Consider the following 54,731-nt stretch of genomic DNA (forward strand, 5'->3'; position numbering starts at 1 on the left):
CATCGAGCGCACGCGCGTTGCCGTCGGCGCGGATGCCCAGCGCGGTGCCGATGTCGCCGGGGTACACCTTCACGGCATAGAACGGCGCCTGATTCACCGGCGCGAGGCAGGCATTGGGTTGATGCTCCGGATCGCCGAGGTAGCGGTTGTAGGCATCGCTGCCCTTGCCGAACACCGGGTCCTGGCCCTGCGCGGCAAGCGGGTTGAACCTGGCGACGGTTCGCGCCAGCCCGGCCGGGTCCACGCCCGCCTGCAGCGCGAGCGCTTCGAGCGTGTCTGCGCGATAGAGATAGCCGGCGCGCACCAGATGCTCGCGCGGACGGCCGCCGGGCAACGCAAGGCCAAGGCCCCACTTCTCCATGAACGCGCTGTCACACACCAGCAGCGCCGGAATGCTCGCGGCCTTGGCGTTCGCACGGTACATGCCGCGCACGAACTCGTGGTACGAGGTCGATTCATTGACGAAGCGCTCGCCGCGCGCATCGACTGCGATCAGCCCCGGCTTGGCGCGGTCCCACACCAGGTGCGGGTACCGCAGCACGCTGCCGTCAGGGCGCGTGAGCAACGAGACGGGAGCCCACAGCGCCGGCCCCGCGTGGGCCGTGCCGAGCACGCCGCCGGCCTGCTGCGCCATCGCAATGCCTTCGCCCGCATTGTCTTGCGGCGACATCGAGTACGGCCCGGTGGGTGCCGGATAGTGCTGGCCGCGCATGGCTGCGTTCCACGGAAAGCCGCCGGTGGCGATGACCACGCCGCGCCGCGCGTGCACCGTCAGTTCCTTGCCGTCGCGGCGCAGTCGCACGCCGGTGACCGCGCCTGTCGCGTCTTTCTCCAGCCCCAGCGCCGGCGTGTTCAGCCAGAACGGAATGCCCTTCTTCAGCACGCTGTGAAAAAGCCGGGCAGCCAGCGCATTGCCCAGCAGCAGCCGCGTGCCGCGGTGGTGGCCGCTCAGGCGGTCGCCGAAGTAGCGCAGCACCATCTTCACCCCATGCTTCCACGACGCGAACGAACGCCAGACCGCAAGCAGGTGCTTCACGTCGGTCATGTTGACCATCATGCCGCCGAGCACGCAGAACTCGGGCAGCGGGTCGCGCAGCGTCTTGAAGTGCGGACCGAGCAGCCGGCCGTCGAACTCGATGGGATCGAGCGAGCGGCCGCCCATCGCGGCGCCTTCGCGGTCGGGGTAGTAGTCGGGCGAGTAGGTGCGCGCGGCGAGCTGCACGTCGGTGCGCTCGCGCAGGTAGCGCAGCGCGAGCGGGCCGGCGTCGAGGAATGCGTGGCGCAGCTCTTCGTCGCCGGCCGCGCCCACGGTGTTCTGCAGGTAGGTCCAGGCCTTGCCGCGCGTGTCGGGATGGCCGGCCGCCTCGGCCTGGTCGTTCAGCGGCACCCACACGGCGCCGCCCGAGATGGCCGTCGATCCGCCGATGCGGTCGGTCTTCTCGACCACCAGCACGTCGAGGCCTTCGAGGCTGGCGGTGAGCGCGGCGGAAAGGCCGCCCGCGCCACTGCCGACGACGACCACGTCGTACACGGTCTTTTCCTGTTGTTGCTGCCGTGCCATCAGGACCCCGACCCGCCGAGCGACTTGCCGCCGTCCACGAACAGGACCTGCCCGGTGACGAAGCAGGTCGCCGGCGACGCGAAGAAGGTCACCGCGTGCGCGATGTCCTCGGGCCGTCCCGCCGCGCCGGTGGGCTGCAGCGCAAGCTGCGCGGCCAGGCGTTCGGGCGACAGCGCGCGCAGCAGCGGCGTGTCGATCAGCCCCGGCGCGATGGCGTTGACCATGATGCCGCGCGGCGCAAGCTCCATCGCGCTGGCGCGCGTGTAGCCGACCAGTGCAGCCTTGGACGCCACGTAGTGCGCGTGGTTCTTCGCGCCCAGGTAGGCACGCGATGCGATGTTGACGATGCGCGCGCCGTCCACCATCTTGCGCGCGGCCTCCTGCGTGAGCGTGGCCACGGCCAGCAGGTTCACTTCGTACATGCGGCGGAAGTCCGCCGAGGTCACGTCGAGGAAGGCTCGCTCGTCGAAGATGCCGGCGTTGTTGACCAACGCGGTGAGCGGCGGCAGCTGCTGCACCATCGCGCGCACGGCGGCCTCGTCGGTCAGGTCGATGGCGCGGCATTCCACGTCGAGGCCCGCGTTGCGCAGCACCTGCGTCTCGCGCTCGGCAAGCTCGCCGTTGTAGTCGGCCATGACCACGCGCCAGCCGCCCTGCGCCATGCGCTCGACGATGGCGCGGCCCATGCCGCTGGCGCCGCCCGTCACCAGGACGAGCGGCTTCTCTGTACTGCTGTTGTTCATGATTGTTCCGATGTGCGGCGGTGCTCAGACCGCCAGGTAGCCGCCATCGACCGGCAGCACCACGCCATTGACGTAGCTGGCCATCGATGACGCGAGAAAGACGACCGGCCCGGCGATCTCGTCGGCCTCGCCGTGGCGCTTGATGGGCACGCGGCTCATGTACCAGTCGGTCCCGTGTTCGGTCTCGCGCTGGCCGGCCGTCATGTCCGTGACCATGAGGCCCGGGGCCACCGCGTTCACGCGCACGCCGTAAGGCGCCAGGTCACGCGCCAGCACCTGCGTGAGCGAACGCACGCCGCCCTTGGCCACCACATAGCCGGCCGACGAGATGCCCGCACCGAAGGCCACGATGGACGACAGGTTCACGATGCTGCCCTGCGTGCGCTTGAGCGCCGGCACGAATGCCTGCGTGACGTTGAACACGCCCTGCAGGTTGACCGACATGACGCGGTCCCAGGCTTCGCGCGCACCGGGCTCGTCGAACTTCGAGCGCGCGGAGATGCCAGCGTTATTGACCAGCACGTCGATGTCGCCGTGCGACGCCGCGACGCGCACCGCGAGCGCATCGACCGCCGCCGCATCGCTCACGTCGACGCTCTCGGCATCGGCGCGGCCGCCGGCTTCGCGGATCGACGCGGCCACCTTTTGCGCGACTTCGAGGTCGCGGTCCACCACCAGCACGTGCGCGCCTTCGGCCGCCATGCGGCGCGCGATGGCTTCGCCCAGGCCGCGCGCGGCGCCGGTGACCAGCGAGAGTTTGTCTTTGAGGAGCATGAACTTTCTTTCTGGGAAGCGGCGTCAGACGCCGAGGTAGGCGCGGCGCACCGCTTCGTCGTTTGCCAGTTGTGCGGCGGGACCGTGCAAGGAGATCTCGCCGTTCTCCAGGATGTAGCCGTAGCTCGACACCGCCAGCGCGAGCTGCACGTTCTGCTCGACCAGCAGGATCGTGATCTTCTGTTCGCGGTGCAGGCGCTCGATGATCCCGAACATCTGCTCCACCAGCAGCGGCGACAGGCCCATCGACGGTTCGTCGAACAGCATCACGCGCGGGCGCGCCATCACCGCGCGGCCGATGGCCAGCATCTGCTGCTCGCCGCCCGACAAGGTGGCGGCCATCTGGTGCTGGCGCTCCTTCAGGCGCGGGAACATCGTGTAGACCGACTCCAGGTCGTTGCGGATGCCCGCGCGGTCGCGCCGCAGGTAGGCACCGAGGTCGAGGTTCTCGCGCACGCTCATGTCGCGGAACACCTGGCGGCCTTCGGGCACCTGCACGATGCCGCGCCTGACCAGCGCGTCGGAGCCCAGCCGGTCGATGCGTTCGCCGTCGAGCCGCACCTCGCCCTCGGTGCAGTCGACCAGGTTCGAGATGCAGTTCAGCGTTGTGGTCTTGCCTGCGCCGTTGCTGCCGAGCAGCGCGACGATCTCGCCCTCGGGCACGTCGACCGACACGTCGCACAGCGCCTGGATGCGGCCGTAGGCGGCCGAGATGGCGCGCAGTGACAACAGTGCTTCAGCCATGCGCCGCTCCTTTTCCACTTCCTTTGCCAAGATAGGCCTCGATCACGCGCGCATTGCTGCCGATTTCCGCGGGCGTGCCTTCCGCGATCTTCTCGCCGAAGGCCATGACGGTGATGCGGTCCGAAATCGACATCACCAGCTGCATCACATGCTCGACCAGCAACACGGTGATGCCGTCGCGCGCCACCAGCTCCTTGAGCAGCCGGTCGAGGCTTTCGATCTCGCGGTTGCGCAGGCCGGCCGCGGGCTCGTCGAGCAGCAGCAGCTTCGGCTTGATGGCGAGCGCGCGCGCCAGCTCCAGCAGCTTCTGGCGGCCGAAGTCGAGGTCGCGCGCCGGCTGGTGGCGCTCGTCGGCCAGGCCGACGCGCTCCAGCAGGTGCATCGCGAAGTCTTCGGTCTCGCGGTCGGGACGGCGCAGCAGCCTGCCCAGCGTGGCGGCGCCGCGCGAGTGCGTGCCGAGCAGCACGTTCTCGAGCACCGACAGTTCGGCGAACAGCTCCAGGTTCTGGAAGGTGCGCGCGATGCCAAGAGAGGCCATGCGGTGCGGCGACACGCTGGTGAGCTCGCGCCCTTCGAAGGTCACGCTGCCGCTGCTGGGCGTGTAGAAACGCGAGATGCAGTTGAAGGTGGTCGACTTGCCCGCGCCGTTCGGCCCGATGAGCGCATGGATGCGGCCCTGCTCCACCTGGAACGAGAGACCGTTCACCGCCTTCAGGCCGCCGAACACTACGCTGATGTCGCGCACGTCGAGGAATGTGGTCGTGTTCATTGAATAACCTCCGCGCTGCGCGCTACGGTGCGAGCTTGCTCGGGGCGGCCCAGCGCGGCGCTCATGCGTGCTTCTCCGTCACGGCCACGGAACCCGCGCGCTGCGACTTGCGGCGCGCCGCGAAGAGCGAGGCCATGCCCTTGGGCAGGAACATCATGAAGAGCATGAGGATGCCGCCGTAGATGATTTCCTGGTACGACGGCGCCTGCCGCAGCAGCTCCGACGCCAGGCCGAACACGATGGCGCCGGCCACCGCGCCGCGCACCGAACCCAGGCCGCCCACCACCACCATCGTGAGGATCAGGATGGTGGTCTGGAAGCCAAGGCTCTCGGGATGGATGAAGGAGGTGAACAGCGTGTACATGCCGCCCGCCACGCCCGCGAAGGCGGCCGACAGCACGAAGGCCGTGACCTTCACCGCGCGTGTGTTCACACCCATGGCGATGGCCGCCACGTCGCTCTCGCGCACCGCGCGGAACGACGAGCCCAGCCGCGAGCGCGACAGCGCCACCGTGAGCCACAGCATCAGCGCCGCGATGGCCACCACGAAGGGGTATGCCTGCAGGTCGTTGAGCAGCTGGTGGCCGCCGAGCGAGGCCGGCTTCATCTGCAGGCCGTTGGAGCCGTTGGTCACCGATTCCCAGTTCAGGAACACCCACTGCATCGCCTCGCCGAAGGCGAAGGTGGCCAGCGCCAGGTAGATGTCGCGCATGCGCAGCGCCAGCAGTCCGATCACCCAGCCCAGTGCGGCCGACAGCACGGCGCCCGCGAGGATCGACACGAAGAACGGCGGCTGCCACTGGTTGTTGATGAGCCCGGCCGTGTAGATGCCGATGCCGAAGAAGGCCGCGTGCGACAGCGCGAACTGGCCCGTCTCGCCGATGACCAGGTGCATGCCCAGCGCCAGCACCGAGAACACCATCAGCAGGTTGACCACGTACAGCACATAGCCGCTGGTGGTGAAGGGCAGCACCGCGAGCACCACGGCCATGCCGAGCAGCACCCCGCGGTCCCACCAAGGGGACGAAACTGTCGAAGCGCTCATACCTTCTTCACCTGAGGCTTGCCGCCGAGCAGCCCTTGCGGACGCACCAGCAGCACCACCATGATCGCCACGAAGGGCGCGACCACGATGGCGTTGGACGAAATGAAAAGCCCCACCAGGTTCTCGACGATGCCGATGATGAAGCCGCCGACCACCGCGCCCGGCAGGCTGGTGAAGCCGCCGACGATGGCCGCCGCGTAGGCCAGGATCGCGATGTGGCCGATGTCGGGCGTGATGAGGATCTTGGGCGTGATCAGCAGCGCCGAGATGGCCGAGATGACACCCGTGAGCGCCCAGATCTTCATGCGGATGGTGCCGAGCTTCACGCCCACGATCTGCGCGCCGCGCGGGTTCATGCCCACCGCGCGCATGGCCTGGCCGGTGCGGGTGCGCGTGAACATCAGGTACAGCAGCACCATCACCACCACGGCCGAGCCGAAGATGGCCAGGTCGAGCAGCGTGAGCGAGGCCTGCCCGATCATGATGGGGTCCTGCGGCACCAGCGAGGGCAGCGAGCGCGGCGTGTCGCCCAGGCCGGTCTTGCGCACCAGCCCCTTGAGCAGGTACGCGAAGCCGAGCGTGGCAATGACGAGCTGCACGCCCACGCCGCGCGAGGCGGTCACGCGCTGCATCACCACGCGCTGGAAGGCCGCGGCGAGCAAGGCGGTGACCACGATGCTCGCGAGCACCGCGGCCCAGTAGGGCCAGCCCCACACCACCAGCGGAAAGAGCGCGGCGTAGCCGCCGGCCATGAAGATTTCGCCTTGCGAGAAGTTCGGCACGTCGGTGGTCTTGAAGACCATGACGATCGCCACCGCGAGCAGCGCGTAGACGCTGCCGGTGACGATGCCGGACAGCACGCCCTGCTGGACGAACAGCCAGATGTCGGAAAGACTCATGTCGCGCCGGCCGTCAGGGCTTGTACTGCCACACGCTCTTGTAGCTGCCCGGCACCAGCGCCATGTTGCTGCCGTCGAACTTGATGTAGATGGCCGCTTCCTGCGCCGCGTGGTCCTGCGGGCCGAACTCGATCGGGCCGGCCATCACGCCGGAGTCGAACTTCATCGTCGACAGCGCCGCGAGCACTTTCTCGCGCGTCGGGTTGGGGCCGGCCGCTTTCAGTGCGTTGACCACGGCCATCGCGGGCGGAATGCCGTAGGGCATGTAGGCCTGCGGATAGCCCGGCTTGGAGGCCAGGTCGGGGTAGGAGGCCTTGTACATGTCGTACACCCACTTGAGCTTGGGACCGCCGGGAACGTCGGCCAGCACTTCCTGGATGTAGACGTTCTTGAAGGCGTCCTTGTTGCCCACGTTCTCCACCAGCTGCTTGAGGTCGGCGGTGGAGTTGACGGCCAGCACGATGGGCTTGTTGAAGCCCAGCTCGAAGGCGCGCTTGACGATCAGGCTCACCGGCCGTGCGTAGGTGGTGAGCAGCAGCACATCGGGGTTGGCGGCCTTGATCTTCAGCATGGGCGCGGTCACGTCGGTGATGTTCGGGTTGACCGACTGCACCTGCAGGTCGACGCCGCCCAGGGCCTTGGCCTGCGCCTGGGCCGACTCGAGGTTCCAGCCGCCGTAGGCGTCGTCGTGGTTGATGTAGCCGATCTTCTTCGCCTTGAGCTGCTCGCTCGCGAACTGCACCATCGAGCCGCCCACCGCATGCTGCGAGATGGAGAACGCGCCGTAGATGTACTTCGACGGCGGATACAGCGCGCCGTCGCCCGAGGCGTTGAGCATGACCAGCGGGATCTTCGCGCGCTCGACGTATTCGCGCGCGCCCACCACGGCGGCCGAGCAGGAGCCGCCGTTGAGCAGGAACACCTGGTCCTGCTCGGTGAGCTTCTTCACCGCGGCCAGCAGGTCGTTGGCGTTGCAGCGGTCGTCTTCCACCACGAGCTCGATCTTGCGGCCGTTCACGCCGCCTTCCTTGTTGATCTTGTCGTAGTACATCTTCGCGGCGTTGATGACGTCGAAGCCGTAGTTCATCGACGGGCCCGACATCGGCGAGAACATGCCGATCTTGATGGTCTTGTCGGTCAGGCCGGGCTCGGCCTGCGCGAGCGCGGCGGGCGCCGTCGCGCAGAGCGCCACGCCCAGGGCCAGTGCCGAAATCAGGAAGTTCTTTTTCATGAGCTGTCTCCGTTGGAATGAAAGGGTGAAAGACCTGCGCGGCCGTCACTGCATGCGGTAGCCGCCGTTGACGTCGATCACGTTGCCGGTGATGTACGCCGCCTGCTCCGACACCAGGTAGTCGACCGCGCCGGCCACGTCGTCCACCGTGCCGATGCGCCCGAGCGGGATGCTGGCGGCGGCCGCGTCGAGCGCGCCGCTGCTGCGCACGGTGCCGCGCAGCATGTCGGTGTCGATCAGCCCGGGGGCCACCGAATTCACCGTGACGCCCAGGTGCGCCGATTCGCGCGCCATCGCCTTCGTGAGGCCGAGCACCGCCGACTTGGCGCCGATGTAGGTGGCGCTGGAGCGGTAGCCGCCCAGCTGCGCCGCCACCGAGCCGAAGGTGACGATGCGGCCGTGCGCCACGGGCGCCGCTTCGCGCCGGCGCAGGTAGGCGCGCCCGCACAGGAACACGCTGCGCGCGTTGACGGCGAAGGTGCGCTCCCAGTCTTCGAGCGTGGTGTCCTTGATCGGCGAACGCTCGCCGCCTGGCATCAGCAGGATGCCGGCCACGCAGACCATTGCGGCCACCGGGCCGAGCGTGCTCTCGATGTCGTCGAACGCGGCTTCGACGGCGGCTTCCTGGCTCACGTCGAACTCGCGGAAGTGGTGGCCCTCGCCGAGCGACCGGGCCACGGCGCGGGCGTTGTCGCCGTCGATGTCGGCCACCACGACGCGAAAGCCGCTGGCCGCGAGGCGGCGGCACACGGCCTCGCCGATGCCGCGGCCGCCGCCGGTCACGAGGGCCAGCCGGCCGTGAGGTTGTGCATGATGTTCCGACATGGGCTGCAAGGTCTCCGGGCCGCTTCGAGGCGGCATGAAAGTTGATCGAGGGCCGCATTGTGTATACATGAACACTTTTCGAAGCCCTCGTTTTCCCTGATATCACGCCTTATTTCTGACTTTCACTGGCATCATGTATACCTGACATGGACACACTCTCCCAACAAGTCACCGAGACGCTGCGCACCTGGATCCTTCACGGCAGGCTGCAGCCGGGCATGCGCGTGGAAGAAGTGCCGATCGCCGAAACCCTCAAGGTGTCGCGCACGCCGGTGCGCGCCGCGCTGGCCGCGCTGGCGATGGAAGGGCTGATCGACCACCAGCCGAAGAAGGGTTACCTGGTGCGCTCGTTCGCGCTCGAGGACATCCTCGCGGCCTACGAGGTGCGCTCGGTGCTGGAGGGGCTGGCCTGCAGGCGCTTCGCCGCGCTGGGCGTGGACGAGCCGACCGCCGCGCTATTGCAGGAGTGCCTGCGCGAAGGCGACGAAATACTTGCGAAGGGAAAGCTGCTGGCCGAAGACCTCGCGCCCTACCAGCAGATGAATGTGCGGCTGCACAACGCGCTGATGCATGGTGCGGGCAACCAGTGGATCGTGCGCTTCGGCGCGCAGGCGCAGGCGGTGCCGTTCGCGTCGGACCGCATCATGCTGTGGCACGACCACGGCGTGATCCTGCGCTCGCACGACGACCACCACCGCATCGTGCAGGCCGTGATTTCAGGTGACGCCGCTCGCGCGGAGCAGCTGATGCGCGAGCATGTGTACTACGCCGGCATCCTGCTGCGCGACAACTACCAGCGACTGCTGGGCGAGCGCAGCCGCGACGGGCTGCAGCAGGCCGCGCTCACGGGCGAGTCGTCGCCGTCCACGGCTTCCTGATGCGCAGCATGCCTTCCTGCGCGGCCGAGGCCACGAGGCGGCCGTCGCGCGCATAGAGGCTGCCGCGGCACAGGCCGCGCGCGCCGCCGGCGCTGGGCGAGTCGAGCACGTACAGCAGCCAGTCGTCCATGCGGAAATCGCGGTGGAACCACATCGCGTGGTCCAGGCTGGCGGGGCGCACCTGGCCGCTCATGAAGCTCAGGCCGTGCGGCAGCATCGCGGCGCGCAGCAGGCCGTGGTCGGAGGCGTAGGCCAGCAGCGCGCGATGCACCATCGGGTCGTAGGGCAGCGGCGCGATGGCGCGCATCCAGATCGCGCTTTGCGCCGAGGCCGGACGCGGCAGCGGCGCCATCAGGTCCTCGGGGTCGACGCGGCGGTACTCGATGCCGTGCGGCTGGATCGCCTTGCTGCGCCAGGGCTCCGGCAGGCGGTCGCCGAGGGCGATGCGCTGGTCGAGCTCGCTGGCGAGGCCTTCGGGGCCGGCCACGGCGGGCATGTCGAACTGGTGCTCGACGCCCTCGTCCACGGTCTGGAACGAGGCCGACATCTCGAAAATGATGCGCTCCTGCTGGCGCGCCACCACGTGGCGGGTGGTGAAGCTGCGGCCGTCGCGCACGCGGTCCACGCTGTATTCGATGGGCGCATGCTCGCCCGGCAGCAGGAAGTAGGCGTGCATGGAATGCACCGGGCGCTCGGCGCCGACCGTGAGGCTGGCGGCCATGAGCGACTGGCCGAGCACCTGGCCGCCGAAGACGGCGGGGGTGCCGATGTCCTCGCTCCGGGCCCGGAAGCGGTCGCCGCCCAGGGGTTCGAGCTGCATGAGCGCGACGAGTTCGTCGACGAGGCGGGAGGCGGTGGCGGAGTCGGTGGTCATCGGGAGGGAGAAAGCGGGTCGAGGCTGTCGAAGCGGGCTGGAAGCAACCCTCCACCATAGCAAAGCCCGGGCCGGCCAGCTGTCGCGGGCCGGTCAGCAGCCCCACCGTCAGCTGCCGCTACTTGTAGAAGCACATGCCCATGAGCCGGGCGCGGCAGCCGTAGTCCGTGCCGCCCTGCACCACGCGCACCGGCACGCCGGCCAGCAGCAGCGAGCCGTCGTCGGCATACACCAGCGGCGAAGGCGCGGCCTTGCTGAAGGGGGCGCTGAGCGTTTCCTGCTCGACGTAGCCCAGGTACTGGCGCCGGGAGAAGTCGACCGTGTCGGCCGACTTGATCGGCACCGCCGCGTAACGCTTGCCGTAGACGGTGCCGAAGTAGCGCAGCGTGGGGCCGGGGCGGTCGCCGTATTTCGCGTCGGTCCTGGCGAAGCCGGTCTGGATCAGGAAGGCGCGGTCCTCGGGCGTCAGGTCGGCGTCGAAAGCCATCAGCACGTACTGGCCCTCGAAGCTCTGGTTGCGCGCCACCTTCAGCTCGCCGAGCAGCGCGGGCGTGACCTTGGCGCGGCCTTCCCAGCGCAGCAGCGCCGCCACCGACGGATCGCCGTCGAACACGTAGTGGTAGTTCTCGCCGGCAATGGCGACCTTGCGGCCGTCCTTGGCGGCGAAGAAGCTCAGCAGCCGGTCCTTGCCGTGCACGGGCTCGCCTTCGGGGGTACTGGCGCAGCCGGCCAGCATGAGGCCGATGGCGGTGCAGGACAGCGTCAGGAGGGTGCGACGCGCGGGTGTCGACAACGAAGGAAAGTGCACGGTTCGTCCGGGGTTCAAGTTCATCAAGCCCCGGACTCTAGCGCGCCGCCGCGATCAGCGGTCGAGGTCGACGCCGTCGGCGAGCAGCTTTTGCTGCAGCGCGGGAACGTCCACCTTCGCGAAGCTGCCGCCGCCCAGCGAGGCCGCAGCGGTGCCCGCCGCCTGCCCCATGACGAAGCAGCCCCCGCTCGCGCGCGCGGCCGACTGGCCTTCGTGCGTCATCGATGCGCAGCGGCCGGCCACCAGCAGGTTGTCGACCGCCTGCGGCACCAGCATGCGCCACGGCAGGTGGTTGTAGGCGTTGTCTTCGTCGCGCGGGAAGGCCCACTCGATGCGGCCGTCGGCGTGCATTTCCATCGGCCAGGCATTCAGGCCGATGTTGTCGTCGAACTTGGCCGAAGAAAGGATGTCCTCGCGCCCGAGCGCGTACAGGCCCTGGATGCGCCGCGTCTCGCGGATGCCGACCTGCGGCGCGATCTCCACGATGGCCGACTGCGCGAAGCCCGGCACCTCGGCCTTCAGGAACTTGAAGTACTCGCTGATCTGGCGGCGGCCTTCGAGCTCGCCTTCGGTCAGCTCGCGCGCGTCGACGCCGTTCATCGCACGGCCCTGGGCGTTGCGGATCTGCGTGACGTTGGCGCGCCATTCGCGCGGGTCCTTGTTGGGCCGCAGGATGGCGCCTTCGCGCGGGAACTTGTAGACGCCCGGCTTCTGCTGCTCGGCGCGCGCCATGAAGTCGTTGATGGCCTTGAACTCGCCCACCGCCTCCAGCGCGGCCGGCGCGTCGACCTGGCCGATGCGGAACATGGTGGTCGGGAACAGCCCGCTGCCGTGGCCGTCGCCAACCTCGAAGGGCACGCCCGCGAAGGCGGCCACGTCGGCGTCGCCGCTGGCGTCGATGAAGGCGTTGGCGCGAATCGCCTGGCGGCCCGACTTGGTCTCGACCACCAGCGCCGCGATGCGGCTGCCGTCGCGGATCGCCGCGGCCGCATACGCATGGAACAGCAGCTTCACGCCGGCCGCATCGAGCAGCTGGTCGGCGGCCAGCTTGTAGGCCGAGGTGTCGTAAGAGCGCACGCAGATGCGCCCGCCCATGCCGTTCTGCGGCTGGTTCATGCCGTTGAGCCCGGCGATGCGCTCGATCAGCTCGTCGACCACGCCGCGCACCAGCTGGGTCATCTCGCCCTTGCGCTTGCCGTACAGGCCCGCGAAGTTGGTGACGCCGCCGGCCGTGCCCATGCCGCCGAGGAAGCCGTAGCGCTCCACCAGCAGCGTGCTGGCGCCGTGGCGCGCCGCGCTCACGGCGGCGGCGATGCCGGCGGGGCCGCCGCCGACCACCACCACGTCGTATTCGCCGAAGACCGGCAGCTCGCGCGCCGGTTCGTGCAAGGTCTGGACTGTCGTCATCACTGGAGCTTGATGCCGCGTGCGGAAATGATCTTCGTCATGATGGCCGCCTCTTCGTTCACGCGCGTGCGCATGCCGTCCGGCGAGGTGCCCACGGCCTGCCAGCCTTGCTCGAAGAGCTTGCGGCGCACGTCCGGGTCCTTCATGACCACTTCGAGTTCGCGGCTGATGCGCGCCTGCGCCGCCTTCGACAGGTTGGCCGGGCCCAGCAGCGCCACCCACACTTCGAGGTTGAAGTCCTTCACGCCGGCCTCCGACAGCGGCGGGATCTCGGGCACCAGCGCGCTGCGTCCGCCCGTGAGGCCGATGGCCTTGAGCTTGCCGGCCTTGATCTGCGGCATGGCCACGCCCGGCGGGATCAGGCCCATCTGCACCTGGTCGCCCAGCATGGCGGTGATGACCTGCGGGTTGCCCTGGTAGGGCACGTGCTCGGGCTTGAAGCCGGGCACGCGGGTCTTGAGCAGTTCCATGCCCAGGTGGCCGACCGAGCCGATGCCCACGGAGCCGTAGTTCCACTTGTCGCCGGCCTTGCGGCCCGCGTCGAAGAAGGCGGCGCCCGAGGGCAGGTTGTTCTGAGCCACCAGCACCAGCGGCGCGGTCGCGATCAGCGACAGATAGGTGAAGTCCTTGACCGGGTCGTACGGCAGCTTGGCGTACAGCATCTTCGACGACGTGAGGTTGCCGTTGATGACGATGCCCAGCGTGTGGTCGTCGGTGGCCTTGGCCACCTGGTCGGCCGCGATGTTGCCCGATGCGCCCGCCTTGTTGTCCACCACGATCGGCTGGCCCAGCGCCTTGGACAGCGGCTCGGCGATGGTGCGCGCGGCGATGTCGGGCGTGGAGCCGCCGGGGAAGCCCACGAGCAGGCGGATCGGCTTGTTCGGCCAGGCGGCGTTCTGCGCGCCGGCGGTCATCGGCAGCGCGGCGGCGGCGGCCAGGCCGCAGGCAATCAGGAGGGCTCTCTTGGTGACGGACATGGAGAAAAGTGTGAAAAAGTTAGCAAAAAGTAAAGAGGGCCAGCTTAACTGCCGAGCGAAGCGCTGGGCAAGGCGCGGGCCGCGCTAATCGAGGCTGATGTTGCCCCTGCGCACCAGCTCGCCATACACCTTCGACTTGGCCTCGGCGTTGCGCTCGATTTCCTCGGGCGACCAGGCCAGCGGCTCGAAGGCGAAGGTGTCGAAGCGGGCACGGATCTCGGGGTCGGCGATGACCTTGGCCACGTCGGCGTTGATCTTCGCCTTCACGGCCGCCGGCACGCCCTTTGGCGCGAGCAGCGACACGAAGGAATTGACCTCCAGCGAGGCCGGGCCGCCGGCCTCGGCCATGGTCGGCACGTCGGGCATCTGCGGAATGCGCCGTGGCGCCGCGACGGCCAGGTAGCGCAGCTTGCCGGCCTTGTAGATGCCCTGGCTCGACGGAATGCTCGCGAAGGCCCACGGCACTTCGCCGGTGCCCACGTTGGAATACAGCTGCGACACCTCGCGGTACGGCGCGTGGCGCATGCGGATGCCGGTGAGCGCCTCGAGCTGCTGCGCGCCCAGGTGGCCCGGGCTGCCGACGCCCCACGAGCCATAGACGATGGCGTCCGGCTCGGCCTTGGCGGCGGCGATCAGGTCGCCCATGTTCTTCCACTTCGAGTCGGTGCCCACCGCCACGAAGAAAGGCGTGCGAAACAGCGAGGCCACCGGGTCGAAGTGCTGCAGCGTCACGAAGTTCTTGGACTTGTACAGGTGCGGCAGCGCGGCGATGTGCTCGCTGTCGAGCTGCAGCAGCGTGTAGCCGTCGGGCGCGGCGCGGCGGGCCTGGTCGATGGCGATGAAGCCGCCGCCGCCGGGCTTGTTGTCGATCAGCACGCGCTGGTTCCACAGGCGCGAGAGCTTGTCGGACACCAGGCGCAGCACCGCGTCGGGGCCGCTGCCGGCCGCGAAGGGCGTGACCAGCGTCACGGGTTTGTTCGGAAAATCGCCGGCCTGCGCCAGTGCGGCGGTGGTGGCGGTGGCGCCGGTCACGGCAAGGATGCCGGTCAGCAGTGCGCGCGGGAAGTTCATGCTTTGTCTCCTGGGCCTCTGGCCTCGAATAGTGATGATGAAGGGAACAGGTTTCAGCGCGGCGAAAGCGCCCGGGGCGCATCGTCCAGGCAGTGCTCGGGCCGCCATGCATAGAGCCACTCGACCGCATCGTAGAAGCGTTCGGGCGTGCGGCCGGTCCAGAGGCTGTTGCGCACCAGCCGCTCCACGCCCTTGGCGTGATAGATGCGGCCCATCTCGCGCACCGACAGCACCACGCGCGCGGTGCGGGCGACGCGCGCGGCCTCGTACAGCTTGAACGCGGCGGCCATGTCGAAATCGCAGGCTTTCACGGCCTCGCCCAGCGTCACCGCGTCTTCGAGCGCCATGCAGGCGCCCTGCGCGAGGTACTGCATCATGGGGTGCGCCGCGTCGCCCAGCAGCGTGGCCGGGCCGTCGCTCCAGCGCTCGACCGGGTCGCGGTCGGCGGTGCTCCAGCGGCGCCACGAGGTCGGGCGGTCGAGCAGCTGGCGCGGGCGCGCGTGCACGCCCTCGAAGTACGACAGCACTTCCTCCTTGCTGCCGTCGGTCACGCCCCACTGTTCCTGCTCGCGGCTGTGGAAGGTGACGACCAGGTTGTATTGCTCGCCGTGGCGCAGCGGGTAGTGCACCAGGTGGCAGTCGGGGCCGGCCCACACCACCGGCGCGTTCCAGCACAGGTCGGCCGGCATGTCGGCGGCGGGCACCACCGCGCGGTAGACCACGTGGCCCGACACGCGCGGCGCGTCGCCGATGAGCCTGGCGCGCACCACCGACTTCACGCCGTCGCAGCCGACGATGGCGTCGGCCTTGAAGCGGCGGCCGTCGGTGGTGACGGCGGCCACGCCCTGGGCGCCGATGTCGAGCGCCTCGACCTGCGCCGAGGTGTGAAAGCGGATCAGCGGATGCTGCTTCACCGCCTCGTGGATGGCGCCGTGCAGGTCGGCGCGGTGGCTCACCGCATACGGGTTCCGGAAGCGCGCGCGGAAGGCTTCGCCCACCGGCACCGAGGCCACTTCGCCGCAATCGACGGCGTCCATCATCACCAGCCGGTCTGTGAACACCGAGCCCCGGCGCACCGCCTCGCCCACGCCGAGCGCGTCGAGCGCGGCGAAGGCGTTGGGGCCGAGCTGCAGGCCGGCGCCGATCTCGCCGATGGCGGCGCTCTGCTCCAGCAGGTCGATGGACACGCCAAGGCGCGCCAGTGCCAGCGCCGCGGCCATGCCGCCGATGCCGCCGCCGACCAGCAGCACGGAGGGGGGATTCTTCGAAAGGGTCATGGCGCGTGCCTGTGCGATCGGGAGAAAGACTCAGTCGATACGGACCGTGAGCGACGGCAGGCGCTCGATGCTCACCTTGATGGTCTGGCCGGCCTTCACCGCGCCCACGCCTTCGGGCGTGCCGGTGAAGATCAGGTCGCCGGGCTGCAGCGTGAAGAGCGTCGACAGGTTGGCGATGACCTCGTTGACCGACCAGATCAGGTGCGTGATGTCGCTGTTCTGGCGCACCTGGCCGTCGACTTCGAGGGTGATGGCGCCGGCGTTGATCTCGCCTACGTCGGCCAGCGTGCGCAGCGGCGCGATGGGCGCGGAGAAGTCGAACGCCTTGCCGATTTCCCAGGGGCGGCCCTGCTCGCGCATCTTCATCTGCAGGTCGCGGCGGGTCATGTCCAGGCCCACGGCATAGCTGTGGATGTGGCTGGCGGCGTCTTCGACCTTGATGTCCTTGCCGCCCTTGCCGATGGCCACGACCAGTTCGGCTTCGTAGTGGTAGTTGCTGGTGAGCGGCGGGTACGGAATGCTGCCGGTCGCGCCCGCGGCCACGGGCACCACCGAGGCGTCGTCATTCGGCTTGCAGAAGAAGAACGGCGGTTCGCGGTCGGGGTCGAAGCCCATCTCGCGCGCATGGGCCGCGTAGTTGCGGCCGACGCAGTACACGCGGCGCACGGGGAACAGCTTGTCGGAATCCACGATGGGCAGGCCGACGACGGAAGGAGGCGTGAAAACGAAGGACATGGGGGGTTCCTGCCGCACGGGGCGGCACACGGTCAACAAAACAAAAGAAGAAATTCGGCCGGCGCCGGGCCGCCCCAAGGCGGCCGAGCCTCCCCCTCGGGGGGTGGCGAATTACACGAAGCGAAGCGCAGTGAAAAGCCGGGGGGTCAACATCCTTCAAGGAAGGCTTCGCGCAGGATGCCCATGGCCTGCTGCACGGGGCGGTCCGAGAAGCTGAAGAGCACGGCGTCTTCGCTCGGCGACGACAGCTTCAGCGGCGCCCACGACGGCACCACGAAGGTGTCGCGCGGGCCGAACGTGAAGCGCTGGCCGGCGATCTCGGCCGTGCCGTGGCCTTCGACCACGCTGTAGACGGCGCCGTCGGTCGCGCGGTGGGTCTTGCCCGCGAAGCCCTTGGGCAGCAGCTGCAGGTTGGTCGAGATGGTCGGCATCGGCGAGCCGCCTGTCAGCGGGTTGACGTAGCGCAGCTTGTGGCCCAGCCACGCGTCAGGCGCTTCCTGCTTCTGCAACAGGGCCAGTGCCTCGCGGCTGCGCGCATAGGGGTAGTTGAAGATCGGCGAGGTGGCCGACACATGGTCGTGGCGCACCGGCACCATGTTGTGGCCGAAGCGCGCAAGGCTGTTGCCTTCCGCGCGCGAGACGTGCTGCACCTTGGAATCGTCGTTCTCGGCGAAGCCCGCGTCGAAGAAGCGCAGCATCGGAATGTCGAGCCCGTCGAGCCACACCACCGGCTCCACGCTGCCGCCGATGCCCTCGTTGCCGTGGTCGTGCCAGGCCCACGACGGCGTGATGATGAAGTCGCCGGGGTACATGGTGGTGCGCTCGCCGCCCACCGTGGTGTAGGCGCCCTTGCCGTCGACGATGAAGCGCAGCGCCGACTGCACATGGCGGTGCGAAGGCGCCACCTCGCCCGGCATGATGAGCTGCAGGCCGGCATACAGCGACTGCGTGATCGACGAGTTGCCGGGCAGCGCCGGGTTCTCGAGCACCAGCACGCGGCGCACGGCCTCTTCGGCGGTGATGAGGTCGGCCGACTCCATCAGCAGCGGGCGGATCTCGTCGTAGCGCCACAGCGCGGGCACGCAGGGCGTCTGCGGTTCGCGCGGCACGAGCGCGTGCAGCGACTCCCACAGCGGCGTGAGATGCAGCGGCCCGATGCGGGCGTAGTAGTCGCGGCGCTCTGCCGCGTTGGAGGGAACGGGTTTCATGGGCGTGGTTGTCTCCGTGGCCGGGCATTGTTGAGCCGCACCACTATTTCCTCAAGCCCGGCAGCCAATACACGGAATCCGGAATTTCGATAATGGTGCCTTTCGCTCCAGGGAAACACCCATGTCCAGGCTCGATCTCGAATGGCTCGCCGTGTTCGACGAGGTCTACAAGACCGGCAACGTCTCCAAGGCGGCCGAGCGGCTGGGCATGGCGCAGTCGGCGGCCAGCACCGCGCTGAACAAGCTGCGCGCGCACTTCGACGACCGCCTCTTCACCCGCACCGCGCAGGGCATGCAGCCCACGCCGCATGCGGAGCGCATCTACCCGAACCTGCGCGAGGCGCTGGGCCAGCTGGCGCAGGCCCAGGGCAACCGCAGCAGCTTCGACCCCGCGCAGGCGCAGCGGCGCTTTCGCATCTGCATGACGGACATCAGCGAGGTGGTGCTGCTGCCAGGCCTGCTCGACCACCTGCGGCATGCGGCGCCGGGGGGTGCACATCGAGACCGAGATCATCTCCACCATCAGCGGGCGCCGCCTGCAGGACGGCGAGGTCGACCTGGCCGTGGGCTTCATGCCCCAGCTGGACGCGGGCTTCTACCAGCAGACGCTGTTCATGCAGAACTTCGTGTGCCTGGCCGCGCAGAACCATCCGCGCATCGGCGCGCGGCTCACGCGCAAGCGCTTCGAGGCGGAGGCGCATGCGGTGGTGTCGACGTCGGGCACGGGGCACGCCATCGTCGACACCACGCTCGCGCGGCTGGGGCTCAGGCGCAACGTGGTGGTGCGGCTGTCGAGCTTCCTGAGCGTGGCGCGCATCGTGGCGCATACCGAGCTGCTGGTGGTGGTGCCGCGCATCCTGGGCAAAGTGCTGGCCACGCAGGAGCCGGTGAAGCTGCTGGAGCCGCCCTTCTCGCTGCCCGACTACGCGGTGAAGCAGCACTGGCACGAGCGCTTCCACGCCGACCCGGGCAACGCGTGGCTGCGGCGCACGCTGGCCCAGTTGTTCAGCGGCGCCTGAAGGGGGCGCGTGAAGGGGCGCATGAAGGGGCGCGCACTCGCATAATCGCGGCTCCCCACCACAGCCATTCCAGAAAAGGCGAACCATGTCCTCGATCACCCTGCGCTTTCTTGCCGAGCCGAACACCGTCAACTTCGGCGGCAAGGTCCACGGCGGCACGGTCATGAAGTGGATCGACGAGGCCGGCTACGCCTGCGCGACCAGCTGGGCCAAGCGCTACTGCGTCACCGCCTTCATCGGCAGCATCCGCTTCCACAGGCCGATCATGATTGGCGACCTTGTCGAGGTGGAGGCCCGCCTGGCCTACACCGGCAAGACCAGCATGAACATCTCGGTCGAGGTGCGCAGCGGCGACATGAAGGGCGGCGCGATGGAGAAGACCACCGAGTGCCTGATCGTCTTCGTGTCGGTCGACTCGCACGGGCGTCCATTGCAGGTCGAGAGCTTCGCACCCGGCACCCCGGGCGAAATGGCGCTGGCCGAGCGCGCCAAGGCCCACCTGGACGCCAGCCGCGCCGCGGGCGCCACGCCCTGAGCCAGGCGCTAGGCGCTAGGCGCAAAGCCCTAATCGCGAGCGCCGGGGGCCGCTAGAGTCCTGCGATCGATTCGAATCTTTCAAGGAACACCTCGCATGGCCTCCCAGGACGACAACAGCAAAGCCGCCGACCGCATCAAGGACTCCGCCCAGCAGATCTGGCTGGCCGGGCTCGGCGCCTTCGCCAAGATGCAGCAGGAAGGCAGCAAGGCCTTCGAGGCGCTGGTCAAGGACGGCGCCGGCATGCAGAAGAAGACCCAGCAGGCCGCCGAGGAAACGCTGGCCCAGGCCCAGCAGCGCATGGCCGGCTTCGCGAGCGAGTTCGGCACCAAGGCGGCCGGCCAGTGGGGCAAGCTGGAGAACATCTTCGAGGAACGCGTGGCGCGCGCGCTCGAAAAGCTCGGCACCCCATCGGCCGCCGACGTGGCCGCGCTGCAGGCGCGCGTCGAAGCGCTCGAGGCCCAGTTGAAGAAGCAGGCGGCGGCAACAGCAGCCCCGCGCAAGGCTGCTGCCCGCAAGACGGCGGCTCCGGCCGCCAAGAAGACCACCTTGCGCCGCAGCAAGGCCGGCTGACCCTCCGCGCCGGCCCGCATCGGCCGGCCGCTATTGCGGCACTGCACAAGAAAACAGCCCCGCAAAACATGCACCGCGCCGTTCATGGTGCGGTGCACATGCGCTAGAGTGCCTTCAAGAGACAACCGGGGGCACCGAGACATGGCAAAGAAGGCGCCACGCCGCACAGCGCAACGCATCCTCGAAGCCGCATTGGACCTGTTCAACCGCTTCGGGGAGCCGAACGTCTCGACCACGCTGGTGGCGGGCGAACTCAACATCAGTCCGGGCAACCTCTACTACCACTACCCGGCCAAGGAAGAGCTGATCAACAAGCTCTACGAAGGCTACGAAGCCGAGCTCAACGAGCTGCTGCACGCGAGCGAAGGCGTGCACGACGTGGAGGACGCGTGGTTCTTCATGCACAGCCTGTTCGAGCTGATCTGGCGCTACCGCTTCCTGTACCGCGACCTCAACGACCTGCTGAGCAAGAACCGCCACCTGGAAACCCAGTTGCAGCTGGTGCTGGAGAACAAGGCCCGCGCCATCCGCCAGCTGATCGCCGGGCTGAGCCGCGCCGGCCACCTGGAGATCGATGCGCACGAGGTCGGCACCCTTGCACACAGCATGGTGGTGGTGCTGACCTACTGGCTGAGCTACGAGTACGTGCGCAACCCGCGCGAGGCGCTGGAGCCGGCGCATGCGCAGGGTGCGCTGATGCGCGGCGGCCAGCACACGCTGCACCTGCTGGCGCCGTACCTCGGCACCGAGCAAAGGCGGCATCTGCTGACATTGAGCAATGCCTACGGCGCGGAAGATGCATCCAACGCGACGTCCCCGGTCGCGTCCCCGGTCGATATGGCGGCCTAGACAAGACCATGCCCCACCCCGATTTCAAACCGCTCTCGCTGATGTCCGGCGGCGCCGCGGCCGCCGCCACCGCCGCGCAACCGTGGACGCCCCTGCCCTACGCCGACACGCCCCGCCACGACGCGCGCAGCGTGCTGGCGCACTGGCCGCGGCTGCACGCGGGCCACGACCACATGCCGCCGCCCGCCGCGGACTCGCCGCTGGCCGAGGGCTGGGCGCTGTACCACAGCGGCGAATTCGAGCGTGCGGCCACGGTCGGCCTGCTGCACGGCGCCGACGGCATGGTGCTGGCCAACCAGGCCACCGCCATCTACGCCAACTACCTGGAGCCGCGCGAATCCGTGCGGCTCGCCATGTTCCGCCAGGTGATCGAGCGCGCCGGCGCGCAGGTGCTGGCCGATCCCGGCAACTGCCAGGCCCTTTACTGGCAGGCCTATGCGCTGGGTCGCTACAGCCAGGGCATCAGCGTGGCGCGCGCGCTGGCGCAAGGGCTGGGCAGCAAGCTCAAGGGCGCGCTCGAACGCGTCATCGAACTCCAGCCGGGGCATGCCGATGCGCACGTCGCGCTGGCGGCGTTCCACGCCGAGGTGATCGACAAGGTCGGCGCGCTGGTCGGACGCATGACCTACGGCGTGCGGGCCGAGGCCTCGATCGAACTGTTCGAACGCGGCCTGGCGCTCAACCCCGATTCCGCCGCCGGAATGATGGAATACGCCCGCGCGCTGGTGATGCTGCACGGCGAGTCGCGCATGCGCGAGGCCACGCAGTGGTTCGAGAAGGCCGCCGCGCTGAATCCGGCCGACGCCCGCGAGCGGCTGGACGTGGAACTGGCGCGCGCGGGGCTGCGCGACTGACCCCGGTACTTTCAAGTACCACGCGATTTAAGATGCGCGTTTTCAGCTTTTCAATTCGACCAAGCCCATGTCCGACCTCAACGCCCAATTCGAAGCCGCCCAGGCCAACTCCAAGCTGCTCGCCGAGCGCCCCGACAACCCGACACTGCTGAAGATCTACGGCCTGTTCAAGCAGGCCACCGAAGGCGACAACACCGCCAAGAAGCCGAGCTTCAGCGACATCGTCGCGCGCGCCAAGTGGGACGCCTGGACCGCGCAGAAGGGCGCGAGCGCCGACGAAGCCAAGCAGAAATACATCGACCTGATCGAGTCGCTGCGCGGCTGATTTGATGGCCTGGAGGTCCGGCCGGCAAAACATTTGCGCGTCGATTCCGTCTCTGGAATGACGACGCGCATTTCAAAAGCCACGCCGGACCGTATGAGCAACGACTGCATTTTCTGCAAGATCATCGAAGGCCAGAGCCCTTCCCACACGATATGGGAGGACGAATCGCATGTCGCCTTCCTGTCGATTTTTCCGAATACCGAAGGCTGCTCGGTCGTGATACCGAGAAAGCACTCCCCGAGCTACGCATTCCATCTGGAAGACGACGCGCTGGCAGGCCTGGTCCTCGCCGCGAGAAAAGTCGGCCTGCTGCTCGATCGCGCCTTCGATGACGTCGGTCGCACCGGGATGGTCCTGGAAGGCTTCGGCGTCGACCACGTGCATGCCAAGCTGTTTCCCATGCACGGCACGCCAAAGCAAGGCAAGTGGCAGCCGATCAAGTCGAACGTCGACAGATATTTCACGCGCTACGAGGGCTACCTGTCGTCGCACGACCATGCGCGCGCAAGCGATGAAGCGTTGGCGATGCTCGCCGCACGCATCAGAGCGGCGGCCTGAAACGGACTACCCCACGATCCCGCGCGCACGCAGCGCGGCGATCTGCTCCTCGCTCAGCCCGATTTCCTTCAGCACCGCATCGGTGTCCGCCCCCACTGCCGGTGCGTTGTGGCGGTGGCTGGCCGGCGTGAGCGACAGCTTGGGAACGAAGCCCGGCACGGCCAGCTGGCTGCCGTCGCTCATTCGCACCTGCTGCAGCATGCCGCGCGCCGCGTAGTGCGGGTCGACCGCGATGTCGGCGATGGTGTAGATGCGCCCTGCCGGCACATGCGCCGCGTCGAGCGCGGCCAGCACCTCTTCCACCGTGTGCCGCGCGGTCCAGTCGCCGATGGCGGCGTCCAGCATCCCGACCTGCGCCACGCGCCCGGCGTTGCCGGCCAATGCCGGGTCGGCGGCCAGGTCGGGCCGGCCGATGCATTCCATGAGCCTGCGGAAGATGCTGTCGCCGTTGCCCGCGACGATGGCGTAGCCGCCGTCCGCGCAGCGGTAGGCGTTGGTCGGCGCGATGCCCGGCAAGGCGCTGCCGGCCGCCTCGCGAACCGCGCCGAAGGCGTCGTACTCGGGCAGCAGGCTTTCCATGCAGTTGAACACCGCCTCGTAGAGCGCCACGTCGATCACCTGCCCGCGGCCCCTGGGGTATTCGGCGCTCACCGTCGCATGCCGGTGCTGCATGGCCAGCAGCACGCCGATCACGCCATGCAGCGAAGCCAGCGTGTCGCCGATCGACACGCCCACGCGCACCGGCACGCGGCCCGGTTCGCCGGTGAGGTGGCGCAGCCCGCCCATGGCCTCGGCCACCACGCCGAAGCCCGGCCGGTCGCGGTACGGCCCGGTCTGGCCGTAGCCGCTGATGCGCAGCATGACGAGGGCAGGGTTGGCGGCCAGCAGCTCGTCGGGGCCGAGGCCCCAGCTTTCCATGGCGCCGGGGCGGAAGTTCTCGATCAGCACGTCGGCCTCGGCCGCGAGCTTGCGCACCACGGCCTGCGCCTCGGGCTCGCGCAGGTCGAGCGCCAGCGAGCGCTTGTTGCGCGACTGCACCTGCCACCAGACCGAGGTGCCGTCCTTCAGCAGCCGCCAGCTGCGCAGCGGATCGCCCGTGCCGGGAGCCTCGATCTTGACGACCTCGGCGCCGAAGTCCGCCAGCGTGCGCGCCGCGAACGGCCCCGCGATCAGCTGGCCGAGTTCGATGACCTTGAGGCCGGCCAGCGGACCGCCGGCATGAGTAGAAGAGGCGTTCGTCGTCGCGGTCATGCCCCGGACCGCTCAGGCCAGCCGGGTACCGCCGCCGCCGGGCGCGCCGAGCAGCGCGTCGAGGTTGCGCGTGATCTTCTGCTCGATGACCTCGCTGAAGCTGCTGAACAGGAAGCCCAGCGTCGCGTCGAGCGTGAAGGTGTTGGCCGTGACCTCGACCGTGCCGTCGATGCCGGCGCGGGTGAACTGCGCCACGTCGCGGTCCTTGCCTTCGGTGTAGGCGCATTCGAGGCCGAATTCCTCCTGGGCCTGCTTCACCCACTGGCGCGCGACTTCGCGTGCGCCGGCAATGCCAAGCGCGTGGTTGCGTTCGATATGGATGTCAGGCACCGGGATCTTCCTTCTTGTCTTGGGGGCTGGTATGGGTCTGCAGCACGCCGCTGGCCGCCTGCAGCGCGGCGCGGCGCGCCTGCTCGGTCGGCAGCGCGGCGATGCGCTTGACCTCAGTGTAGAAGCGCGGCCAGTCGCGGCCTTCGCGCTCGAAGAGTTGCTCGAAGCTCGGCACCAGGTCGTCGTAGGCGCCCTGCGCGCCGAAGGCCGCGTTGTTGGCGCGCGCCACCCAGGCGTCGTAGGCGTTCTGGCGCGGGCCGCTCCATCCGGCCTTCAGGCTGGCGTAGCGTTCGCGGAAGTCGGCCATGGCGGCCTGCTTCATGGTCTCTACCTTGGCCCAGTCCTTGGCCTTGGCTTCGGGCGACTCGTAGACCTTCGTGAGCGCGCGGCGGGTGTCGAGCGCAAGCGCGCGGAAGTCCTGGCGCTGCCTGTCGAACTGCGCGTATTCGCGGCGGGCCGGCTCGCCGGCCTCGCGCTGCAGCCACAGCGCGCCGCCGATGCGCTCGACCGCGGTGGCGTAAGACTCGTTGAACACCGTGTCGCCCGGCACGTAGAGCACCTGGTGCGCCAGTTCGTGGAACACGATGCGCGCCAGCTCGCCCTCCGGATAGCCGATGAAGGTGGACAGCAGCGGATCGCCGCCGGCCCAGTTCATCCAGCCGAGCGTGGAGTACGCGGGCACGGGGTAGACGGCCACCTCCATGCCTTCTTTCTTCTGCACCTCGGCTTCGGCCTTGGCCGAGGCTTCGTCGTAGTAGCCGCGATAGCCCACGCAGCCCGCCACCGGGAAGCACCAGCTCTTGAGCGTGAGCGAATACGGCGGCGCGGCCACCACGTTCCACACGGCGGCGGCGCGGTGCAGGTCGGCGTACGACTTGTAGCTGGGGTTGTCGGGCAGGCCGAGTTCGGAAGAAGCGAAGCGCCGGATGCGCTGCGTGAGCTCGAGCTTGGCTTTCAGCGCCGCGGACACCGCCGGATCGGCCAGCCACTCGGGCACGGGCTTGGCGGCCCGCATGATGCCGATGTGGCCGCTGGCCGACTGCCAGTAGTAGCCGAGGTCGGCACAGCCGGTGAGGAACACCGAGCCTGCCAGCGCGAGCGCCGCGAGCAGCTTCACGCCTTCTCGACCTCGACGAGGCAGTCGTAGAAGGTCGGGCCGCGGCCGATGTCGGTCAGGCGCTGGCTGGTGAGCTCGTTGACGTTGGTGCCGTCCATGCCGAGCTTGCGCCACCAGATGCCCATGCCGTGCACCACGCCCTGCCGCGCGCGGCGCGAGACTTCGGCGCGGCAGCGGTGCTCTCCGCGCTTGTTGAACACGCGCACCAGCGCGCCGTCCTCGATGCCGCGCGCGGCGGCGTCGGCCTCGTGGATCTCCAGCAGCGGCTCGACCTCGATGGCGCGCAGGCTCGTCACGTTCACGAAAGTCGAATTGAGGAAGTTGCGCGCCGGCGGCGAGATCATGGCCAGCGGGAACTCGGTCGAGCTGCCGGCCGGCTCCCAGTTGGGCACGTGGTCGGGCAGGCCGTTCATGCCCAAGGCCTCCAGCCGCGCGCTGAAGAATTCGCAGCGGCCCGACGGCGTGGGGAACTTGCCCTCGGCAAACGGCGCTTCCGGCAGCTTCAGGCTGGTGAAGCCTTGCGCCAGCAGCTGCGGGAAGTCGATCGCGTTCTCCGCGAAGGCGGTGCGGCACAGCGTCTCGTCGGAATCTGAAAAGCAGGGTTCGGTGAAGCCCATGCGCTTCGCCAGTTCGCGGAACACCCAGGCGTTGCTGCGGGCCTCGCCGCGCGGCGCCACGGCCGGGCGGTTCAGCAGCACGTCGGTGTGGCCGTAGCTGCAGTGGATGTCCCAGTGCTCCAGCTGCGTGGTGGCGGGCAGCAGGTAGTCGGCGTAGTCGGCGGTGTCGGTGCGGAACTGCTCCAGCACCACGGTGAAGAGGTCTTCGCGCGCGAAGCCCGCCGCCACCTTGGCCGATTCGGGCGCCACAGCCACCGGGTTGCTGTTGTAGACCACGATGGCCTTCACCGGGTTGGCGGTGTCCAGCAGCGCATCGCCGATGGTGCTCATGTTGATGGTGCGCGGCTTGCGGCCGGCCAGCAGGTCGGGGCGCTGCAGCGCGGCGCGGTCGACCGGGTAATGGCCCGAGCTGCTCAGCAGCAGGCCGCCCGCGCGGTCGCGCCAGGCCCCCACCAGCGCCGGCAGGCAGGCGATGGCGCGGGCCGCGTTGCCGCCGCCGCGCACGCGCTGCATGCCGTAGTTCAGGCGGATCGCGGCCGGCTTGGTGGTGCCGTAGGCCCTGGCCAGCGAGACGATCTGTTCTTCGGGAATGCCGCAGACTTCGGCCGCGCGCGAGGGCGGCCACTGCAGCGCGCGTTCGCGCAGCTGCTCCCAGCCCAGCGTGTGGCTGGCGATGTAGTCATGGTCGAGCCAGTCGTGCACGATCAGCTCGTGCATGAGGGCCAGCGCCAGCGCGGCATCGGTGCCTGGCAGCAGCGCGATGTGCTCATCGCACTTGTCGGCGGTTTCGGTCTTGCGCGGGTCGATGCACACCAGCCGGGCGCCGGCGCGCTTGGCGGCCTGGGCGTGGCGCCAGAAATGCAGGTTGCTGGCGATGGAGTTGCTGCCCCATATCAATATGAGCCTGGCCTCGGCGAAGAACTCGATGCGCATGCCGACCTTGGCGCCCAGCGTGTAGACCATGGCCTCGCCGCCGGCCATGGAGCAGATGGTGCGGTCCAGCAGGGTGGCGCCCAGCTTGTGGAAGAAGCGCCGGTCCATCGACTCGCCCTGCACCAGGCCCATGGTGCCCGCATAGCTGTAGGGGACAATACCCTCGGGTTTTCCCTGTAATACTCGAAGATGCGCGGCGATGTCGTCCAGCGCGGCCTCCCAGCTCACCGGCTCGAACTGCCCGCTGCCCTTGGTTCCGACGCGCTTGAGCGGCTGGACCAGCCGCTCGGCGTGGTCGTTGCGCTCGATGTAGCGCGACACCTTGGTGCACAGCACGCCGCCGGTATGCGAATGCGCGGCATTGCCCTGCAGCTTCACGGCCACGCCGTCCTTCACGGTGGTGACGAGCGCGCAGGTGTCCGGGCAGTCATGGGGGCAGGCCCCCAGCACGGTGGACGTGGCGGGCGGGGGTGCTTCTTCGAGCAGGGAATCCGGTGCGTGGGGCATCGGGCAAGTCTAATTTGTGCGCAAGTCAGAGCGCGGGAACGGGTTTTCAACATGACGATGAATCGACGACATTTTTCGCTGGCCGCCGGCGCGGCCGCCACGCTGGGCGGCTTCGGCATCGCCCGGGCACAGGGCGACACGCCGCTGGTGCTGGGCCAGTCGGCGCCGTTCAGCGGGCCGTCCGCCCAGCTGGGCATCCAGTTCAACCAGGGCGCCAAGCTGTTCCTGGACCAGTACAACGCCCAGCCGGGCCGCCGCAACCTGGTCATCAAGAACCTCGACGACGGCTACGAGCCCGACCGCTGCGCCGCCAACACGCAGAAGTTCATCGAGGAAGACGTGTTCGCCCTGTTCGGCTACGTCGGCACGCCCACCAGCCTGGCGGCGCTGCCGCTGGCGGTGAAGGACAAGGTGCCCTTCGTGGCCCCCTTCACCGGCGCGATGTCGCTGCGCGAGCCGTTCCAGAAGAACGTGTTCCACCTGCGCGCCTCCTACAACGACGAGACGGCGCTCATGGTGAAGCAGCTCACCCACCTGGGCCTGAAGAAGATCGCGGTCTTCTACCAGAACGACGCCTACGGCAAGGCCGGGCTCGACGGCGTGACGCTGGCGCTCGGCGAGCAGCAGCTCAAGCCGGTCGCACTGGCCACCGTGGAGCGCAACTCGGCCGACGTGGCCCAGGCCGTGAAGAAGATCGTGGCGGCGCGGCCCGACGCCGTGGTGCAGGTGGGCGCGTACAAGGCCTGCGCGACCTTCATCCGCGAAGCGCGCAAGGCGGGCTACGGCGGCACCTTCTTCAACATGTCCTTCGTGGGCACGCAGGCGCTGGCGGACGAACTGGGCAAGGACGCGGCCGGCGTGATGATCACCCAGGTGGTGCCCTCGCCCTACAACCAGGCCAATGCGCTGGCACGCGAGTTCGCCGAAGCGGTGCGCAAGGCCGGCAACGGCGCGAGCGCCAACTTCTCGAGCATGGAAGGCTACCTGGCCGCGAAGGTGCTGGTCGAGGGCCTGCGCAAGGCGCCGGGCAAGCCTGCGCGCGAGAGCCTCATTGCAGGGCTGGAGAGCATCGACCGCCAGCAGTTCGGCGGGTTCGAGGTGTCGTTCTCCTCGAAGAACCACGTGGCCTCGAAGTTCGTCGAACTGTCGATGCTGACCGGAGACGGCCGGGTCAGGACCTGAGGCCGTCCACCGCCTGGAACATCGCCTGGCGGGCCTGGCTGACGATCTGTCCGCGCCAGGCATCGGTGTCGGTATAGAAAGCTTCCACCATGCGCGCGCGGATGCTGTCCGCCAGGTCGGCCGGCGCCTCCGGGTGCTTGTGCAGCCAGTGGTCGGCGCGCAGCGCGCCGGTCACTTCCAGGATCGGCAGCGTGCCGTATTCGAGCGCGATGCCGGTGTACTCGGCCTGCGGGCACTCTTCATACATGGCGTCCCACATCAGCCCGCGCAGCAATGCGGAGGTCGACGACCCGTCGTAGATCGATGTGACCGGCGCGGCCGGCGTGCCCCACCACGCATTGGCGCGGGCGTAGGCGACCTTGTCGTCGCGGCAGGCGAAGATGCGCTCGCCCAAGCCGTTCGGGCCCAGGCCCGTGTGCAGGTCGATCCAGGCCACGCGCCGGGCCTTGCCCGCATGCCGCTTGAGCACGCCGCGGATGGTCTTGTTGCTCCAGGTCGGCGCCTTGCCGCCGAAGAACAGGCCGTCGTCGAACTGGTACTGGCCGCTGGTGACGGCCGCCTGGTAGGCGGTGGCGCCGTGCTTCTCGATCCACCTGGCCACGGCCGCCTGGTTCTCGGGCGTGGGCGGCCAGGTGGCGGGCAGCAGCAGTTCGTGCAGCTTGGCGTAGGGCTCGTTGACCGGCACCGGCTTCGAGAAATCGATGAAGTTGCGGTTCAGGTCGACGTTCTCGTGCGTGACGCGCCGGCCGTACGAAAAGCCGTGCGGGTTGAGCGCATGCACGTACAGCACCGCCACGCCCTGCGCCTTGGCCTTCTCGCGCCATTCGGCGTCGTGCAGCGCGAACACCTGCACGCCGCTGCCGCAGTGGCCTTCCACGCCATGGCAGGCGCTGGTGACGATCAGCAGATGCTCGGCATCGGCATTGCCGTCGAGCGCCACGTCCATCGACAGCTCCTCGCCGTCGCGCCCCTTGAGCGGATGCGCATGCGGCTCGACCGTGAGGCCGGCGCTCACGCAGGCCTGCAGGAACTTCTGGCGCGCCTGCGCATAGCGCGGCGAAAAGGCTTCGGGAATGGCGATCATCGGGCGGTCACTCCGCGGCGGCGCCGGGCTTGAGGAACTGCTCGGCGATCTGCACCCAGCAGGTGGCGCCCAGCGGAATCAGATCGTCGTTGAAGTCGTAGCTCGCGTTGTGCAGCGTGCACGGGCCTTCGCCGTGGTGCACGTCGCGGTGCGCGCCGTCGCCGTTGCCGATGAAGGCGTAGGCGCCGGGCTTGGCCTGCAGCATGAAGGCGAAGTCTTCCGAGGTCATGGCCGGTTCCTGCTTCAGCACGTTCTCGGGCCCGACGATGCCGCCCATCACGCGGCGCGCGAAGTCGGCCTCGGCCTCGGTGTTGACGGTGGGCGGGTAGTAGCGTTCGAAGCGGAACTCGCAGGTGGCGTCGTGCGCGGCGCAGATGTTGTCGGCGATCTGCTTCATCTTCGCCTCGATCAGGTCCAGCACCTCCAGCGAGAAGGTGCGCACCGTGCCCGACAGCTCGCAGTTGTCGGGGATCACGTTGTTGGCTTCGCCCGCATGGATGGTGGTGACCGAGATCACGGCCGAATCGGTCGGCTTCATCTTGCGCGTGAGGATGGTCTGGAAGGCCTGCACGATCTCGCAGGCAATCGGCACCGGGTCGATGCCGGTCTGCGGCAGCGCCGCATGGCCGCCCTTGCCGACCACGTTGACGAAGAACTTGTTGCCCGACGCCATCACCGGCCCGGGGCTCACCGCGAACTGGCCGGCCTTCATGCCGGGCCAGTTGTGCATGCCGAAGACAGCATCCATGGGGAACTGCTCGAACAGCCCTTCCTTGATCATTTCGCGGGCACCGCCGCCGCCCTCTTCCGCCGGCTGGAAGATCAGGTACACGGTGCCGTCGAAGTTGCGGTTCTTTGCCAGGTGCTGCGCGGCCGCCAGCAGCATGGCGGTGTGGCCGTCGTGGCCGCAGGCGTGCATCTTTCCGTGGTGCTTGCTGGCGTGGGCGAAGGTGTTGAGCTCGGTGACGGGCAACGCGTCCATGTCGGCGCGCAGGCCGACGGCGCGGCTGCTGGTGCCGTTCCTGACGATGCCCACCACCCCGGTGGTGCCGAGCCCCCGGTGGATGGGAATGCCCCATTCGGTGAGCTTGCCTGCCACCACGTCGGCGGTGCGGACTTCTTCGAAGCAGAGTTCGGGATGGGCGTGGAGGTCACGTCGCACGGCGGCGATGCCGGCCGCCTGCGTGACGAGCGAATCGATGAGTTTCATGGCGTGGAGGTCTCAAAATGCCAGTCTATACAGTCTGCCCGCCCGGGGCACCGCGTAGATACACGCAGCCCGCGCACCCGCTCAGTGCGCGGCATGCCAGAAGCCCCGGTGCGGTGCGGCCGCCTCGTCCTCGAGCAGCGGGCCGACCACCTCGACCTTGTGCTGCCCGCGCACGAACACCTCGCGGCAGGGCAGCGAGAAGGTCGGGTTCTCGGGGTGATCGCCGGTCAGGCCCAGCAGCGTGTGTTCCGACAGCGCATAGACCACGCGGCCGATGTTCGTCCAGTAGATGGCGCCCGCGCACATGCAGCAGGGCTCGGCGCTGGTGAACAGCGTGCAGCGCGCCAGCTGCTCGGGCGTGAGCAGCCGCGCGGCCTGCGCGGCGGCCACCAGTTCGGCGTGCTGGGTGGGGTCGCCCTCGGGCGGCATCGAGTTGTTGCCGGCGCTGGCGACGACCTCGCCGTGTTCGTCGGCCACCAGGGCGGCGAAGGGATGGCGACCGCGCGCCTTCGATTCGTCCGACAGGCGGATGGCCATGCGCAGCAGTTCGAGGTCGCGCGCGGAGAGCTCGGCCGGCGTGGCGGGATTTGCGTGAGCGTTCATGGAAATGTTCGGGATAAAAAAAGAGGCGGGACGCCCCGGATCGATGCACCACAAGCGTGGCAGATCATCGCCGAGCACCCGGCGGCATGGCCACGTGCACGCATCGTGCCGACTTCCGGGAGAATGCGGCGCATGCTCCACACGCTTTCCCCCCAAAGCCTCCTGCTGGCCCAGACCCTGGTGCGCATGAACACCGTCAGTGCCAACAGCAACCTCGACCTGATCGACTTCGCGCAGAGCCACCTGAAGGCCCTGGGCGTGCAAAGCCGCATCACCTACAACGCCGAGCGCACCAAGGCCAACCTGTTCGCCACGCTGGGCGAAGGCAAGCCGGCCGGCGTCATCGTCTCGGGCCATACCGACACGGTGCCCTGGGACGGGCAGGACTGGAGCGTCGACCCGCTCTCGGCCGTCGTGCAGAACGAGCGCCTCTACGGGCGCGGCTCGGCCGACATGAAGAGCTTCATCGCCATCGCGCTGGCGAATGCCCATCGCTTCCTCGAAAGCGATTCGCCCTTCGCGGTGCACTTCGCGTTCAGCTATGAGGAAGAGATCGGCTGCTTCGGCGTGAAGGAACTGATCGCCGACATGCGCGACGCCGGCATCAAGCCGCTGGCCTGCATCGTGGGCGAGCCCACCAGCATGGTGCCGGCCATCGCGCACAAGGGCGTGTACCGCTACAAGTGCTGCGTGCGCGGCAAGGAGGCGCACTCGTCGCTTACGCCGAAGTCGGTCAACGCCATCGAGATGGCGGCGCGCGTGATCGGCAAGGTGCGCGACATGGCGGAGGACTTCGAGCGCAACGAACCGCGCTACGAGGGCTTCGACGTGCCCTTCAGCACCGCCAGCGTGGGCCAGTTCCATGGCGGCATCGCCGACAACGTGGTGCCGCGCGACGCGGAGTTCCGCTACGAGTTCCGAGACCTGCCCACGGCCGACGCCGGGCAGATGCAGGCCAAGGTGGTGGCCTATGCAGGCAGCCTGGAGCCCGCCATGAAGAAGGTGGCGCCCGACGCGGGCTTCAGCTTCGAGACGATCTGCGAGATTCCGAGTTTCCTGGGCGCGGCGGACAACCCGGTCACGAAGCTGGCGCAGCGCCTGTCGGGCGAAGAAGGCACCACGCTGGTGGCTTTCGGCACCGAGGCGGGCCTGTTCAAGAACGCCGGCATTCCCACGGTGGTGTGCGGGCCGGGCAGCATCGAGCAGGCGCACCAGCCGGACGAGTTCGTGAGCCTGGAGCAGCTCGCGCGCTGCGAGCTGTTCATGGAGCGGCTGGCTTCTTCTCCTGCCATCGGCTGACGTGTGTCGGGTGGGGACCGTCGTTTTTCGGGGCGCGCTCACGCCGACGGGGGACATTCGCGGAGGGGAGCACCCAGCGCCCTGTGCGCACACCCCGAACCAAACTAACACGGCCCTCAATTGAAAGAACAAAGCAACGGCCTGCAGCAAATGAAGCGCATGGCACTTGGCCTGCTGTGCGGCGCCGCCGTGCTCTATGCGGTAGCCAGCGTGCTGCATGCGCAGCACCCCGCCTGGGGCTACGTCGCCGCGTTCGCCGAGGCCGCGATGGTCGGCGCCATTGCAGACTGGTTCGCGGTGGTGGCGCTGTTTCGCCATCCGCTGGGCCTGCCGATTCCGCACACGGCCATCATCCCCAGCAACAAGGACCGCATCGGCGCCAAGCTCGCCGGTTTCATCTGCGACAACTTCCTGAGCACCGCGCAGGTGCTGGGCAAGCTGAGGGAATTCGACACGGCCGGCCGCATCGCCGGCTGGCTGGCCCGGCCCGAGAGCGGCCGGAAACTCGGCGAATGGGGCGTGGCGGCCACGCGCTACGGGCTCACCGCATTCGACGACGAACGGGTGCGCGACTTCATGGGCCGCGCCGCTGCCGCCGGCCTCGAGAAAATCGACCTCTCTCGCCTCACCGGCCAGGCGCTCGACGCGCTCACCGCGGGCGGGCGCCACCAGGCGCTGCTCGACGACGTGTTGCAGCAGGTGGCCGGCCTGCTCGAAGGCGAGGAGGTGCAGGCGCACATCACCGAAGCCATTGCGCGCGAAATCAAGACGCTGCGCTACGTGGGCCTCGACCAGGTGGCCGCCAAGCTGGCCACGCGCAAGATCGTGGCGGCCGTGGCGCACACCATCGGCGAACTGGCGGCCGAGCCCGACCACCCGATGCGCCGGCGCTTCGACCACTTCGTCGACGACTTCGTGGTGCGCCTGAAGCTCGACCCCGAGTTCCAGCAGCGCGGCGAGCAGATCCGCGCCGAACTCATCGCGCACCCGGCCCTCGGCGACTACCTGCACGGGCTTTGGGGCGAACTGCTCGCATGGCTGCACGACGACCTGGGTCGCGGCGACTCGACCATCGGCCAGCGCATCGCCTCGATGGCAGGTGCGCTGGGCACCCGGCTGCAGGGCGACGAAGCCATCCGCCGCTGGATCAACGAGCAGATCGAGGCCGCCGCGCCGCTGGCCATCGAGCGCTACCGCGAGGACATCCGCCGCTACATCGAGCAGCGCGTGGGCGAGTGGAACGCGCAGGAGATGACGGTGGAACTGGAGCGGCACATCGGGCGCGACCTGCAGTTCATCCGCATCAACGGCACGCTGGTGGGCGGGCTGGTGGGGCTGCTGATCCACACCGTCACGCAGCTGCTGCGCGGCTAGGCCGCGGCTGAATGGCGGCTGAAGGCCGCGGGTAATCCACAGCAAACGAAAGTCCGCATGCTGTCCCTGGCGCGACGCCGTGGACACGTTCGGCTCCTAGACTGTTTCGCGAATACAGAAACAGAAGAGGAGAAGAACCCATGCACCGCAGATACCTTCGCGCCGCCGTGATGGCCGCACCCCTTGCACTGCTGGCCGCCTGCGGCACGGTGATGCCGCCGGCCTCCGCGCCGCCCGCGTCGGCGCCGCTGGCCGCATCGCCCGCGCTGCCTCCGGCTGCGACACCGCCCACGCGCCCCGCCGCCTGGGCCGCGCCCGAGGTGCTGGTCGCGCCGTCGTCGTTCGCGGGCGTGCACGGCCTGGCGATCGACGCCAAGGGCCGGCTGCTCGCGGGCTCCGTGCTGGGCAACACGCTGTGGGAGGTTGACCGCGCCACCGGCGCCGCCAAGGTGCTCATCGACGCGCCCGAAGGCCAGGCCGACGACATCGCCGTCGGCCCGAACGGCGAACTGGCGTGGACCAACTACCTCATGGGCAAGCTGCGCTACCGCGAGCACGACGGCGCACCGCTGCGCGTGCTGGCCAAGGACCTGCCCGGCCTCAACTCGCTGGACTTCGACCGCCGCAACGGCAGGCTCTACGCCTCGCAGGTGTTCCTGGGCGACGCGCTGTGGGAAATCGACCGCGCGGGCCAGAAGCCGCCGCGGCTCATCAAGAAGGACATGGGCGGCTTCAACGGCTTCGAGGTCGGCCCCGACGGCATGCTCTACGGGCCGCTGTGGTTCAAGGGCCAGGTCGTGAAGATCGACCCGGCCGACGGCCGCATGGCGGTGATCGCGGACGGCTTCCAGGTGCCGGCCGCCGCCAACCTCGACGGGAAGGGCAACCTCTGGGTGGTGGATGCGCGCAGCGGCGAGCTGGTGCGGGTGGAACTGGCCAGCGGGCGCAAGACCGTGGCCAAACAGTTGCGGCCTTCGCTCGACAACCTGGCCATCGCATCGGACGGCACGATCTACGTGTCGAACATGGCCAACAACGAGATCCAGGCCTTCGACCTCGCCACCGGCGCGCTGCGCACGCTCACCAGCGGCAAGGTGGCGGTGCCGGCGGGCATGAAGATCGACGGCAACGACCTCTGGGTGGCCGACGTCTTCGGCTTCCGCCGGGTCGACGTGCGCACGGGCGAGGTGCAAGACGTGTTCCGCATGCAGCGCGACCCGGAGCTCGACTACCCGTTCGCGGTCGGCCTGTCGCCGAAGCTGTTCGCGCTGAGTTCGTGGTTCACCGGCTCGGTGCAGCTGGTGGACCGCCGCACGCTCAAGACCGTGGAAGTGATCCACGGCCTGAAGGCGCCGTTCGACGCCATTCCCATGCCGGACGGCAGCGTGATCTACGCCGAGATCGCCACCGGCGCCATCACCCACGCCAGCGGGCCGAAGTTTGCCGAGAAGTCAGTGCTTGCCAGCGGCCTGAGCGGCCCGGTGCAGATGGTGCTGGGCCAGGACGGCGCGCTCTACGTGACCGAGGCGGCCGGCAAGCTGCTGCGCATTCCGCTGGACGCCAGCGCGCCCCTGCGCACAGTGGCCGACGGGCTGGCGCTGCCCGAGGGCCTGGCGCAGACCCCCTGGGGCAGCTTCATCGTGGCCGAGAGCGCGGCGCGCCGGCTGGTCGAGATCGACCCGGCCGACGGCAGCCGGCGCACCGTCGCGGACAACCTGCCGATCGGCCTGGCACCCGGCCCGGGCCTGCCGCCCCCGTATGTGGTGACGGGCGTTGCCGTGGGCGCCGACGGCACCGTCTACATGGCGGCAGACCGCAACAACGCGATCTATCGAATCCGCGCTGCAAGGTAGGTAACAGAAGGTGTAATTTTCCTGTTTACTTTTTAAAACAATCATTACAAACTGATCGGGACGTCCCAACGGCGTCCCGATCGCATCCGGTTGTCGGGAGTCTGCGAGGCGTCTTCTTCTTGAAAGGGAACTGCATGACTCCGCTTGTCGTAGGCCAATTGCTCTCGCCCGAATACACACCGGGCATGGTCGCCCTCTCCTTCCTCATCTCCTTCGCCGGCTCGCTGGTGGCGCTGATCTGCGCGCGGCGCATGATCGGGCCCGACGGCAAGCCCAATCTCGCGGTCGTGGCCTGCGCCGCCGTGGCGCTGGGCGGCATCGGCATCTGGTCGATGCACTTCATCGGCATGCTGGCGTACCGGCTGCCGGTGCCCGTCTCCTACAACATGCCGCTCACGGTGGTGTCGCTGGTGGCGGCCATCCTGATCTCGGGCATCGCGCTCTACATGGCCGGCGGACGGCGCCACTTCAGCCGCTCGGGCTGGCTGGCGGGCAGCCTGCTGGCCGGGCTCGGCGTGTGCGTGATGCACTACATGGGCATGTACGCCATGAACATGCGCGCATCGATTTCCTTCGACATCGCGACGGTGGCGCTGTCGGCGGTCATTGCCATCACCGCCGCCGCAGCCGCGCTGTGGCTGGCGTTCAACCTGCGCAGGTTCACGCACCAGGTCGCGGCCGCGGCGGTGATGGGCGTGGCGGTGTGCACCATGCACTACGTGGGCATGAGCGCGGCCAGCATGATCTGCACCGCGAGCGCACCCGCCGACGCACTGGCCATCGGCGGCAGTTCCATGGGCCTCATCGTGTTCGGCACGGCCGGCTCGGTACTGATCTTCATCTACTGGGTGGTCACCGGCAGCAGCCTCGACACGCCGGTCGCCACAGGGCGGCGCGCACGCCTGAACTGACGCGCGCCGGCCAACCAGCTAGTTGGCGCAAGCGGGCGCGAGGGCCCGCTTCTACAGTCCGTGCAGAACGAAAACACACGATCCGCACAGACTCCCATGCCCGTCATCGAATCCCGGCTGCACGCTGCCAGCGACACCTTCCAGGCCAACCGCACCGGCATGCTCGCGCTGCTCGACCAGGTGCGCGCGCACGAGGCCCGCGCCGCGGCGGCGTCGGGCGCGTCGGCCGAGCGCTTCGCCAGGCGCGGGCAGCTGCTGCCGCGCGAACGCCTTGCGCTGCTGCTGGACACCGGCGCGCCCTTCCTGCCGCTGGCCACGCTCGCGGGGCTGGGCCACGACAACCCCGACCTGTCGAAGAGCGTGCCCGGCGGCGGGCTGCTGTCGGGCATCGGCCAGGTGTCGGGCGTGCGCTGCATGGTCAACGCCTCCGACTCCGGCATCGACGCCGGCGCGCTGCAGCCCATGGGCCTGGACAAGCAGCTGCGCGTGCAGGAGATCGCGCTGGAGAACAAGCTGCCCTATGTGCAGCTGGTGGAAAGCGCCGGCGCCAACCTGATGCAGTACCGCGTGCAGGACTTCGTGCGCGGCGGCAACATCTTCCGCAACCTCGCGCGGCTCTCGGCCGCCGGGCTGCCGGTGGTGACGGTGACGCACGGCTCCTCGACCGCCGGCGGCGCCTACCAGACCGGCCTGTCCGACTACATCGTGATGGTGCGCGACCGCACCCGCGCCTTCCTGGCGGGCCCGCCGCTGCTGAAGGCCGCCACCGGCGAGATCGCCACCGAGGAAGAGCTGGGCGGCGCCGTGATGCACACCCACATCTCGGGCCTGGGCGACTACCTGGCCGAAGACGACCGCGACGCCATCCGCATCGCGCGCTCGATCCTCGGCGGCATCGACTGGGCGCGCCACGAAGCGCCGCGCCGGTTCGCGCCGCCGCGCTACGACGCCGAAGACCTGCTGGGCATCATGCCCAGCGACGGACGGCGGCCGGTGGACATGCGCGAGGTCATCGCGCGCATCGCCGACGGCTCGGAGTTCCTGGAGTTCAGCGAGCACTACGGCAGCGCCACCGTCTGCGGCCACATCCGGCTGGAAGGGCATGCGGTCGGCATCATCACCAACAACGGCCCGATCGACTCCGACGGCGCGACCAAGGCCACGCACTTCATCCAGGCCTGCTGCCAGTCGCGCACACCCATCGTCTACCTGCAGAACATCACCGGCTACATGGTGGGCCGCGCGCACGAGGAGGCCGGCATCATCAAGCACGGCGCCAAGATGATCCAGGCCGTGACCAACGCCAGCGTGCCTCAGATCACGCTGCACTGCGGCGCCTCCTACGGCGCGGGCAACTACGGCATGTGCGGACGGGGCTTCGCGCCGCGCTTCTGCTTCAGCTGGCCCAACGCGCGCACCGCGGTGATGGGCGGCGAGCAGGCCGCGAAGACCATGGCCATCGTCATGGAAGCAGGCATGGCGCGCAAGGGCGCCGTGGACCAGGCGAAGATCGACGCGATGCAGCAGCAGGTCGTCGAGCGCTTCGACCGGCAGATGAGCGTCTTCACCACCAGCGCGCTGCTGCTGGACGACGGCGTGATCGACCCGCGCGACACCCGCGCGGTGCTGGCCGAGGTTCTCTCGGTATGCCGCGACGCCGACGCGCGCGTGCCGCAACCCATGCAGTTTTCGGTGGCCCGGCCATGAGCACGAACTTCCAGAAGATCCTTATCGCGAACCGCGGCGAGATCGCGGTTCGCGTGATGCGCAGCGCGCGTGCCATGGGCCGGCGCACCGTCGCCGTTTACTCCACCGCGGATGCCGACGCCGAGCACGTGCGGCAGGCCGACGAGGCGGTGTGGATCGGTGAATCGCTGCCCGCGCAGAGCTACCTGAACATCGCCGCCATCATCGATGCGGCACGCACGAGCGGCGCCGATGCGGTGCACCCGGGCTACGGCTTCCTGGCGGAGAACGCCGCGTTCGCGCAGGCCTGCCGCGACGCCGGGCTGGTGTTCATCGGGCCTTCTCCGCAAGCCATTCGCGCGATGGGTGACAAGGCCGGTGCCAAGCGGCTGATGCAGGCGGCGGGCGTGCCGTGCATTCCGGGCTACCAGGGCGAAGACCAGGGCGCCGCCAGGCTCGCGGCGGAAGCCGCGCGCATCGGCTGGCCCGTGATGATCAAGGCGACGGCGGGCGGCGGCGGACGCGGCATGCGGCTGGTCGCTTCTGCCGAAGGCTTCGCCGATGCGCTGCAGAGTGCGCAGTCCGAGGCGCTCAACGCCTTCGGCGACGCGACGGTGATCCTGGAGCGCGCCATCGTCGCGCCGCGCCACATCGAGATCCAGGTGTTCGCCGACCGGCACGGCAACGCGATCCACCTCGGCGAGCGCGACTGCTCGGTGCAGCGGCGGCACCAGAAGGTGATCGAGGAAGCGCCCTCGCCTGCCGTGTCCGAGACGCTGCGCCAGCGCATGGGCGCGACGGCCATCGCCGCCGCCAAGGCCATCGCCTACGAAGGCGCGGGCACGCTCGAATTCCTGCTCGACGCCGACGGCCAGTACTGGTTCATGGAAATGAACACGCGCCTGCAGGTGGAGCACCCGGTGACAGAGGCGGTGACGGGCCTGGACCTGGTCGAGCTGCAACTGCGCGTGGCGGCCGGCGAGCCCCTGCCGCTCGCGCAGCAGGACGTGCGCATCGCCGGCCACGCCATCGAAGTGCGGCTGTGCGCCGAAGACCCGTTGCAGGGTTTCATGCCGCAGAGCGGCACGCTCTCCGCATGGCGGCCTTCGCCGGCGCTTCGCACCGAACATGCGCTGCGCGACGGCGCGGCAGTGCCGCCGTTCTACGACTCGATGGTCGCCAAGCTCGTGGCGCACGGCCGTACGCGCGACGAAGCCCGCCGCAAGCTGATCGCCGGCCTGGGCGACACCGTGGCGCTGGGCGTCGCGACCAACCAGCAGTTGCTGCAACGCGCGCTTTCGCACGAGGTGTTCGCCGGCGGCGGCGCGACGACCGCCTTCATTGCCGATCACCTCGATTCGCTGCTCGCGTCCGATGAGGCCGCCGACACGCAGGCCGCCTTGCTCGCCGCATTGCTGCTGCAACTGGGCGAGCGCGGCTGGCCCTCATCGCTCGCGCACACGCTGCCGAACGCGCTGCGCTTTTCGCTCGACGGCGTGGTGCACGCTGCCCGCGTGATGCCGTGCGGCGCGGGCCGCTTCGACATCGCGCTCGACGAATCCGCGCCGGCACAGGTCGCGTTGCTCGCGCTGCCCGGCGACGGCACGCTGCGCTTCTCTTGCGGCGGGCTCTCGGAGCAGTCCTTCGTCGTGCGCGACGCGGGCCGCGTGAGCTTCCATTTCCGCGGCCGGGCCTTCCAGCTCGACGACCTCACGCATGCCGCCGTCGCACGCGCCGATGCGGCGGACGGCGACGGCCTGCTGCGCGCATCGATGAACGGCCGCGTCATCGCGCTGCTCGCGGCCGAAGGCGACACCGTCGCTGCCGGGCAGCCGCTCGTCACGCTGGAGGCCATGAAGATGGAGCATGTGCATTGCGCCCCGCGCGCCGGCCGCGTCGCCGCGCTGCACGTGGCGGTGGGCGCGCAGGTCGCGGCCCGCCACGTGGTGGCGGAGATCGCCGACGCCTGACGAATAAACCGGCCGCAGCCCTTTGCGCAGTTTCAAGAAAGCATTTCGAATGAACGCCTCCCCTGCGAGCTACCGCTCCATCTTCACGCCCGGCCTGTTCGGCGGGCAGGTCATCGTGGTGACGGGCGGCGGCTCGGGCATCGGCCGCTGCACCGCGCACGAACTCGCATCGCTCGGCGCGCAGGTGGTGCTGGTCGGCCGCAAGCCCGAGAAGCTGGAAGCGGTGAAGGCCGAGATCGAGTCCGCCGGCGGCAAGGCCGCGACGCAGGCCTTCGACATCCGGCACGAAGACGCGGTGCGCGACGCCGTGCGCGCCATCGTCGCGGCGCACGGCCGCGTCGACGGACTGGTGAACAACGCGGGCGGCCAATACATCACGCCGCTGGCGGACATCTCGGCCAAGGGCTGGGAAGCGGTGATCCACACCAACCTCACGGGCGGCTTCCTTGTCGCGCGCGAGTGCTTCGTGCAGAGCATGCGCTCGCACGGCGGCGCCATCGTCAACATCGTGGCCGACATATGGGGGTCGATGCCCAACATGGGCCACAGCGGCGCGGCGCGCGCGGGCATGGTGAGCTTCACCGAGACCGCCGCGCTCGAATGGGCCGCGAACGGCGTGCGCGTGAACGCGGTGGCGCCGGGCTACATCGCCTCCAGCGGCATGGACCACTACCCGCCCGAGGCCGGCGACATGCTGCGCGCCATGCGCAAGACCGTGCCCGCGGGCCGCTTCGGCACCGAGGCCGAGACCTCCGCCGCCATCGCGTTCCTGCTGAGCCCCGCGGCCAGCTTCATCAGCGGCAGCGTGCTGCGCGTGGACGGCGCGCGGCCGCAGGTGCGCATGGGCTGGCCGATGGCGCTGCCGGACGCGCAGGCCCGGCAGCGCCCCGCCGTGAAGCCTTACGACGGATTCCACCTCGCGCAGACGCCGCGGGTGTTCCAGGACAAGTGAAGAACGAAAGACCGGAGACACACCTCATGCAGTACACGCACGAACACCTAGAGATCCAGAAAACGCTGCGCCGCTTCATCGACGAAGAAATCAACCCGCGCGTGGACGAATGGGAAGAAGCCGAGATCTTTCCCGCGCACGAGGTCTTCAAGAAGCTCGGCAACCTGGGCCTGCTGGGCCTGAACAAGCCCGAGGCCTTCGGCGGCGGCGGGCTCGACTATTCGTATGCGATGGCCATGGCCGAGGCGCTGGGCCACATCAGCTGCGGCGGCGTGCCGATGGCCATCGGCGTGCAGACCGACATGTGCACGCCGGCGCTCGCGCGCTTCGGCAGCGACGAACTGCGCCGCGAGTTCCTGGCGCCGGCCATCGCGGGCGACATGGTCGGCTGCATCGGCGTGAGCGAGCCCGGCGCTGGCAGCGACGTGGCGGGCCTGAAGAGCCATGCGCGCAAGGACGGCGGCGACTACCTCATCAGCGGCCAGAAGATGTGGATCACCAACAGCCTGCAGGCCGACTGGATGTGCATGCTGGTCAACACCAGCGACGGGCCGGTGCACCGCAACAAGTCGCTCGTGATGGTGCCGATGGACAGCCCCGGCATCGAGAAGGCGAAGAAGATCCGCAAGATCGGCATGAATTCGAGCGACACCGGGCTCATCTACTTCGACAACGTGCGCGTGCCGCAGCGCTACCGCGTGGGCGAGGAAGGCCAGGGCTTCGTCTACCAGATGCAGCAGTTCCAGGAAGAGCGGCTGTGGGCGGCGGCGAGTTCGCTGGAGCCGATGGAAGACTGCATCGCGCAGACCATCGAATGGGCTCAGCAGCGCAGCATGTTCGGCGCCACGCTGGCCGACCAGCAGTGGGTGCAGTTCAAGCTGGCCGAACTCAAGACCGAGGTGGAGGCGCTGCGCGCGCTCACCTACCGCGCCTGCGACCTGCATGTGCAGGGCCAGGACGTGCTCGAGCTCGCGTCGATGGCCAAGCTCAAGACCGGCCGCCTCACGCGGCAGGTGGCCGACACCTGCCTGCAGTTCTGGGGTGGCATGGGCTTCACGCTGGAGAACCGCGTGTCGCGGCTGTACCGCGACGGCCGGCTGGGCTCCATCGGCGGCGGCGCGGACGAGGTGATGCTGGGCATCCTCGCGAAGACCATGGGCATCGCCAAGCGGCCGCCGCGCGGCTGAACACGGCATGGACGCCGAACTGCAGGCCGACCGCGCAGCACTCGCCGACACCGTGCGGCGCTTCGCCGAGAACGAGATCGCACCGAACGTGCAGGCGTGGGACGACGCGGGCGAGTTTCCGCGTGAGCTTTACGCGCGCGCCGCCGAACTGGGCCTGCTCGGGCTGGGCTACCCCGAAGCGCTGGGCGGCACGCCGGCCTCGTATGCGCTCAAGCTGCCGGCATGGGTCGCGCTCGCGCGCCACGGCAGGAGCGGCGGCGTGCTCGCGAGCCTGTTCTCGCACAACATCGGACTGCCGCCGGTGGTGCTGCATGGCAGCGAAGCGGTGCGCCAGGAAGTGGTGCCGCCGGTGCTGCGCGGCGAGAAGATCGCGGCGCTGGCCATCACCGAGCCCGGCGGCGGCTCCGACGTGGCCGCGCTGCGTACCACGGCTCGGCGAGTCCCGGACGGCGATGGCGACCACTACGTGGTGAACGGCGAGAAGACTTTCATCACCTCGGGCATGCGCGCCGACTGGATCACCGTGGCGGCCCGCACCGGCGAAGGACGCGGCGCGGGCGGCATCTCGATGCTGCTGGTGCCGGGCGATGCACCGGGCCTCTCGCGCACGCGCCTGTCGAAGATGGGCTGGCTGTGCTCCGACACCGCCACGCTGCACTTCGACGACGTGCGCGTGCCCGCGCGCTACCTGCTGGGCGAGGAAGGCGCGGGCTTCCGCATGGTCATGGGCAATTTCAACGGCGAGCGCATCGGCCTCGCGGCGGGCGCGCTGGGCTTCGCGCAGGCCTGCCTCGACGAGGCGCTGGCCTGGGCGCGCGAACGCAAGGCTTTCGGTGCCGCACTCATCGAACATCAGGCGGTGCGCCACAAGCTGGTCGACATGCAGATGCGCATCGCCTCCACCGAGGCCTGGATCGAGGCGGTGTCGGCCGACGGCGACGCGCTGGAGGCCGCCGGGCGCTTCAACGCACCCGAATGGGTGGCGCAGATCTGCCTGCTGAAGAACCACGCCACGCAGACCATGCAGTTCTGCGCCGACCAGGCGGTGCAGATCCTGGGCGGCATGGGCTTCATGCGCGGCACGGTCAGCGAGCGCATCTACCGCGAGGTGAAGGTGATGATGATCGGCGGGGGTGCCGAGGACATCATGAAGGAGCTGGCGGCGAGGCAGCTGGGCTGGTAGGGCCCCTGCCGCATCCTCTCTGTTCAGCCTTCGCTCTTGCCGCCGGCAGTGTCGCGTACCGCGGCTTTCGCGGCCGCCGCGCGCAGCTTGTCCTTCTTGCTCGGCCGCTTGCCCTTGATGCCGCCCGTGCCCGACGCGTCGACCACCGGCGGCGCAACCTCCGTCGGCTCGAAGCCTTCGACCTGCTCGCGCGGCAGGCTCAGGCCCTGGCGCTTCTCGATGAGGCGGAAGTGAGCCTCGCTCGCCGCGCTCACGAAGCTGATCGCCAGGCCGCTCTCGCCCGCGCGGCCGGTTCTGCCGATGCGGTGGATGTAGTCGGTCGGCGAGCGCGGCAGGTCGTAGTTGATGACCACCGGCAGCTGCGCGATGTCGATGCCGCGCGCGGCCAGGTCGGTGGCGATGACCACGTCCCAGCGGCTCTGCTTGAACTGCGCCAGGATGTCGGTTCGCGTGCCCTGCGCGATGTCGCCGTGGAAGGGCACGGCGTAGATGCCGTTCTTGTAGAGCTTCTCGGCCACGGTCTGCGCGGCATGCTGCGTGGCGACGAAGACCAGCACCCGGTCCCACTCGCCTTCGTGCTGCTTGAGCAGGTGGCGCAGCAGCTGCGTGCGGCGTGCGGCATCGACCTCGATCACGCGCTGCACGATGTTGGGCTCGGTGCCGGGCTCGCCCTGCACGTCGATGACGGCGGGGTCGCGCAGCGTGGCGTCGGCCAGCGCCTGGATGGCGGGCGGGAAGGTGGCGGAGAACAGCAGGTTCTGGCGCTGCTTCGGCAGCATCGCGAGGATGCGGCCCAGCTCTTCGGCGAAGCCGAGGTCGAACAGGCGGTCGGCCTCGTCGAGCACCAGCGTGGCGACGGCGTCCAGCCGCAGCGCGTTGTGGTCGGCCAGATCGAGCAGCCGGCCGGGGGTGGCGACGACGATATCGGCGCCGCCGCGCAGGCTCATCATCTGCGGGTTGATCGACACGCCGCCGAAGGCAACGACGATCTTCAGCCGTTCGGGCAGGTGCTGCGCGAGGCTGCGCAGGGTCTCGCCGACCTGGGCCGCGAGCTCGCGCGTGGGCACCAGCACCAGGGCGCGCACGCGGCGCGAGGCGCCCTGCGGTCGCTCGGCGCCCAGGCGCTGCAGCAGCGGCAGGGAAAATGCGGCGGTCTTGCCGGAGCCGGTCTGCGCCGAGCCCCGCACGTCGCGGCCCTGCAGAATCGCGGGGATGGCCGCGGCCTGGATGGCGGTCGGTGCGGCATAGCCGCTTTCGGCGGCGGCGTGCACGAGCGCGGGGGCCAGGCCCAGTGAATCGAATGGCATGTGAGCAGACAGAGAGAGAAACCCGGTAACAGAGAAGAGATGGATCGAATGGCGACGACGAAAAGCAATCCGGCCGGCAGCACCCTGGTGTATTCCACCGAGGCGGGCGGGCGCATGTGCCCCGGCTGCGGGGCGCCGGTGGCGCAGTGCCGCTGCAAGGAACTCAAGGCGCGCCTGCCGGCCACTGACGGCATTGTGCGTGTATCGCACGAGACCAAGGGACGCAAAGGCAAGGGCGTGACGGTGGTCAAGGGCGTCGCGCTCGATGCCGCGGGGCTCACGGCGCTGGGCAAGCAGCTGAAAACGGCCTGCGGCTCGGGCGGCACGGTGAAGGACGGCGTGATCGAGATCCAGGGCGACCACCGCGAACTGGTGATCGCGGCGCTCGTTAAGCAGGGCCACACGGTCAAGCGCGCCGGCGGCTAGAACGGGAAAACCGCCTATGAACCCCGAAGACCTGCAGCGGCTCGTGACGCTCCAAATGCCTTTCGGCAAGCACAAGGGCACGCTGATTGCCGATTTGCCCGGAAATTACCTGACCTGGTTTGCACGCGAGGGTTTTCCCTCAGGAGAAATTGGCCGGCTGCTGGCCTTGATGCATGAAATAGACCACAACGGGCTCTCGGACCTGCTCAAACCGTTGCGAAACCGCCCGTCGCCCCGCGATGTTTCTCAATAACACACGAATTTCCCACCCTTTTTGCAATTGGGCTGGATAATCCGGCTTACGTGTCTGTGAGCTTCGTCTCCCGTGCACGTATTTTGGTGATCGGTCAGTTTCGCGCCACAGCGCATTTTGTTTGTTGTGATTCTGGGACTCCATCGCTTTGTCTTGTTGGTTTGAATTAGGAGTCCCTCAATGGGCAAGAAACTCTACGTAGGCAACCTCGCCTACTCCGTGCGTGACAACGACCTGGAACAGGCTTTCGGCGAGTTCGGCTCGATCGTCAGCGCCAAGGTCATGATGGAACGTGACACCGGCCGTTCGAAGGGCTTCGGCTTCGTCGAAATGGGTTCGGATGCTGAAGCACTCTCCGCTATCGAAGCCATGAACGGCCACTCGCTGCAGGGCCGCGCCCTGACGGTGAACGAAGCCCGTCCGATGGAAGCTCGTCCCCCCCGCACCGGCGGTGGCGGCGGCTACGGTGGTGGTGGCGGCGGTGGCGGCTACGGCGGTGGTGGTGGCGGCTACGGCGGCGGCGGCGGTGGCCGCAGCGGTGATGGCGGCGGCTACGGCGGCGGCGGCGGTGGCCGCGGCGGCTACTAAGCCCTCACCCGCACTCCGAGAGCTCCGGCTCTCTGAATGAAAAGAAAGCTCCTTCGGGAGCTTTTTTCGTTTCAGGGCGAGCGAAGCCGGCCGGGACAACCCTTGCCCTGCGGTACGCATTTGTTCGTACCGTGCCGGTCAGCCAACGGTCAGGCCCGCGGAACGACCCTCGTCTCTCCATAACAAGAGGAGAGAGACAGTGCGCATCAAGAGCCAGGCAGACTTCTTTTCAGGAGTCATGTTCACCACCGTGGGGGGCGCATTCGCGATCGGCGCGACCACCTACACCGTCGGCAACGGCGCCCGCATGGGCCCCGGCTACTTCCCGTTGATGCTCGGCATCCTGCTGGCCGTCCTCGGGATCATCATCATGTTCCAGGCGATGGTGGTGGAGACCACCGACGGCGACCCGATCGGCAAATGGGCCTGGAAGCCGCTGGCCTTCGTGCTCGGCGCCAACCTGGCCTTCGGTGTGCTGCTGGGCGGCCTGCCCAGCATCGGCGTGCCGGCCATGGGCATGATCATCGCGATCTACGCGCTCACGATCATCTCGAGCATGGCGGGCGAGCACTTCAAGCTGCGCGACGTGCTGGTTCTCGCGACCATCCTGGCGGCCGGCAGCTATGTGGCCTTCATCTGGGCGCTGAAACTCCAGATCCAGGTCTGGCCCACATTCATTTCGGGCTGAGGAGAGAAACACCATGGACCTGATCCACAACCTCTCCATCGGTTTCGGCGTTGCCTTCACCTTCACCAACCTGCTGTACTGCCTGGTCGGCTGCATCCTGGGCACGCTGATCGGCGTGCTGCCCGGCATCGGCCCGGTCGCGACCATCGCGATGCTGCTGCCCGCCACCTACGCGCTGCCCCCCGTGTCGGCGCTGATCATGCTGGCCGGCATCTACTACGGCGCACAGTACGGCGGCTCCACCACCGCCATCCTGGTGAACCTGCCGGGCGAGTCTTCGTCGGTGGTCACCTGCATCGACGGCTACCAGATGGCCAGGCAGGGCCGCGCGGGTCCGGCGCTCGCCGCGGCGGGCCTGGGCTCGTTCTTCGCGGGCTGCGTGGGCACGCTGATCCTGGCTGCCTTCGCGCCGCCGCTGACCGAGCTGGCCTTCAAGTTCGGCCCGGCCGAGTATTTCTCGCTGATGGTGCTGGGCCTGATCGGCGCGGTGGTGCTGGCTTCCGGCTCGCTGATCAAGGCGGTGGCCATGATCGTGCTGGGCCTGCTGCTGGGCATCGTCGGCACCGACGTGAACTCCGGCGTGGCGCGCTACAGCTTCGACATTCCGGAACTCACCGACGGCATCGGCTTCGTGGTCATCGCCATGGGCGTGTTCGGCTACGGCGAAATCATCGGCAACCTCTCGCAGCCGGACGACGAGCGCGAAGTGTTCACGCACAAGGTCAAGGGCCTGTGGCCGACCAAGGACGACTTCAAGCGCATGCTGCCCGCGGTGCTGCGCGGCACTGCGCTGGGTTCGGCACTGGGCATCCTGCCTGGCGGCGGCGCGCTGCTGGCCTCATTCGCCTCTTATGCGCTGGAGAAGAAGATCAAGATGCGCCCCGGCGAAGTGCCCTTCGGCAAGGGCAACATCCGCGGCGTGGCGTCGCCAGAATCGGCCAACAACGCCGGCGCGCAGACCTCCTTCATCCCGCTGCTGACGCTGGGCATTCCGCCCAACGCGGTGATGGCGCTGATGGTGGGTGCCATGACGATCCACAACATCCAGCCGGGCCCGCAGGTGATGACCAGCAACCCCGAGCTGTTCTGGGGCCTGATCGCCTCGATGTGGATCGGCAACGCGATGCTGATCATCCTGAACCTGCCGCTGATCGGCATGTGGATCAAGCTGCTGACGGTGCCCTACAAGTTCCTGTTCCCGGCCATCGTGCTGTTCTGCGCCATCGGCGTGTACTCGACCAACAACAACACCTTCGACGTGTGGATGGTGGCGGCCTTCGGCTTCATCGGCTACCTGTTCATCAAGCTGCGCACCGAGCCGGCGCCGCTGCTGCTGGGCTTCATCCTGGGGCCGATGATGGAAGAGAACCTGCGGCGCGCGCTGCTGCTGTCGCGCGGCGCCTGGAGCGTGTTCGTCACGCGGCCGCTGTCGGCCGGGCTGCTGGTGGCTGCGGTGGCGCTGCTGGGCATCGTGCTGCTCCCGGCCATCAAAGCCAAGCGCGAGGAAGCTTTCGTGGAGGAATAGGCTCGCCCCCAGGCTGCGCGGCACTTCGTGTCGCTTCGCCTTCCCCCTACCGGGGGCAACACCTGCGGCCCGGCAGAGCCGGTTCCGCGGTGTTTCTGGAAAGAAACGGCCCGGGGTTCCGGGCCGTTTTCATTTGAGGAACGCGTCGTAGGCGGTCTTGAGGATCAGCGCGCTCACCACCACGATGAACACCACCCGCACGAAGCCCGCGCCGTGCTTCATTGCCACGCGGGTGCCGAGCAGGCTGCCCGCCACGTTGGCGACCGCCATCGCCAGCCCGTAGTGCCACCAGACGTGGCCCTTGGCGGCCAGCAATATCAGCGCGGCGGCGTTGGTCAGGGTGTTGATGATCTTGGCCGAGGCCGAGGCGTTGAGGAAGTCATAGCCCATCCAGCGCACGAACAGGAACACCAGGAAGCTGCCGGCGCCCGGGCCGAAGAAGCCGTCGTAGAACCCGATCGACAGGCCGATGGTGCAGGCCGCCAGCGTCTCGGCGCGGCCGCTGAAGCGCGGCGCATGCAGCCGGCCCATGTCCTTGCGCGCCAGGGTGTAGAGCAGCACGCCCAGCAGGATGACCGGCAGCGCGCGGCGCAGGAAGTCGCCCGGAAACAGCGTGACGCCCCAGGCGCCCAGCATGGAGCCGACGAAACCGAGCAGCGCGGCCGGCCACAGGGCGCCCCAGCGCATCTTCACCCGCTGGCTGAATTGCGCGGCGGCGGCGGCCGTGCCCCATATCGACGCACTCTTGTTGGTGCCCAGCAGCGTGGCCGGTGGTGCGCCCGGGAACACGGCAAACAATGCCGGCACCAGGATCAGCCCACCTCCGCCCACGATCGAATCGACAAAACCCGCGAGCAGCGAGGCGCCCGTCACCACCAGCATTTCCATAGGGGACGGATTCTCTCACCGGGGGTGGCGCTATCAAAAAAGTAGCAGGAGACGCCGGCGCTTCAGGCCGCGCGGGCATAAAAAAGGCGCCGACCAGCGGCGCCTTTCAAACTCAAACACGGCATCTCGTACGGAGCCTTTGAAGCATTTTTTTCTAGTTGCTTGGAAACTGTCTCCTCGGACCCTCGGCAGCACGAGCAGGGCCCGTTCGCGAGTGGCGTGACTTTAGGGCGTGCACCGGCCCAGTGCATTAGGAATTACCCGCTTTGCATTAAGTCGGAAGGCAGATTCGCAAACCAAAGTGTTTCTGCTGGTTAACGATGTGGCACGACTTGTGCACGTCCGGCCACAGCCCAACACTCGAAGAAGAAACGACCATGGCACTGGCATCGCAAGCCTCCATCAACGCGGCGGACACCGCCTGGATGATGACCTCGACCGCGCTGGTGCTGCTGATGACGCTGCCCGGCATCGCGCTCTTCTACGCGGGCATGGTGCGCCGCAAGAACGTGCTGGCCACGATGGCGGCCGTGGTGGCGGTCGCCGCGGCGGTGTCGCTGACGTGGTTCGCCGTGGGCTACTCGCTGGCTTTCACCGAGGGCTGGCCGTGGCTCGGCGGCGCGGGCCGCTTCTGGTTCTCGGGCTTCGAATACCTGAAGGAAGCCGGCCAGGTCGCGGTGAGCCACGTGGCGCCCAACGTGCCGGAGTCGGTCTACGCGATGTTCCAGCTGACCTTCGCGATCATCACCACCGCGCTGGTGCTCGGCGCCTTCGTCGAGCGCATGCGCTTCTCGGCGGTGCTGTGGTTCGCGTTGCTGTGGAGCGTGCTGGTCTATGCGCCGATCGCGCACTGGGTGTGGGAGCCGGGCGGCTGGCTCGCGCAGATGGGCGCGCTCGACTTCGCGGGCGGCTCGGTGGTGCACGTCAACGCCGGCATCGCCGGGCTGGTGTGCGCCTATGCGCTGGGTCCGCGCAAGGGCTACGGGCGCGAGGCTTTCGAGCCCTACAACCTGGCTTTCACCATGATGGGCGCGGGCCTGCTGTGGGTCGGCTGGTTCGGCTTCAATGCGGGCTCGGCGGTGGCGGCCGACGGGCGCGCCGGCCTGGCGATGCTGGTGACGCACATCGCGGCGGCTGCCGGCGCCATGAGCTGGATGCTCGGCGAGTGGATCGTGCGGCGCAGCCCCTCGCTGCTGGGCCTGTGCTCGGGCCTGGTGGCCGGGCTGGTGGCCATCACGCCGGCGGCCGGCTTCGTCACGCCGCCGGCGGCACTGGCCATCGGCGCCATCGCGGGCCTGGCCTGCTACTGGGGCGCCACCGGGCTGAAGCACATGCTGGGTGCGGACGACTCGCTCGACGTGTTCGGCGTGCACGGCATCGGGGGCATCGTGGGCGCACTGCTCACGGGCGTGTTCGCCGACGCGCGCATCTCGGGCGCCACCGGCGACGTGCTGACGCAGGCGATCGCGGTCGGCAGCGTGGCGATCTACAGCGCAACGGGGACGGCGGTGGTGCTTTTCCTGGTGCACGTGCTGGTCGGGCTGCGCGTGGAGGCCGACAGCGAAGTACTGGGCCTCGATCTTGCACAGCACAAGGAACAACTGGGGAGTTGATCCACCGACGGAGGAACCATGCCATCCATGTCCGAAAGCGAACGCATCGCCCTCGCCGCCCGCCTTCACGTGGCGCTGCGGCGAAAGCACGGGCGCGTGACCGACACCGAGTGGATGGCGACCAACGCCGAGTACGCCGCCGAGATCGTGCGCATGACGCGCGCGCACGCGGCCGACACCAAGGACGAGGAGCTCTACCAGCTCGCCACGCGGCTGGAGCAGGCGATGGAGCCGCTGGCGCGCGCGGCCCGGCTGGCGGCGCGGCAGCCCGATGGCCAGCCGCCCACGCCGCCGCCGCGCTATGTGGGCGGGCTGCGCTGAGGCGCCAGCCGGCCCCGGCTCGTCAGCTCACTCCAGCGCTTCGCAGGCCGCGGCAATGCGCGCGCAGGCCTCTTCCAGCTGCGCCATCGACGTCGCATAGGAGATGCGGAAGTACGGCGCCAGCCCGAACACGCTGCCCGGCACCACCGCCACTTCGAAGTCCTGCAGCAGGTAGCGGCAGAAGTCGCTGTCGCTTTGCAGCACGTCACCGCCGCGGGTGCGCTTGCCGAGCACGCCGGCGCAGCTTGCGAAGGTGTAGAACGCGCCCTCCGGCACGCGGCAGCCCAGGCCCGGCGCGCGGTTGAGCGCGGCCACCACGAAATCGCGGCGCGCCTGGAAGTCGGCGCAGCGCTCCGCCACGATGTCCTGCGGGCCGGTCAGCGCCTCGATGGCCGCGGCCTGGCTGATCGACGACGGGCACGATGTCGTCTGGCTCTGCACCACGGCCATGGCCGCGACCAGCGCGCGCGGACCCGCGCCGTAGCCGACGCGCCAGCCGGTCATGGCGTAGGCCTTCGACACGCCGTTGACCGTCAGCGTGCGCTCGCGCAGGCGCGGCTCCACCACCGCCGGCGTCGCGAACGCGAGCCCGTCGTAGAGGATGTGCTCGTAGATGTCGTCCGCCAGCACCCACACGCGCGGATGGCGCAGCAGCACGTCGCACAGCGGCTGGAGTTGCGCCGCGCTGTAGGCCGCGCCGCTCGGGTTCGACGGCGAGTTAAGGAAGATCCAGCGCGTGCGCGGCGTGATCGCGGCTTCCAGCTGCGCGGCGTCGAGCCGGAAGCCGTTGGCCTCGGTGCAGGCCACCGGCACCGGCACGCCGCCGCAGACCTGCACGATGTCGGCATAGGAGGTCCAGTACGGCGCGGGCAGGATCACCTCGTCGCCCGGGTCCAGGCTGGCCATCATCGCGTTGAAGATGACCTGCTTGGCGCCCGCGCTCACGCTGATCTCGTCGAGCGCGAACTCGAGCGCGTTGTCGCGCCTGAATTTCAGCTGCACCGCCGCCTTCATGGCCGGGCTGCCGTCGAGCACGGTGTAGCGCGTGTCGCCGCGGCCGATGGCGCGCACCGCGGCGTCGCGCACGTTCTGCGGCGTGTCGAAGTCGGGCTCGCCCGCGCCCAGCACGATCACCGGGCGGCCCGCACGCCTGAGCGCGTTGGCATGGTCGGTGATGCGCAGGATCTCCGAGACGCCGATGGCGCGCACGCGCTGCGCCGGCTCGAAGACGCCAGGGGCCGTTGCTGCGGTGTCCGTGGTCACTTGGCGTAGGCCTCCAGCGGCTTGTCGTTGGGCTCGGCCATCAGCTGCCTGAGCGTGGCGCTCATGGGCAGGTTCAGGCTGGTGTTCTTCGGCGGAATCGCGGCCACGAACCACTTGGTGTAGATCTTCTCGAGCTCGCCGCTCTTCATCATGCGGCGCAGCGAGTCGTCCACCGCCGCCTTGAAGGCCGGGTCGTCCTTGCGGAACAGCAGCGCGATCGGCTCGGAGCCCAGCGCCTCGCCGACGATGCGGTACGCGGCGGGGTCCTTCGAGTTGGCGATGATGCCGGCCAGCAGGTTGTCGTCGAGCACGAAGGCGTCGGCGCGGCCGGACTCCAGCTGCAGGAAGCTCTCGAGGTGGTCCTTGCCGAGCACGGTCTTGTACGACACGTTGTTCGTGCGCTCGCGCTTGCGCAGCAGCTGCACGGCGGTGGTGCCGGTCGAGGCCGACACGTTGCGGCCCGAAAGCTGGTCGAGCGTGGTGATGCCCGAATCGACCTTGGTGGCCATGCGCACTTCGCTCACGTAGGTGGTGAGGGCGAAGGCCACCAGCTGCTGGCGCGCCATGTTGTTGGTGGTCGGGCCGCAGCCGATGTCGAGCGTGCCGTTCTGCACCAGCGCAATGGTGTTCTGCGCGGTCACGGCCATGTACTCCAGCCTGGCCTGCGGCGCGATGTCCTTGAGCACGCGCTCGCACAGCTCGACGTGGTAGCCCACGTACTTCTCGCCCGCGCCCAGCATGTAGGCCATGGGCGGCGAGGCTTCGCGCACGCCGAGCACGGCCTTGCCGCTGGCCTTGATCTTGTCGAGCGTGCCGGTGGCGGTCTGCGCGGCGGCGCCGAACGCGAGCGCGAGCAGCGCGACGGCCGCGGCGGTCTTGAAGGGAATGTTCATGGGTCCTGTCTCCTGTGGTTTTGTGATCTGCAAGGCAAAGGCTGGCCCCGGGCAGCGGACAGCCCGTTCGCAAGACATGGCGCAACCGGCTTTGCCGGGCCGCCGATGTCGCCCCCGGAAGGGGGTTGGCGAAGCGACACGAAGTGCGCGAAGCCTGGGGGAGAGCCCTACTCTTCGATGTCGAAGGTGACGCCCTGGGCGAGCGGCAGCGCGGTCGAGTAGTTGATGGTGTTGGTGGCGCGGCGCATGTAGGCCTTCCAGCTGTCGGAGCCCGCTTCGCGCCCGCCACCGGTTTCCTTCTCGCCGCCGAAGGCGCCGCCGATCTCCGCGCCGCTCGGGCCGATGTTGACGTTGGCGATGCCGCAGTCGGAACCGGCGCTCGACATGAAGCGCTCGGCCTCGCGCACGTTCAGGGTGAAGATCGACGACGACAGGCCCGCGCCCACCGCGTTGTGCCATTCGATGGCCTCGTCGAGCGAGCTGTAGCGCACCACGTACAGGATGGGCGCGAAGGTTTCGCGCAGCACTGGGCCGTCATGCGACTTCAGCTCCACCAGGGCGGGGCGCACGTAGTAGGCGTCCTGGGTGCCGATGCCTTCCACGCGCTGGCCGCCGTGCACCGTGGCGCCGATCTCCCGGCTTTCGGAGAGCGCCTTCTGCATGCCGTCGAAGGCCGCGCGGTCGATCAGCGGGCCGACCAGCGTGCCGGCCTCGCGCGGATCGCCGACGCGCACATTGCCGTAGACCCTGGCGAGCTTGGGCACCAGCTTGTCGTAGACGCTGTCGTGCACGAACAGGCGGCGAAGCGTGGTGCAGCGCTGGCCGGCCGTGCCCATGGCCGCGAAGGCGATGCCGCGCAGCGTGAGGTCCAGGTCGGCCGAGGGCGTGACGATGGCGGCGTTGTTGCCGCCGAGTTCGAGAATGGCGCGGGCAAAGCGCGCGGCCAGCTTCGGCCCCACCTGGCGGCCCATGGCCGTGGAGCCGGTGGCCGAGAGGATCGGCACGCGATGGTCGTCGACCAGCACCTCGCCGATGTCGCGCTGGCCCAGCAGCAGGCCCAGCAGGCCTTGCGGCGCGTCGCCGAAGCGCTCGATGGCGCGCTGCGCGATGGCATGCACGGCCAGCGCGGTCAGCGGCGTCTTCTCGGACGGCTTCCACACCACCGAGTCGCCGCACAC

Annotated in this window: 54 protein-coding genes and 1 pseudogene (2 of these 55 running past the window's edge); 26 read left to right on the forward strand and 29 right to left on the reverse strand. The window is 68.8% G+C overall.

Going from position 1 to position 54,731, the window contains the following annotated elements:
* From QRN67_RS09270 to QRN67_RS09310, 9 genes are all read right to left on the reverse strand, one after another.
* Positions 1-1,531 carry the 5' portion of an FAD-dependent oxidoreductase gene (locus QRN67_RS09270; protein WP_350226835.1) on the reverse strand. It extends 164 nt beyond the left edge of the window, so only the first 1,531 of its 1,695 coding nucleotides appear in the window; the start codon lies at positions 1,529-1,531; the stop codon falls past the left edge of the window.
* Positions 1,532-1,560: 29 nt separating this feature from the next.
* Positions 1,561-2,304, reverse strand: coding sequence for an SDR family NAD(P)-dependent oxidoreductase (locus tag QRN67_RS09275; RefSeq protein ID WP_285411558.1), 744 nt, complete (start codon positions 2,302-2,304; stop codon positions 1,561-1,563).
* A gap of 24 nt (positions 2,305-2,328) precedes the next feature.
* On the reverse strand, positions 2,329-3,078 hold the full coding sequence (locus QRN67_RS09280) for an SDR family NAD(P)-dependent oxidoreductase (protein WP_106936019.1): 750 nt from the start codon (positions 3,076-3,078) through the stop codon (positions 2,329-2,331).
* Between the two features lie 24 nt (positions 3,079-3,102).
* The gene (locus QRN67_RS09285; protein ID WP_285411559.1) at positions 3,103-3,822 is read right to left on the reverse strand and encodes an ABC transporter ATP-binding protein; all 720 of its coding nucleotides are present in this window, start codon (positions 3,820-3,822) and stop codon (positions 3,103-3,105) included.
* The gene (locus tag QRN67_RS09290; protein WP_285411560.1) at positions 3,815-4,591 is read right to left on the reverse strand and encodes an ABC transporter ATP-binding protein; all 777 of its coding nucleotides are present in this window, start codon (positions 4,589-4,591) and stop codon (positions 3,815-3,817) included. The genes QRN67_RS09285 and QRN67_RS09290 overlap by 8 nt, the downstream gene beginning before the upstream one ends.
* 61 nt (positions 4,592-4,652) lie before the next feature.
* Positions 4,653-5,636, reverse strand: coding sequence for a branched-chain amino acid ABC transporter permease (locus QRN67_RS09295; RefSeq protein ID WP_285411561.1), 984 nt, complete (start codon positions 5,634-5,636; stop codon positions 4,653-4,655).
* Complete coding sequence (locus QRN67_RS09300) at positions 5,633-6,535, reverse strand: branched-chain amino acid ABC transporter permease (RefSeq protein ID WP_081270710.1); 903 nt, start codon at positions 6,533-6,535, stop codon at positions 5,633-5,635. Before QRN67_RS09300 ends, QRN67_RS09295 begins: the two co-directional genes overlap by 4 nt.
* A 13-nt stretch (positions 6,536-6,548) precedes the next feature.
* Positions 6,549-7,766, reverse strand: coding sequence for an ABC transporter substrate-binding protein (locus QRN67_RS09305; protein ID WP_081270709.1), 1,218 nt, complete (start codon positions 7,764-7,766; stop codon positions 6,549-6,551).
* A gap of 45 nt (positions 7,767-7,811) precedes the next feature.
* A complete protein-coding gene (locus QRN67_RS09310) occupies positions 7,812-8,591 on the reverse strand; it encodes an SDR family NAD(P)-dependent oxidoreductase (RefSeq protein WP_285411562.1) in 780 nt (259 codons plus the stop codon).
* 146 nt (positions 8,592-8,737) lie between these two features.
* On the opposite strand from QRN67_RS09310, the gene QRN67_RS09315 reads away from it, so the two are divergent.
* Positions 8,738-9,469 (forward strand): GntR family transcriptional regulator, encoded by a 732-nt coding sequence (locus QRN67_RS09315; RefSeq protein WP_106936022.1) that lies wholly within the window; start codon positions 8,738-8,740, stop codon positions 9,467-9,469.
* Here QRN67_RS09315 and QRN67_RS09320 read toward each other — a convergent pair.
* The 8 genes from QRN67_RS09320 to gtdA all read right to left on the reverse strand — a co-directional run bounded on the left by QRN67_RS09320 (position 9,435) and on the right by gtdA (position 17,826).
* On the reverse strand, positions 9,435-10,343 hold the full coding sequence (locus QRN67_RS09320) for an acyl-CoA thioesterase (protein WP_285411563.1): 909 nt from the start codon (positions 10,341-10,343) through the stop codon (positions 9,435-9,437). The two genes, QRN67_RS09315 and QRN67_RS09320, sit on opposite strands and share 35 nt — an antisense overlap.
* A gap of 118 nt (positions 10,344-10,461) precedes the next feature.
* Complete coding sequence (locus tag QRN67_RS09325) at positions 10,462-11,151, reverse strand: hypothetical protein (protein ID WP_285411564.1); 690 nt, start codon at positions 11,149-11,151, stop codon at positions 10,462-10,464.
* A gap of 54 nt (positions 11,152-11,205) precedes the next feature.
* Positions 11,206-12,558: an FAD-dependent oxidoreductase gene (locus QRN67_RS09330; RefSeq protein WP_285411565.1), complete on the reverse strand. Its 1,353-nt coding sequence runs from the start codon at positions 12,556-12,558 to the stop codon at positions 11,206-11,208.
* Positions 12,558-13,535: a Bug family tripartite tricarboxylate transporter substrate binding protein gene (locus QRN67_RS09335; protein ID WP_081270704.1), complete on the reverse strand. Its 978-nt coding sequence runs from the start codon at positions 13,533-13,535 to the stop codon at positions 12,558-12,560. The genes QRN67_RS09330 and QRN67_RS09335 overlap by 1 nt, the downstream gene beginning before the upstream one ends.
* 84 nt (positions 13,536-13,619) lie before the next feature.
* Positions 13,620-14,606 (reverse strand): Bug family tripartite tricarboxylate transporter substrate binding protein, encoded by a 987-nt coding sequence (locus QRN67_RS09340; RefSeq protein ID WP_205367733.1) that lies wholly within the window; start codon positions 14,604-14,606, stop codon positions 13,620-13,622.
* 53 nt (positions 14,607-14,659) lie between these two features.
* Entirely contained in the window at positions 14,660-15,883 is a 1,224-nt protein-coding gene (locus QRN67_RS09345; protein WP_106936025.1) for a 3-hydroxybenzoate 6-monooxygenase, read from the reverse strand.
* A 30-nt stretch (positions 15,884-15,913) separates the two neighbouring features.
* Positions 15,914-16,618: a fumarylacetoacetate hydrolase family protein gene (locus QRN67_RS09350; protein WP_081270701.1), complete on the reverse strand. Its 705-nt coding sequence runs from the start codon at positions 16,616-16,618 to the stop codon at positions 15,914-15,916.
* A 146-nt stretch (positions 16,619-16,764) separates the two neighbouring features.
* Complete coding sequence (gene gtdA, locus QRN67_RS09355) at positions 16,765-17,826, reverse strand: gentisate 1,2-dioxygenase (protein WP_285411566.1); 1,062 nt, start codon at positions 17,824-17,826, stop codon at positions 16,765-16,767.
* Between the two features lie 121 nt (positions 17,827-17,947).
* On the opposite strand from gtdA, the pseudogene QRN67_RS09360 reads away from it, so the two are divergent.
* The 8 genes and pseudogenes from QRN67_RS09360 to QRN67_RS09395 all read left to right on the forward strand — a co-directional run.
* A pseudogene (locus QRN67_RS09360) lies at positions 17,948-18,082 on the forward strand (LysR family transcriptional regulator); the annotation flags it as partial.
* Positions 18,083-18,317: 235 nt separating this feature from the next.
* A complete protein-coding gene (locus tag QRN67_RS09365) occupies positions 18,318-18,845 on the forward strand; it encodes a LysR substrate-binding domain-containing protein (RefSeq protein ID WP_285411567.1) in 528 nt (175 codons plus the stop codon).
* 85 nt (positions 18,846-18,930) lie between these two features.
* Positions 18,931-19,380: an acyl-CoA thioesterase gene (locus tag QRN67_RS09370; RefSeq protein ID WP_081270698.1), complete on the forward strand. Its 450-nt coding sequence runs from the start codon at positions 18,931-18,933 to the stop codon at positions 19,378-19,380.
* A 96-nt stretch (positions 19,381-19,476) separates the two neighbouring features.
* Positions 19,477-19,953 (forward strand): phasin family protein, encoded by a 477-nt coding sequence (locus QRN67_RS09375; RefSeq protein WP_285411568.1) that lies wholly within the window; start codon positions 19,477-19,479, stop codon positions 19,951-19,953.
* Positions 19,954-20,094: 141 nt separating this feature from the next.
* Entirely contained in the window at positions 20,095-20,802 is a 708-nt protein-coding gene (locus QRN67_RS09380; RefSeq protein ID WP_106936027.1) for a TetR/AcrR family transcriptional regulator, read from the forward strand.
* 8 nt (positions 20,803-20,810) lie between these two features.
* Positions 20,811-21,656 (forward strand): tetratricopeptide repeat protein, encoded by an 846-nt coding sequence (locus QRN67_RS09385; protein ID WP_285411569.1) that lies wholly within the window; start codon positions 20,811-20,813, stop codon positions 21,654-21,656.
* Positions 21,657-21,723: 67 nt separating this feature from the next.
* On the forward strand, positions 21,724-21,981 hold the full coding sequence (locus QRN67_RS09390; protein ID WP_007835415.1) for an acyl-CoA-binding protein: 258 nt from the start codon (positions 21,724-21,726) through the stop codon (positions 21,979-21,981).
* Positions 21,982-22,038: 57 nt separating this feature from the next.
* A complete protein-coding gene (locus QRN67_RS09395; RefSeq protein WP_216639244.1) occupies positions 22,039-22,539 on the forward strand; it encodes an HIT family protein in 501 nt (166 codons plus the stop codon).
* 6 nt (positions 22,540-22,545) lie between these two features.
* Here QRN67_RS09395 and QRN67_RS09400 read toward each other — a convergent pair whose 3' ends face one another.
* Genes QRN67_RS09400 through QRN67_RS09415 form a run of 4 tightly spaced genes read right to left on the reverse strand, consistent with a single transcriptional unit; the run spans position 22,546 to position 27,294 of the window.
* Positions 22,546-23,790: a CaiB/BaiF CoA transferase family protein gene (locus QRN67_RS09400; RefSeq protein ID WP_285411570.1), complete on the reverse strand. Its 1,245-nt coding sequence runs from the start codon at positions 23,788-23,790 to the stop codon at positions 22,546-22,548.
* A gap of 12 nt (positions 23,791-23,802) precedes the next feature.
* A complete protein-coding gene (locus QRN67_RS09405; protein WP_081270691.1) occupies positions 23,803-24,120 on the reverse strand; it encodes a polyhydroxyalkanoic acid system family protein in 318 nt (105 codons plus the stop codon).
* Entirely contained in the window at positions 24,113-25,237 is a 1,125-nt protein-coding gene (locus tag QRN67_RS09410) for an aminopeptidase (protein ID WP_285411571.1), read from the reverse strand. The genes QRN67_RS09405 and QRN67_RS09410 overlap by 8 nt, the downstream gene beginning before the upstream one ends.
* A complete protein-coding gene (locus QRN67_RS09415; protein ID WP_285411572.1) occupies positions 25,234-27,294 on the reverse strand; it encodes a molybdopterin-containing oxidoreductase family protein in 2,061 nt (686 codons plus the stop codon). Before QRN67_RS09415 ends, QRN67_RS09410 begins: the two co-directional genes overlap by 4 nt.
* A gap of 51 nt (positions 27,295-27,345) precedes the next feature.
* On the opposite strand from QRN67_RS09415, the gene QRN67_RS09420 reads away from it, so the two are divergent.
* Positions 27,346-28,476, forward strand: a complete 1,131-nt coding sequence (locus tag QRN67_RS09420) for an ABC transporter substrate-binding protein (protein ID WP_081270688.1) — start codon at positions 27,346-27,348, stop codon at positions 28,474-28,476.
* Here QRN67_RS09420 and QRN67_RS09425 read toward each other — a convergent pair.
* From QRN67_RS09425 to QRN67_RS09435, 3 genes are all read right to left on the reverse strand, one after another.
* The gene (locus tag QRN67_RS09425) at positions 28,466-29,560 is read right to left on the reverse strand and encodes a M14 family metallopeptidase (RefSeq protein WP_081270687.1); all 1,095 of its coding nucleotides are present in this window, start codon (positions 29,558-29,560) and stop codon (positions 28,466-28,468) included. The two genes, QRN67_RS09420 and QRN67_RS09425, sit on opposite strands and share 11 nt — an antisense overlap.
* A 7-nt stretch (positions 29,561-29,567) precedes the next feature.
* Positions 29,568-30,770 (reverse strand): M20 aminoacylase family protein, encoded by a 1,203-nt coding sequence (locus QRN67_RS09430; protein ID WP_081270686.1) that lies wholly within the window; start codon positions 30,768-30,770, stop codon positions 29,568-29,570.
* A gap of 81 nt (positions 30,771-30,851) precedes the next feature.
* The gene (locus QRN67_RS09435) at positions 30,852-31,373 is read right to left on the reverse strand and encodes a nucleoside deaminase (protein ID WP_081270685.1); all 522 of its coding nucleotides are present in this window, start codon (positions 31,371-31,373) and stop codon (positions 30,852-30,854) included.
* Positions 31,374-31,505: 132 nt separating this feature from the next.
* Here QRN67_RS09435 and argE point away from each other — a divergent pair, with 132 nt between their 5' ends.
* The 9 genes from argE to QRN67_RS09480 all read left to right on the forward strand — a co-directional run bounded on the left by argE (position 31,506) and on the right by QRN67_RS09480 (position 43,788).
* On the forward strand, positions 31,506-32,672 hold the full coding sequence (gene argE, locus QRN67_RS09440; RefSeq protein WP_081270785.1) for an acetylornithine deacetylase: 1,167 nt from the start codon (positions 31,506-31,508) through the stop codon (positions 32,670-32,672).
* 159 nt (positions 32,673-32,831) lie between these two features.
* Positions 32,832-34,046, forward strand: a complete 1,215-nt coding sequence (locus tag QRN67_RS09445) for a DUF445 domain-containing protein (protein WP_285411573.1) — start codon at positions 32,832-32,834, stop codon at positions 34,044-34,046.
* Positions 34,047-34,186: 140 nt separating this feature from the next.
* Positions 34,187-35,899 carry an NHL repeat-containing protein gene (locus QRN67_RS09450; protein ID WP_285411574.1) on the forward strand — a complete coding sequence of 571 codons (1,713 nt, stop codon included), beginning with the start codon at positions 34,187-34,189 and terminating at the stop codon, positions 35,897-35,899.
* Positions 35,900-36,033: 134 nt separating this feature from the next.
* Positions 36,034-36,810: an MHYT domain-containing protein gene (locus tag QRN67_RS09455; RefSeq protein WP_285411575.1), complete on the forward strand. Its 777-nt coding sequence runs from the start codon at positions 36,034-36,036 to the stop codon at positions 36,808-36,810.
* Between the two features lie 96 nt (positions 36,811-36,906).
* The gene (locus QRN67_RS09460) at positions 36,907-38,517 is read left to right on the forward strand and encodes an acyl-CoA carboxylase subunit beta (RefSeq protein WP_285411576.1); all 1,611 of its coding nucleotides are present in this window, start codon (positions 36,907-36,909) and stop codon (positions 38,515-38,517) included.
* Entirely contained in the window at positions 38,514-40,466 is a 1,953-nt protein-coding gene (locus QRN67_RS09465; protein ID WP_285411577.1) for an acetyl/propionyl/methylcrotonyl-CoA carboxylase subunit alpha, read from the forward strand. Before QRN67_RS09460 ends, QRN67_RS09465 begins: the two co-directional genes overlap by 4 nt.
* Positions 40,467-40,515: 49 nt before the next feature.
* Positions 40,516-41,418, forward strand: a complete 903-nt coding sequence (locus QRN67_RS09470; protein ID WP_285411578.1) for an SDR family oxidoreductase — start codon at positions 40,516-40,518, stop codon at positions 41,416-41,418.
* A 26-nt stretch (positions 41,419-41,444) separates the two neighbouring features.
* On the forward strand, positions 41,445-42,605 hold the full coding sequence (locus QRN67_RS09475; RefSeq protein WP_081270784.1) for an acyl-CoA dehydrogenase family protein: 1,161 nt from the start codon (positions 41,445-41,447) through the stop codon (positions 42,603-42,605).
* Between the two features lie 7 nt (positions 42,606-42,612).
* Positions 42,613-43,788, forward strand: coding sequence for an acyl-CoA dehydrogenase family protein (locus QRN67_RS09480; protein ID WP_285411579.1), 1,176 nt, complete (start codon positions 42,613-42,615; stop codon positions 43,786-43,788).
* A gap of 23 nt (positions 43,789-43,811) precedes the next feature.
* On the opposite strand, the gene QRN67_RS09485 is transcribed toward QRN67_RS09480, so the two are convergent.
* Positions 43,812-45,095 carry a DEAD/DEAH box helicase gene (locus QRN67_RS09485; RefSeq protein WP_285411580.1) on the reverse strand — a complete coding sequence of 428 codons (1,284 nt, stop codon included), beginning with the start codon at positions 45,093-45,095 and terminating at the stop codon, positions 43,812-43,814.
* 48 nt (positions 45,096-45,143) lie between these two features.
* Between QRN67_RS09485 and QRN67_RS09490 the strand changes: the two genes are divergently transcribed.
* The 5 genes from QRN67_RS09490 (at position 45,144) to QRN67_RS09510 (ending at position 48,575) form a co-directional block, all read left to right on the forward strand.
* Positions 45,144-45,521 (forward strand): translation initiation factor Sui1, encoded by a 378-nt coding sequence (locus tag QRN67_RS09490; protein WP_285411581.1) that lies wholly within the window; start codon positions 45,144-45,146, stop codon positions 45,519-45,521.
* A gap of 16 nt (positions 45,522-45,537) precedes the next feature.
* Positions 45,538-45,774 carry a DUF3820 family protein gene (locus QRN67_RS09495; RefSeq protein WP_081270675.1) on the forward strand — a complete coding sequence of 79 codons (237 nt, stop codon included), beginning with the start codon at positions 45,538-45,540 and terminating at the stop codon, positions 45,772-45,774.
* 180 nt (positions 45,775-45,954) lie between these two features.
* On the forward strand, positions 45,955-46,362 hold the full coding sequence (gene rbp, locus QRN67_RS09500) for an RNA-binding regulator (RefSeq protein WP_285411582.1): 408 nt from the start codon (positions 45,955-45,957) through the stop codon (positions 46,360-46,362).
* A gap of 199 nt (positions 46,363-46,561) precedes the next feature.
* On the forward strand, positions 46,562-47,050 hold the full coding sequence (locus QRN67_RS09505; RefSeq protein WP_081270673.1) for a tripartite tricarboxylate transporter TctB family protein: 489 nt from the start codon (positions 46,562-46,564) through the stop codon (positions 47,048-47,050).
* Between the two features lie 13 nt (positions 47,051-47,063).
* A complete protein-coding gene (locus tag QRN67_RS09510) occupies positions 47,064-48,575 on the forward strand; it encodes a tripartite tricarboxylate transporter permease (RefSeq protein ID WP_081270672.1) in 1,512 nt (503 codons plus the stop codon).
* Positions 48,576-48,704: 129 nt separating this feature from the next.
* On the opposite strand, the gene QRN67_RS09515 is transcribed toward QRN67_RS09510, so the two are convergent.
* Positions 48,705-49,463 (reverse strand): TSUP family transporter, encoded by a 759-nt coding sequence (locus QRN67_RS09515; protein WP_285411583.1) that lies wholly within the window; start codon positions 49,461-49,463, stop codon positions 48,705-48,707.
* 377 nt (positions 49,464-49,840) lie between these two features.
* Between QRN67_RS09515 and QRN67_RS09520 the strand changes: the two genes are divergently transcribed.
* On the forward strand, positions 49,841-51,076 hold the full coding sequence (locus QRN67_RS09520; protein WP_285411584.1) for an ammonium transporter: 1,236 nt from the start codon (positions 49,841-49,843) through the stop codon (positions 51,074-51,076).
* A gap of 18 nt (positions 51,077-51,094) precedes the next feature.
* Positions 51,095-51,397 carry a hypothetical protein gene (locus QRN67_RS09525; protein ID WP_106936043.1) on the forward strand — a complete coding sequence of 101 codons (303 nt, stop codon included), beginning with the start codon at positions 51,095-51,097 and terminating at the stop codon, positions 51,395-51,397.
* A gap of 27 nt (positions 51,398-51,424) precedes the next feature.
* Here the strand turns inward: QRN67_RS09525 and QRN67_RS09530 are convergent, their stop codons facing one another.
* The 3 genes from QRN67_RS09530 to amaB all read right to left on the reverse strand — a co-directional run.
* Positions 51,425-52,660 carry a pyridoxal phosphate-dependent aminotransferase gene (locus tag QRN67_RS09530; protein WP_285411585.1) on the reverse strand — a complete coding sequence of 412 codons (1,236 nt, stop codon included), beginning with the start codon at positions 52,658-52,660 and terminating at the stop codon, positions 51,425-51,427.
* Positions 52,657-53,553 (reverse strand): amino acid ABC transporter substrate-binding protein, encoded by an 897-nt coding sequence (locus QRN67_RS09535; RefSeq protein WP_081266958.1) that lies wholly within the window; start codon positions 53,551-53,553, stop codon positions 52,657-52,659. The genes QRN67_RS09530 and QRN67_RS09535 overlap by 4 nt, the downstream gene beginning before the upstream one ends.
* A gap of 167 nt (positions 53,554-53,720) precedes the next feature.
* Positions 53,721-54,731 carry the 3' portion of an L-piperidine-6-carboxylate dehydrogenase gene (amaB, locus tag QRN67_RS09540; RefSeq protein WP_285411586.1) on the reverse strand. 537 nt of this gene lie beyond the right edge of the window, so the window shows 1,011 of its 1,548 coding nt (coding positions 538-1,548); the start codon falls outside the window, past its right edge; the stop codon is at positions 53,721-53,723.

It is taken from the genome of Variovorax sp. efr-133-TYG-130, assembly GCF_030208835.1.
Taxonomy (GTDB): Bacteria; Pseudomonadota; Gammaproteobacteria; order Burkholderiales; family Burkholderiaceae_C; genus Variovorax.

What these genes read in the sequence shown, in the direction of transcription:
- QRN67_RS09395 (WP_216639244.1), top strand. Translation starts at nt 22,039, where the DNA reads ATGACGACGCGCATTTCAAAAGCCACGCCGGACCGTATGAGCAACGAC.
- QRN67_RS09280 (WP_106936019.1), bottom strand. Translation starts at nt 3,078, where the DNA reads ATGCTCCTCAAAGACAAACTCTCGCTGGTCACCGGCGCCGCGCGCGGC.
- QRN67_RS09300 (WP_081270710.1), bottom strand. Translation starts at nt 6,535, where the DNA reads ATGAGTCTTTCCGACATCTGGCTGTTCGTCCAGCAGGGCGTGCTGTCC.
- QRN67_RS09480 (WP_285411579.1), top strand. Translation starts at nt 42,613, where the DNA reads ATGGACGCCGAACTGCAGGCCGACCGCGCAGCACTCGCCGACACCGTG.
- QRN67_RS09290 (WP_285411560.1), bottom strand. Translation starts at nt 4,591, where the DNA reads ATGAACACGACCACATTCCTCGACGTGCGCGACATCAGCGTAGTGTTC.
- QRN67_RS09495 (WP_081270675.1), top strand. Translation starts at nt 45,538, where the DNA reads ATGAACCCCGAAGACCTGCAGCGGCTCGTGACGCTCCAAATGCCTTTC.
- argE (WP_081270785.1), top strand. Translation starts at nt 31,506, where the DNA reads ATGCTCCACACGCTTTCCCCCCAAAGCCTCCTGCTGGCCCAGACCCTG.
- QRN67_RS09520 (WP_285411584.1), top strand. Translation starts at nt 49,841, where the DNA reads ATGGCACTGGCATCGCAAGCCTCCATCAACGCGGCGGACACCGCCTGG.
- QRN67_RS09465 (WP_285411577.1), top strand. Translation starts at nt 38,514, where the DNA reads ATGAGCACGAACTTCCAGAAGATCCTTATCGCGAACCGCGGCGAGATC.
- QRN67_RS09350 (WP_081270701.1), bottom strand. Translation starts at nt 16,618, where the DNA reads ATGTCCTTCGTTTTCACGCCTCCTTCCGTCGTCGGCCTGCCCATCGTG.
- QRN67_RS09445 (WP_285411573.1), top strand. Translation starts at nt 32,832, where the DNA reads ATGGCACTTGGCCTGCTGTGCGGCGCCGCCGTGCTCTATGCGGTAGCC.
- QRN67_RS09425 (WP_081270687.1), bottom strand. Translation starts at nt 29,560, where the DNA reads ATGATCGCCATTCCCGAAGCCTTTTCGCCGCGCTATGCGCAGGCGCGC.
- QRN67_RS09430 (WP_081270686.1), bottom strand. Translation starts at nt 30,770, where the DNA reads ATGAAACTCATCGATTCGCTCGTCACGCAGGCGGCCGGCATCGCCGCC.
- QRN67_RS09285 (WP_285411559.1), bottom strand. Translation starts at nt 3,822, where the DNA reads ATGGCTGAAGCACTGTTGTCACTGCGCGCCATCTCGGCCGCCTACGGC.
- QRN67_RS09475 (WP_081270784.1), top strand. Translation starts at nt 41,445, where the DNA reads ATGCAGTACACGCACGAACACCTAGAGATCCAGAAAACGCTGCGCCGC.
- QRN67_RS09460 (WP_285411576.1), top strand. Translation starts at nt 36,907, where the DNA reads ATGCCCGTCATCGAATCCCGGCTGCACGCTGCCAGCGACACCTTCCAG.
- QRN67_RS09275 (WP_285411558.1), bottom strand. Translation starts at nt 2,304, where the DNA reads ATGAACAACAGCAGTACAGAGAAGCCGCTCGTCCTGGTGACGGGCGGC.
- QRN67_RS09485 (WP_285411580.1), bottom strand. Translation starts at nt 45,095, where the DNA reads ATGCCATTCGATTCACTGGGCCTGGCCCCCGCGCTCGTGCACGCCGCC.
- QRN67_RS09310 (WP_285411562.1), bottom strand. Translation starts at nt 8,591, where the DNA reads ATGTCGGAACATCATGCACAACCTCACGGCCGGCTGGCCCTCGTGACC.
- QRN67_RS09315 (WP_106936022.1), top strand. Translation starts at nt 8,738, where the DNA reads ATGGACACACTCTCCCAACAAGTCACCGAGACGCTGCGCACCTGGATC.
- QRN67_RS09435 (WP_081270685.1), bottom strand. Translation starts at nt 31,373, where the DNA reads ATGAACGCTCACGCAAATCCCGCCACGCCGGCCGAGCTCTCCGCGCGC.
- QRN67_RS09490 (WP_285411581.1), top strand. Translation starts at nt 45,144, where the DNA reads ATGGCGACGACGAAAAGCAATCCGGCCGGCAGCACCCTGGTGTATTCC.
- QRN67_RS09345 (WP_106936025.1), bottom strand. Translation starts at nt 15,883, where the DNA reads ATGACCCTTTCGAAGAATCCCCCCTCCGTGCTGCTGGTCGGCGGCGGC.
- QRN67_RS09455 (WP_285411575.1), top strand. Translation starts at nt 36,034, where the DNA reads ATGACTCCGCTTGTCGTAGGCCAATTGCTCTCGCCCGAATACACACCG.
- QRN67_RS09390 (WP_007835415.1), top strand. Translation starts at nt 21,724, where the DNA reads ATGTCCGACCTCAACGCCCAATTCGAAGCCGCCCAGGCCAACTCCAAG.
- QRN67_RS09385 (WP_285411569.1), top strand. Translation starts at nt 20,811, where the DNA reads ATGCCCCACCCCGATTTCAAACCGCTCTCGCTGATGTCCGGCGGCGCC.
- QRN67_RS09330 (WP_285411565.1), bottom strand. Translation starts at nt 12,558, where the DNA reads ATGACGACAGTCCAGACCTTGCACGAACCGGCGCGCGAGCTGCCGGTC.
- QRN67_RS09510 (WP_081270672.1), top strand. Translation starts at nt 47,064, where the DNA reads ATGGACCTGATCCACAACCTCTCCATCGGTTTCGGCGTTGCCTTCACC.
- QRN67_RS09450 (WP_285411574.1), top strand. Translation starts at nt 34,187, where the DNA reads ATGCACCGCAGATACCTTCGCGCCGCCGTGATGGCCGCACCCCTTGCA.
- QRN67_RS09420 (WP_081270688.1), top strand. Translation starts at nt 27,346, where the DNA reads ATGACGATGAATCGACGACATTTTTCGCTGGCCGCCGGCGCGGCCGCC.
- QRN67_RS09380 (WP_106936027.1), top strand. Translation starts at nt 20,095, where the DNA reads ATGGCAAAGAAGGCGCCACGCCGCACAGCGCAACGCATCCTCGAAGCC.
- QRN67_RS09340 (WP_205367733.1), bottom strand. Translation starts at nt 14,606, where the DNA reads ATGAACTTCCCGCGCGCACTGCTGACCGGCATCCTTGCCGTGACCGGC.
- QRN67_RS09470 (WP_285411578.1), top strand. Translation starts at nt 40,516, where the DNA reads ATGAACGCCTCCCCTGCGAGCTACCGCTCCATCTTCACGCCCGGCCTG.
- QRN67_RS09535 (WP_081266958.1), bottom strand. Translation starts at nt 53,553, where the DNA reads ATGAACATTCCCTTCAAGACCGCCGCGGCCGTCGCGCTGCTCGCGCTC.
- QRN67_RS09515 (WP_285411583.1), bottom strand. Translation starts at nt 49,463, where the DNA reads ATGGAAATGCTGGTGGTGACGGGCGCCTCGCTGCTCGCGGGTTTTGTC.
- QRN67_RS09370 (WP_081270698.1), top strand. Translation starts at nt 18,931, where the DNA reads ATGTCCTCGATCACCCTGCGCTTTCTTGCCGAGCCGAACACCGTCAAC.
- QRN67_RS09335 (WP_081270704.1), bottom strand. Translation starts at nt 13,535, where the DNA reads ATGTCCGTCACCAAGAGAGCCCTCCTGATTGCCTGCGGCCTGGCCGCC.
- QRN67_RS09320 (WP_285411563.1), bottom strand. Translation starts at nt 10,343, where the DNA reads ATGACCACCGACTCCGCCACCGCCTCCCGCCTCGTCGACGAACTCGTC.
- QRN67_RS09525 (WP_106936043.1), top strand. Translation starts at nt 51,095, where the DNA reads ATGCCATCCATGTCCGAAAGCGAACGCATCGCCCTCGCCGCCCGCCTT.
- QRN67_RS09400 (WP_285411570.1), bottom strand. Translation starts at nt 23,790, where the DNA reads ATGACCGCGACGACGAACGCCTCTTCTACTCATGCCGGCGGTCCGCTG.
- gtdA (WP_285411566.1), bottom strand. Translation starts at nt 17,826, where the DNA reads ATGAAACCCGTTCCCTCCAACGCGGCAGAGCGCCGCGACTACTACGCC.
- QRN67_RS09295 (WP_285411561.1), bottom strand. Translation starts at nt 5,636, where the DNA reads ATGAGCGCTTCGACAGTTTCGTCCCCTTGGTGGGACCGCGGGGTGCTG.
- QRN67_RS09305 (WP_081270709.1), bottom strand. Translation starts at nt 7,766, where the DNA reads ATGAAAAAGAACTTCCTGATTTCGGCACTGGCCCTGGGCGTGGCGCTC.
- QRN67_RS09375 (WP_285411568.1), top strand. Translation starts at nt 19,477, where the DNA reads ATGGCCTCCCAGGACGACAACAGCAAAGCCGCCGACCGCATCAAGGAC.
- rbp (WP_285411582.1), top strand. Translation starts at nt 45,955, where the DNA reads ATGGGCAAGAAACTCTACGTAGGCAACCTCGCCTACTCCGTGCGTGAC.
- QRN67_RS09415 (WP_285411572.1), bottom strand. Translation starts at nt 27,294, where the DNA reads ATGCCCCACGCACCGGATTCCCTGCTCGAAGAAGCACCCCCGCCCGCC.